This is a genomic window from Burkholderia territorii (assembly GCF_001718335.1).
GTDB lineage: Bacteria > Pseudomonadota > Gammaproteobacteria > Burkholderiales > Burkholderiaceae > Burkholderia > Burkholderia territorii.
This window is the reverse complement of the sequence record NZ_CP013366.1, coordinates 1,601,388-1,656,122: the sequence shown is the minus strand read 5'-3', so window position 1 is coordinate 1,656,122 and position 54,735 is coordinate 1,601,388. Positions and strand designations below refer to the sequence as shown.

Annotated in this window: 59 protein-coding genes and 5 tRNA genes (2 of these 64 running past the window's edge); 34 read left to right on the top strand and 30 right to left on the bottom strand. The window is 65.9% G+C overall.

Going from position 1 to position 54,735, the window contains the following annotated elements:
• On the bottom strand, window positions 1–892 hold the 5' portion of the coding sequence (locus WS51_RS32875) for a DUF1376 domain-containing protein (RefSeq protein WP_081333582.1). Its footprint begins 212 nt before the window's first position; 892 of the gene's 1,104 nt are visible here — the first part of the coding sequence; the start codon lies at window positions 890–892; the stop codon falls past the left edge of the window.
• 62 nt (window positions 893–954) lie between these two features.
• Between WS51_RS32875 and WS51_RS18225 the strand changes: the two genes are divergently transcribed.
• A complete protein-coding gene (locus WS51_RS18225) occupies window positions 955–1,398 on the top strand; it encodes a hypothetical protein (RefSeq protein ID WP_155773602.1) in 444 nt (147 codons plus the stop codon).
• Between the two features lie 41 nt (window positions 1,399–1,439).
• Here WS51_RS18225 and WS51_RS18220 read toward each other — a convergent pair whose 3' ends face one another.
• From WS51_RS18220 to WS51_RS18210, 3 genes are read right to left on the bottom strand one after another with little or no spacing between them, the layout of a single operon-like run.
• A complete protein-coding gene (locus WS51_RS18220; RefSeq protein ID WP_069229570.1) occupies window positions 1,440–1,667 on the bottom strand; it encodes a hypothetical protein in 228 nt (75 codons plus the stop codon).
• Complete coding sequence (locus WS51_RS18215; protein ID WP_069230004.1) at window positions 1,664–1,888, bottom strand: hypothetical protein; 225 nt, start codon at window positions 1,886–1,888, stop codon at window positions 1,664–1,666. Before WS51_RS18215 ends, WS51_RS18220 begins: the two co-directional genes overlap by 4 nt.
• Window positions 1,889–1,930: 42 nt before the next feature.
• A complete protein-coding gene (locus WS51_RS18210) occupies window positions 1,931–2,185 on the bottom strand; it encodes a transcriptional regulator (RefSeq protein WP_069229569.1) in 255 nt (84 codons plus the stop codon).
• Between the two features lie 84 nt (window positions 2,186–2,269).
• Here WS51_RS18210 and WS51_RS18205 point away from each other — a divergent pair, with 84 nt between their 5' ends.
• From WS51_RS18205 to WS51_RS18160, 11 genes are all read left to right on the top strand, one after another.
• Entirely contained in the window at window positions 2,270–2,614 is a 345-nt protein-coding gene (locus WS51_RS18205; protein WP_167357991.1) for a helix-turn-helix domain-containing protein, read from the top strand.
• Window positions 2,615–3,440: 826 nt separating this feature from the next.
• On the top strand, window positions 3,441–3,857 hold the full coding sequence (locus tag WS51_RS18200; RefSeq protein ID WP_069229567.1) for a hypothetical protein: 417 nt from the start codon (window positions 3,441–3,443) through the stop codon (window positions 3,855–3,857).
• Between the two features lie 28 nt (window positions 3,858–3,885).
• On the top strand, window positions 3,886–4,212 hold the full coding sequence (locus WS51_RS18195; RefSeq protein WP_081333581.1) for a DUF6874 family protein: 327 nt from the start codon (window positions 3,886–3,888) through the stop codon (window positions 4,210–4,212).
• A 244-nt stretch (window positions 4,213–4,456) separates the two neighbouring features.
• A complete protein-coding gene (locus tag WS51_RS18185) occupies window positions 4,457–4,636 on the top strand; it encodes a hypothetical protein (protein ID WP_069229565.1) in 180 nt (59 codons plus the stop codon).
• Complete coding sequence (locus WS51_RS32570) at window positions 4,633–4,800, top strand: hypothetical protein (RefSeq protein ID WP_167357990.1); 168 nt, start codon at window positions 4,633–4,635, stop codon at window positions 4,798–4,800. Before WS51_RS18185 ends, WS51_RS32570 begins: the two co-directional genes overlap by 4 nt.
• A complete protein-coding gene (locus tag WS51_RS32565) occupies window positions 4,797–4,940 on the top strand; it encodes a hypothetical protein (protein WP_167357989.1) in 144 nt (47 codons plus the stop codon). The genes WS51_RS32570 and WS51_RS32565 overlap by 4 nt, the downstream gene beginning before the upstream one ends.
• Window positions 4,937–5,746: a RecB family exonuclease gene (locus WS51_RS18180; protein WP_069229564.1), complete on the top strand. Its 810-nt coding sequence runs from the start codon at window positions 4,937–4,939 to the stop codon at window positions 5,744–5,746. Before WS51_RS32565 ends, WS51_RS18180 begins: the two co-directional genes overlap by 4 nt.
• A 14-nt stretch (window positions 5,747–5,760) precedes the next feature.
• Complete coding sequence (locus tag WS51_RS18175; protein ID WP_069229563.1) at window positions 5,761–6,957, top strand: hypothetical protein; 1,197 nt, start codon at window positions 5,761–5,763, stop codon at window positions 6,955–6,957.
• 12 nt (window positions 6,958–6,969) lie between these two features.
• On the top strand, window positions 6,970–8,736 hold the full coding sequence (locus WS51_RS18170; RefSeq protein ID WP_069229562.1) for an AAA family ATPase: 1,767 nt from the start codon (window positions 6,970–6,972) through the stop codon (window positions 8,734–8,736).
• Entirely contained in the window at window positions 8,733–9,353 is a 621-nt protein-coding gene (locus tag WS51_RS18165; protein ID WP_069229561.1) for a 1-pyrroline-5-carboxylate dehydrogenase, read from the top strand. The genes WS51_RS18170 and WS51_RS18165 overlap by 4 nt, the downstream gene beginning before the upstream one ends.
• Window positions 9,354–9,591: 238 nt before the next feature.
• Complete coding sequence (locus WS51_RS18160; RefSeq protein WP_081333580.1) at window positions 9,592–11,481, top strand: DNA cytosine methyltransferase; 1,890 nt, start codon at window positions 9,592–9,594, stop codon at window positions 11,479–11,481.
• A 20-nt stretch (window positions 11,482–11,501) separates the two neighbouring features.
• On the opposite strand, the gene WS51_RS18155 is transcribed toward WS51_RS18160, so the two are convergent.
• Entirely contained in the window at window positions 11,502–11,735 is a 234-nt protein-coding gene (locus WS51_RS18155; protein ID WP_069229559.1) for a hypothetical protein, read from the bottom strand.
• A 256-nt stretch (window positions 11,736–11,991) separates the two neighbouring features.
• Here WS51_RS18155 and WS51_RS18150 point away from each other — a divergent pair, with 256 nt between their 5' ends.
• Both WS51_RS18150 and WS51_RS18145 read left to right on the top strand, forming a co-directional pair.
• The gene (locus WS51_RS18150; RefSeq protein ID WP_069229558.1) at window positions 11,992–12,237 is read left to right on the top strand and encodes a DUF4224 domain-containing protein; all 246 of its coding nucleotides are present in this window, start codon (window positions 11,992–11,994) and stop codon (window positions 12,235–12,237) included.
• Window positions 12,234–13,355, top strand: a complete 1,122-nt coding sequence (locus tag WS51_RS18145) for a site-specific integrase (protein ID WP_069229557.1) — start codon at window positions 12,234–12,236, stop codon at window positions 13,353–13,355. The genes WS51_RS18150 and WS51_RS18145 overlap by 4 nt, the downstream gene beginning before the upstream one ends.
• 126 nt (window positions 13,356–13,481) lie before the next feature.
• On the opposite strand, the gene WS51_RS18140 is transcribed toward WS51_RS18145, so the two are convergent.
• The 8 genes from WS51_RS18140 to ssuD form a co-directional block, all read right to left on the bottom strand.
• A tRNA-His gene (locus tag WS51_RS18140) sits at window positions 13,482–13,557 on the bottom strand.
• A gap of 59 nt (window positions 13,558–13,616) precedes the next feature.
• Entirely contained in the window at window positions 13,617–14,603 is a 987-nt protein-coding gene (dusA, locus tag WS51_RS18135) for a tRNA dihydrouridine(20/20a) synthase DusA (RefSeq protein WP_059544556.1), read from the bottom strand.
• Between the two features lie 126 nt (window positions 14,604–14,729).
• Complete coding sequence (locus WS51_RS18130; RefSeq protein ID WP_059447229.1) at window positions 14,730–14,984, bottom strand: hypothetical protein; 255 nt, start codon at window positions 14,982–14,984, stop codon at window positions 14,730–14,732.
• Window positions 14,985–15,039: 55 nt separating this feature from the next.
• A complete protein-coding gene (locus WS51_RS18125) occupies window positions 15,040–15,237 on the bottom strand; it encodes a hypothetical protein (protein ID WP_059447228.1) in 198 nt (65 codons plus the stop codon).
• A gap of 140 nt (window positions 15,238–15,377) precedes the next feature.
• Window positions 15,378–15,593 (bottom strand): TOBE domain-containing protein, encoded by a 216-nt coding sequence (locus tag WS51_RS18120; RefSeq protein WP_006400187.1) that lies wholly within the window; start codon window positions 15,591–15,593, stop codon window positions 15,378–15,380.
• Window positions 15,594–15,650: 57 nt separating this feature from the next.
• A complete protein-coding gene (locus WS51_RS18115; protein WP_069229556.1) occupies window positions 15,651–16,610 on the bottom strand; it encodes an ATP-binding cassette domain-containing protein in 960 nt (319 codons plus the stop codon).
• Entirely contained in the window at window positions 16,607–17,419 is an 813-nt protein-coding gene (gene ssuC / locus WS51_RS18110) for an aliphatic sulfonate ABC transporter permease SsuC (protein ID WP_059501900.1), read from the bottom strand. The genes WS51_RS18115 and ssuC overlap by 4 nt, the downstream gene beginning before the upstream one ends.
• Window positions 17,420–17,435: 16 nt before the next feature.
• Window positions 17,436–18,593, bottom strand: a complete 1,158-nt coding sequence (ssuD, locus tag WS51_RS18105) for an FMNH2-dependent alkanesulfonate monooxygenase (RefSeq protein ID WP_059501898.1) — start codon at window positions 18,591–18,593, stop codon at window positions 17,436–17,438.
• 341 nt (window positions 18,594–18,934) lie between these two features.
• Here ssuD and WS51_RS18100 point away from each other — a divergent pair, with 341 nt between their 5' ends.
• On the top strand, window positions 18,935–19,363 hold the full coding sequence (locus WS51_RS18100) for a hypothetical protein (RefSeq protein WP_059502173.1): 429 nt from the start codon (window positions 18,935–18,937) through the stop codon (window positions 19,361–19,363).
• Between the two features lie 130 nt (window positions 19,364–19,493).
• On the opposite strand, the gene WS51_RS18095 is transcribed toward WS51_RS18100, so the two are convergent.
• From WS51_RS18095 to WS51_RS18085, 3 genes are read right to left on the bottom strand one after another with little or no spacing between them, the layout of a single operon-like run.
• Window positions 19,494–20,642, bottom strand: coding sequence for an enoyl-CoA hydratase/isomerase family protein (locus WS51_RS18095; protein WP_069229555.1), 1,149 nt, complete (start codon window positions 20,640–20,642; stop codon window positions 19,494–19,496).
• A 31-nt stretch (window positions 20,643–20,673) separates the two neighbouring features.
• Window positions 20,674–21,012, bottom strand: a complete 339-nt coding sequence (locus WS51_RS18090; protein ID WP_059501893.1) for a DMT family transporter — start codon at window positions 21,010–21,012, stop codon at window positions 20,674–20,676.
• A 3-nt stretch (window positions 21,013–21,015) separates the two neighbouring features.
• Window positions 21,016–21,513 carry a heme-degrading domain-containing protein gene (locus WS51_RS18085; protein WP_059501891.1) on the bottom strand — a complete coding sequence of 166 codons (498 nt, stop codon included), beginning with the start codon at window positions 21,511–21,513 and terminating at the stop codon, window positions 21,016–21,018.
• A gap of 215 nt (window positions 21,514–21,728) precedes the next feature.
• On the opposite strand from WS51_RS18085, the gene WS51_RS18080 reads away from it, so the two are divergent.
• From WS51_RS18080 to WS51_RS18050, 7 genes are all read left to right on the top strand, one after another.
• Window positions 21,729–21,805 (top strand) — tRNA-Met (locus WS51_RS18080).
• 172 nt (window positions 21,806–21,977) lie between these two features.
• Window positions 21,978–22,523, top strand: coding sequence for an NUDIX hydrolase (locus WS51_RS18075; protein ID WP_059447221.1), 546 nt, complete (start codon window positions 21,978–21,980; stop codon window positions 22,521–22,523).
• A gap of 11 nt (window positions 22,524–22,534) precedes the next feature.
• Window positions 22,535–23,299, top strand: a complete 765-nt coding sequence (gene aat, locus WS51_RS18070; protein WP_059771166.1) for a leucyl/phenylalanyl-tRNA--protein transferase — start codon at window positions 22,535–22,537, stop codon at window positions 23,297–23,299.
• Window positions 23,300–23,332: 33 nt separating this feature from the next.
• The gene (locus WS51_RS18065; protein ID WP_069229554.1) at window positions 23,333–24,163 is read left to right on the top strand and encodes an arginyltransferase; all 831 of its coding nucleotides are present in this window, start codon (window positions 23,333–23,335) and stop codon (window positions 24,161–24,163) included.
• A 178-nt stretch (window positions 24,164–24,341) separates the two neighbouring features.
• The gene (locus WS51_RS18060) at window positions 24,342–25,379 is read left to right on the top strand and encodes a quinone-dependent dihydroorotate dehydrogenase (RefSeq protein ID WP_059447218.1); all 1,038 of its coding nucleotides are present in this window, start codon (window positions 24,342–24,344) and stop codon (window positions 25,377–25,379) included.
• Between the two features lie 102 nt (window positions 25,380–25,481).
• A complete protein-coding gene (locus WS51_RS18055; protein WP_059501880.1) occupies window positions 25,482–26,276 on the top strand; it encodes a cystine ABC transporter substrate-binding protein in 795 nt (264 codons plus the stop codon).
• A 122-nt stretch (window positions 26,277–26,398) separates the two neighbouring features.
• Window positions 26,399–27,091 (top strand): amino acid ABC transporter permease, encoded by a 693-nt coding sequence (locus WS51_RS18050; RefSeq protein WP_059447216.1) that lies wholly within the window; start codon window positions 26,399–26,401, stop codon window positions 27,089–27,091.
• 64 nt (window positions 27,092–27,155) lie between these two features.
• Here WS51_RS18050 and WS51_RS18045 read toward each other — a convergent pair whose 3' ends face one another.
• The 6 genes from WS51_RS18045 to rnr form a co-directional block, all read right to left on the bottom strand.
• Window positions 27,156–28,142 carry a Gfo/Idh/MocA family protein gene (locus tag WS51_RS18045; RefSeq protein WP_069229553.1) on the bottom strand — a complete coding sequence of 329 codons (987 nt, stop codon included), beginning with the start codon at window positions 28,140–28,142 and terminating at the stop codon, window positions 27,156–27,158.
• Between the two features lie 101 nt (window positions 28,143–28,243).
• Window positions 28,244–28,960, bottom strand: coding sequence for a FadR/GntR family transcriptional regulator (locus tag WS51_RS18040; protein WP_059447214.1), 717 nt, complete (start codon window positions 28,958–28,960; stop codon window positions 28,244–28,246).
• 283 nt (window positions 28,961–29,243) lie between these two features.
• Window positions 29,244–29,936, bottom strand: coding sequence for a ribose-5-phosphate isomerase RpiA (rpiA, locus tag WS51_RS18035; RefSeq protein ID WP_069229552.1), 693 nt, complete (start codon window positions 29,934–29,936; stop codon window positions 29,244–29,246).
• A 109-nt stretch (window positions 29,937–30,045) separates the two neighbouring features.
• The gene (locus WS51_RS18030) at window positions 30,046–30,924 is read right to left on the bottom strand and encodes an N-acetylmuramoyl-L-alanine amidase (RefSeq protein WP_069229551.1); all 879 of its coding nucleotides are present in this window, start codon (window positions 30,922–30,924) and stop codon (window positions 30,046–30,048) included.
• A 109-nt stretch (window positions 30,925–31,033) separates the two neighbouring features.
• A complete protein-coding gene (rlmB, locus tag WS51_RS18025; protein ID WP_069229550.1) occupies window positions 31,034–31,777 on the bottom strand; it encodes a 23S rRNA (guanosine(2251)-2'-O)-methyltransferase RlmB in 744 nt (247 codons plus the stop codon).
• Window positions 31,778–31,925: 148 nt separating this feature from the next.
• Window positions 31,926–34,385 carry a ribonuclease R gene (gene rnr, locus WS51_RS18020; protein WP_059447210.1) on the bottom strand — a complete coding sequence of 820 codons (2,460 nt, stop codon included), beginning with the start codon at window positions 34,383–34,385 and terminating at the stop codon, window positions 31,926–31,928.
• Window positions 34,386–34,634: 249 nt separating this feature from the next.
• Between rnr and WS51_RS18015 the strand changes: the two genes are divergently transcribed.
• Window positions 34,635–34,721, top strand: a tRNA-Leu gene (locus WS51_RS18015).
• 557 nt (window positions 34,722–35,278) lie between these two features.
• Window positions 35,279–35,365 (top strand) — tRNA-Leu (locus tag WS51_RS18010).
• Between the two features lie 300 nt (window positions 35,366–35,665).
• Here WS51_RS18010 and WS51_RS18005 read toward each other — a convergent pair.
• The gene (locus WS51_RS18005; RefSeq protein ID WP_059451686.1) at window positions 35,666–36,229 is read right to left on the bottom strand and encodes a flavodoxin family protein; all 564 of its coding nucleotides are present in this window, start codon (window positions 36,227–36,229) and stop codon (window positions 35,666–35,668) included.
• A gap of 371 nt (window positions 36,230–36,600) precedes the next feature.
• Here WS51_RS18005 and WS51_RS18000 point away from each other — a divergent pair.
• From WS51_RS18000 to WS51_RS17980, 5 genes are all read left to right on the top strand, one after another.
• Window positions 36,601–36,687: transfer RNA gene (locus WS51_RS18000), tRNA-Leu, on the top strand.
• 327 nt (window positions 36,688–37,014) lie between these two features.
• Entirely contained in the window at window positions 37,015–38,262 is a 1,248-nt protein-coding gene (locus WS51_RS17995; RefSeq protein ID WP_059942817.1) for an ROK family protein, read from the top strand.
• Entirely contained in the window at window positions 38,249–39,802 is a 1,554-nt protein-coding gene (locus tag WS51_RS17990; protein WP_059447208.1) for a sugar ABC transporter ATP-binding protein, read from the top strand. Before WS51_RS17995 ends, WS51_RS17990 begins: the two co-directional genes overlap by 14 nt.
• A gap of 40 nt (window positions 39,803–39,842) precedes the next feature.
• Window positions 39,843–40,880 (top strand): ABC transporter permease subunit, encoded by a 1,038-nt coding sequence (locus WS51_RS17985; RefSeq protein ID WP_059447207.1) that lies wholly within the window; start codon window positions 39,843–39,845, stop codon window positions 40,878–40,880.
• Window positions 40,881–40,980: 100 nt separating this feature from the next.
• A complete protein-coding gene (locus tag WS51_RS17980) occupies window positions 40,981–41,925 on the top strand; it encodes an ABC transporter substrate-binding protein (RefSeq protein WP_059544541.1) in 945 nt (314 codons plus the stop codon).
• 188 nt (window positions 41,926–42,113) lie between these two features.
• Here WS51_RS17980 and WS51_RS17975 read toward each other — a convergent pair whose 3' ends face one another.
• The 3 genes from WS51_RS17975 to WS51_RS17965 form a co-directional block, all read right to left on the bottom strand.
• Entirely contained in the window at window positions 42,114–43,838 is a 1,725-nt protein-coding gene (locus tag WS51_RS17975) for a SulP family inorganic anion transporter (protein ID WP_069229549.1), read from the bottom strand.
• Between the two features lie 24 nt (window positions 43,839–43,862).
• Window positions 43,863–44,489, bottom strand: a complete 627-nt coding sequence (locus tag WS51_RS17970; protein WP_059447204.1) for a ParB-like protein — start codon at window positions 44,487–44,489, stop codon at window positions 43,863–43,865.
• Between the two features lie 113 nt (window positions 44,490–44,602).
• Window positions 44,603–45,145, bottom strand: coding sequence for a GNAT family N-acetyltransferase (locus WS51_RS17965; RefSeq protein ID WP_059544535.1), 543 nt, complete (start codon window positions 45,143–45,145; stop codon window positions 44,603–44,605).
• Window positions 45,146–45,435: 290 nt separating this feature from the next.
• On the opposite strand from WS51_RS17965, the gene WS51_RS17960 reads away from it, so the two are divergent.
• From WS51_RS17960 to WS51_RS17945, 4 genes are all read left to right on the top strand, one after another.
• Window positions 45,436–46,656: an MFS transporter gene (locus WS51_RS17960; protein WP_059501864.1), complete on the top strand. Its 1,221-nt coding sequence runs from the start codon at window positions 45,436–45,438 to the stop codon at window positions 46,654–46,656.
• A gap of 216 nt (window positions 46,657–46,872) precedes the next feature.
• The gene (locus WS51_RS17955) at window positions 46,873–47,691 is read left to right on the top strand and encodes a TetR/AcrR family transcriptional regulator (RefSeq protein WP_059447201.1); all 819 of its coding nucleotides are present in this window, start codon (window positions 46,873–46,875) and stop codon (window positions 47,689–47,691) included.
• A gap of 278 nt (window positions 47,692–47,969) precedes the next feature.
• Window positions 47,970–49,724 carry an AMP-binding protein gene (locus tag WS51_RS17950; protein WP_069229548.1) on the top strand — a complete coding sequence of 585 codons (1,755 nt, stop codon included), beginning with the start codon at window positions 47,970–47,972 and terminating at the stop codon, window positions 49,722–49,724.
• A 29-nt stretch (window positions 49,725–49,753) separates the two neighbouring features.
• Window positions 49,754–50,668 (top strand): DUF1571 domain-containing protein, encoded by a 915-nt coding sequence (locus tag WS51_RS17945; protein WP_069229547.1) that lies wholly within the window; start codon window positions 49,754–49,756, stop codon window positions 50,666–50,668.
• Between the two features lie 27 nt (window positions 50,669–50,695).
• Here WS51_RS17945 and WS51_RS17940 read toward each other — a convergent pair whose 3' ends face one another.
• A complete protein-coding gene (locus WS51_RS17940) occupies window positions 50,696–50,977 on the bottom strand; it encodes a PXPV repeat protein (protein ID WP_059544528.1) in 282 nt (93 codons plus the stop codon).
• A 292-nt stretch (window positions 50,978–51,269) separates the two neighbouring features.
• On the opposite strand from WS51_RS17940, the gene hfq reads away from it, so the two are divergent.
• Complete coding sequence (gene hfq, locus WS51_RS17935; protein ID WP_059501853.1) at window positions 51,270–51,860, top strand: RNA chaperone Hfq; 591 nt, start codon at window positions 51,270–51,272, stop codon at window positions 51,858–51,860.
• Window positions 51,861–51,942: 82 nt separating this feature from the next.
• Here the strand turns inward: hfq and WS51_RS17930 are convergent, their stop codons facing one another.
• The 3 genes in view from WS51_RS17930 to WS51_RS17920 are tightly spaced (at most 55 nt apart) and all read right to left on the bottom strand, a layout consistent with a single transcriptional unit that may run on beyond the window.
• The gene (locus WS51_RS17930) at window positions 51,943–52,650 is read right to left on the bottom strand and encodes a DUF2968 domain-containing protein (protein WP_059447196.1); all 708 of its coding nucleotides are present in this window, start codon (window positions 52,648–52,650) and stop codon (window positions 51,943–51,945) included.
• 55 nt (window positions 52,651–52,705) lie between these two features.
• Entirely contained in the window at window positions 52,706–54,097 is a 1,392-nt protein-coding gene (locus tag WS51_RS17925) for a sigma 54-interacting transcriptional regulator (protein WP_059447195.1), read from the bottom strand.
• 11 nt (window positions 54,098–54,108) lie between these two features.
• Window positions 54,109–54,735: the end of a TadG family pilus assembly protein gene (locus WS51_RS17920; protein WP_167357988.1), read on the bottom strand. Its footprint extends 1,305 nt past the window's final position; the window shows 627 of its 1,932 coding nt (coding positions 1,306–1,932); its start codon lies beyond the right edge, outside the window; the stop codon is at window positions 54,109–54,111.

The following is a 54,735-nucleotide window of genomic DNA, read 5'->3' as shown; positions in this document are numbered from 1 at the left end:
CGCGTGTCCCGGTCGCGGGCTTCGCGGTGCGCGCGGACAGCAGGTCGCCGAGGATCAGGTCGAGCAGCCCGACGTTGAGCGGTTGCCCGCTGCCCTCGCGCTCACGGCGTTTGCGGCCCGTGGCGACGGCAGCACGCAGGTCGTCCGGCGTGACGCCGCGCGTCGGCCAGCCGAGCACTCGTTCGTCGTTCGCAGCAAAGCCGACGCCGCTCGAGCGGAGGATCTCGACGAAGGCGGCGGCGGCGTTCGGCGGGTCGCCCGCTACTGCCTGTGCTGTGCCGCCGCCGCTTGTCTTTAGGTTTACTTCTCCCTCTCCCTGTCCCTTGGATGCTGTTTCCCGAGGGACAGTTGGGGGGACACCACCTGTTTGTCCCGAGGGACGTTGTCCTGTTGTCCCCGGGGACACTTTGCGTTTGTCCCTCGGGACAGGATCGCGATAGTCCGGGGACAAAAATTCCTCGAACGTGGGGAACTCGATGTCTGTCCCGTGGCGCTGGTTGTGCTTCTTGATGCGCGCGCACTCGGTCTTGTAGCGCTGCTCGTGCTTCGCGGCCCACGCGTCGCGCGCCTTCTCCGCGACGACGGGGTGATACAGCCGGCCGTCGGAGCACTTCACCCAGCCGCGCAGCGCGCCGTCGCGGACCTTCTTCCATTCGGTGACAACACGGCCGTACCCGGCCAGCTGCGCGAGCACGCGATCGTCATCGGGAAGCGACGCGGCCGGCACCTGATGCCACGCCGCGCACCAGAGCAGCACCGCGGCGCGAAATTCGTCGGCCGTCGACAGTGCAGCGATGTCGCTGTCGCGCAGGCGCACGACATCGAGCGGCATGAACGGGAAGTCGCGCAGATCGCAGTCCGCGGCGGTGAGAGGATTCGGGAGCTTGCTCATGACGCTCTCCGCGACCGTGATACGATTTCCGGACAACAATTCACGGGGTAAAGAGCATGGACATGAGCCTTATCAGCACTGCGGCCGCATCGATCAGTCTGGCCAAGGAAATTGGCAAGGCAGCGATGGGGCTTCGCGACTTCAACGCAATGGCGGCGAAAATCAGTGATATGAATGCAGCTTTGCTGACGGCGCAGGACAGCCTCTTTCAGCACAACGCCCAACTGCTCACCCTTCAGCAAGAGCTTTTTCAATTGCGACTCGAGCTGGACGCAGCCAACGCGGCCCTCTCTGAAAAAGGCCGCTACGAATTGTTTGAAGTATCCAAAGGAGCCTTTGTCTACAAGTCGAAAGGCGAAAGTCCGGACGAACCCACCCACTACGTCTGCCAACCGTGCTTTGACACCGAGAGGCAAAAAGTCGTCCTCAAATTTCATCCGGAATTCCAATTTCACGTAGCGAGTTGGAACTGCCCACGCTGCAAGAACAACTGGCGCGCCCGATGAGTCCTGGTGCTGCAACGCTGAGGGGTTCAGTGCAACGGTGATCAGCACGACCCTTCCTCCTTCTCCCCTGCACTCGTCCCCGCGCGTCCCACTTTGGGCCGCATCTCGAACTCAATGACGAGCGGGTGCATGGCGCCGTACGCGCCGCGCAGCACTTGGATGCCGAGGAAATCGGTGATCGCGACGCCTTGCGCCGCCGCTTGCATTGCCAGATCAGCTGCTTCGGCCACCGGCAGCAGGACAGCCTGCTCCACGCGGCGAGCAGTCATGCATTCACCTTCGGGCCGGACTGTCCCAGATCGGCACTGACGGCGGCGAGCTGCACGGGCAAAGTGCCGACAACGCCAAACAGTGCCACTTCCGCGATGCGGTTGAGCGCGGCGGAGTCGGAGTCGATGCCGTGCAGTTGCTTGTAGAACTGGAGCGCGTCGTAGACGCGATCGCGCAGGCGCGTTTTCACTTCGTTGCGGAATTCGGCGCGTCTTGACATGACGATCACCCCGTACTTATCGAGAAAGGATGTTGATGTTCTTCACTGCCCCTCCGACACCGGCTCGGCCAGCTCAGGCCAGATCAGCTTCCAGTCGTCGGGCCGGAAGTCGCGGTAAGGGATCCCGACGGCCGCCCCAACGAGAACGCAGTTCTCGGGACGCATCGCATTGGGCGAGTGCAGCCATTTATGGATGTGCGGCTGCTTCTTGCCGATCAGGCGAGCCAGGGCCGACTGCGAGCCGGCTTTCTCGATCGCGCGCTGCAGCGCTGGGACGGAGCAATTGGTCGGTTTCATGCCGCAATACTATAACCAAAGTTATTCACTCGCAAGAACTTTGGTTATTTGCCGGCTTACAACCAAGGTTATAGGATGCCCGCTATGGAAAATCCTGAATTCGGGCGCCGGGCAAAGGAACGTCGCGAGGCACTGGGTCTGTCCCAGAAGCACATCGCGGAACTTGTCGGCGTATCGCAGCCGGCGATCGCCAAGGTTGAAAGAGGCGGCAGCACCACGACCACGAACGGGTTTGCACTCGCGCGCGCGCTGCAAACCACACTGGAGTGGCTCGAATTCGGCGACGAGGCTCAGCCGGTTCCGCCAGGCTACGATCGGCTCGACGAGATCGGCCGGGCCAAAGTCGAGGCGTACATCAGTGGGCTGCTAGCCCAGTCAGTTCCGCATCATTCACCTGCTCAGGACGAGGACAGGCCGTTCGGCGACTGACCCGCCGTGCCTCTTGCGGAAGCGGATCCAACGACGCATCCCAGAATGCAAACTCGCGCGTCACGACCGGCCGCTTCATTCTCCCAGTGAAGCCGAACGCCGGGTTTTCGAGCAGCACATCCCACCGACCGTCAGACCGCAGCCGCTGAATCGTCACGATCGTGCCGATCAGCGCAGGGTTTCTGCTCGTCACCACCTTCGCCAAGTCCCCCGGCCTGCAGCGCAGGCGCGTCTTCGTTTCTTCTTCCACTGGCCGCCCTCGTCTTCCGTTCGCCACAATACTGTATGAATGTACAGTAGTTTAGCCGTAGTTTCGGAAGTCTTTCAACTGCCGTCAGCAGACGCTTAACAAAAGGGTCGCGGGTCGGCATGTTACAAATTTCCTCCCCCGCACGATAACTTTGGTTGTTGACATATCGATAACCTTAGTTATAATTCATTCCAACGCGGCACCATCGCCGCGCCACCGCCCCACGCGGAACGCTCTCTAACAACCGAAGGTATGCCGGGACCGCTCACGCGGAGCAACCGGCCGGCGCGATCTGCGTCGTGAGTCAGGACGGACGCTGCGGAAGACCGCGGCGCGCCGAGCGAACCTGATGCAAGACAGCCAGCAACACGTGACCGATGGCGTCGTAATCGGCACAAACCTCGCGCGGCCCGGAGCCGGCACGGCCGGGAGTAGTCGGGCGCGCGAGTGATGCAGTTCTGACCGGCGGCGGTTCGTACTCCCGAGGCGTCGCCGGTGAGCACTGCACGTAACGCGCAGTATCGTCGTTCAAGACTTCAATTCAGTTAGTAATCCTACTTTCATGCGGAGGGTGCGATGCACATTCCTCGAATCCACCACAGCAATGCGCGCGCCCTGCCCGCGCTGGTCGACCGACACGCCGACCAGCTGCAGGCCGAGGCTGACGATGCCGCGCTGGCGCGCGACGAGCGCAACGAAGCGATCGCCGACGGCGTCACGTTCGACGTGCTGCCGTTCTCGACCGAGCAGCTCGCAGTACTCGACGCCGCCCTGCGCCGGGGGCGGATCGAGGACGTGTACGAGGTCTGGAACGTCTGCAAGGCTGCGCTCGATGACGAGATCGCGCGGCGCATCGCGGACGCAGATCTCGCCGCCGCCGCGCCGCGTTTCGCGAACGTCTACTGCTCGGGCTGCGGCCGCAGCTTCGGCCCGGGCGCCGCCGGATTTTCCCGTTGCACCGACCACACCATTCGTCGCGCGCACGACGACTAAACAACCACCCCATTACAGGAAAAAGACGATGGACACCGTTTCGTTCGAAGTTTCGCGCGAGGTCAGCGCGGCGATCCGCCTGGTCGCGGCACGCTACCAGACCTTGCTCGCGGCCAAAGGGCTGCCGGCTGTCGATTCGCTCGAGCTCGACATGGATCTAGTCGCGTGTCATGCAAACGGCTGCCCGATGGACTGGGAACGCCTCAACGCAGCCGACGATTTCACGCTCGCACACGACGTCGGCGGTATCCGGCGGCACATCAACCGTTGCACCGGAAAGCTCGAACACTGCTTTCTGCCGCGCTGCGCACTGAAGGAGGTGCGGCACATCACGATCGCAGGGGTGGACCGATGAGCCGACGAGATTACCCACGCATCGGGATGAACAGGCAGCGAGCGAGCGCGAAGCTCTGCAACTGCTGCAGCACGAAGGCTCGGTGGCAAGTCGAGTTTCAGGTCAGCTGGTTCCGCGGCGAAGACGAGTGCTTTCTGCTCTGCGACACGCATCACGCGCTCGTCGCAGACATGAACCTCGCTGAACTCACACGCCTGAAAGACGAAGAGAATGCCAGACGCCGTTCGACCGCCAAGGCGAGCTCATGATGCGCCACTCGATCAACAGCCTATCGCCTGTATTGCGCGATTACAGGCAATCGCCTGTATCACGGGTGCGCTACGCGCTCGAAGGCGCGGCATGGGCGATCGCATACGGCGTCGTCATCGGCGCGCTCTGGTTCGGCGTCGACCTCGCCGGGCCCTACCTGCGGAGCCTCGGATGACGCCCTTCGACTACCTCGGCGCGCTGCTCGATCGGCTCTTCGAGTGGAATCCCATAGCCGGTTACCTCGTCGCGCTGACGATCGCCGCGGTGTGCACGCTCGTGCTCGCCCGGCTCAACGCAGACGGCTCTGCCGTTGCCGCTTTCTTCACGAGACCCGCATGAGCCGATTCACCGATCACGCCGACCTCTTCGAGCGCCGGCACCCCCGCGCAGCGCGCACCCTCGTCGTCGCGATTCTCGTCGCGGTCGCCCTTCTCGCTGTCGCCGTCGACAGCCCCACCAAGCATTGGGGAATCCTGTGAACCCGTCCGTGTATACCGTTCGCGCGTCCAGCTGGGGCGCGCTCTTCGACTGCGCCTACCGCTGGGAAGGCATCCACCTCCTGAACATGCGCAACGTGGTCGGCCTGCGCGCCGCGCTCGGCACCGCGATCCACGCAGGCACCGCCGTTTTCGACCAGGCGCGCCTCGACGGATCGGGCCTCACGGTCGACGATGCGGCCGGCGCGTTCGTCGACAAGCTTCGCGATCCGGAGAACGAGTTCGATCCGGAGCGCGACGACCTGAGCATGTCCGATGCGGAACGCATCGGCCTGTCTCTGACGACGAAGTACTGCCTCGAGGTCGCGCCGCGCTACGACTTCATCGCCGTTGAGATGGAAACGAAGCCGCTCGAGATCGACTGCGGCGGCGGCGTGATCGTTCGCCTGACCGGCACGATGGACCGGGCGCGCGTGCGCCGCTCGGCAGCCGGCGTCGGCATCGCAGACCTGAAAAGCGGCTCGTCGGCCGTGCAGAAAGGCGCAGCCGTCACGAAGGGACACGGGCCGCAGATCGGCACGTACGAGCTGCTGTACGAGCACACGACCGGCGACCAGATCGGGGATACCGCCGAGATCATCGGCCTGAAAACGAAGGGCACACCGGAAGTCGCGACCGCCCCGATCGCAAACGCGAAGCGCGTGATGATCGGCACCGAGGAAACGCCCGGGCTGATCCAGTTCGCCGCGGACATGTTCCGGTCCGGCCGCTTCTACCCCAACCCGAAATCGCTGCTGTGCGACAAGAAGTATTGCCCCCGCTACGGCACCTGCCAGTTCCACGATTAACACGCGAGATCCTCATGTCCACGCCTACCACCTTAGAATCCGTCCGCTCGCCGCTTCCGCGCGAGGCCAACCTCCCTGCTGTCGCGCCCGGCTTCGGCTCGCTGCAGTCGTTCGAACTGATGCAGCGCGCTGCAAACCTGCTCGCGTCATCGACGCTCGTGCCCGCCGCATACCGCAAGGTAATCGAGAAGACCAACCGCTACGGCGAGGTCACCGAATCGCGCGAGAACCCGAACGCGCTCGCGAACGCTGTCGTCGCGCTGAACATGGCCCAGCGCATGGGCGCCGACCCGCTGATGGTGATGCAGAACCTGTACATCGTCGAGGGCCGGCCGTCATGGTCGTCGCAGTGGATCATCGCGGCAGTGAACGGTTGCGGCCGCTTCTCGCCGCTGCGATTCGACATCCGCAAGCTCGGACGCAAATCGGTGCCGTACGTGACGTTCGAATGGAGCGGGCCGACGGGCAACCGTACGCGCACCGAGAAGCGGCAGGACGTCGAGATCGAAGACATCGAGTGCATCGCATGGGCGCTCGAGCGCGGGACCGACACACGTCTCGAATCGCCGCCGGTGTCGATCGAACTGGCGGTGAAGGAAGGCTGGTACACGAAGAATGGCAGCAAGTGGCAGACGATGCCCGAAGTGATGCTCCGGTACCGGAGTGCGTCGTTCTTCGGGAAGCTGTACGCGCCCGAGCTGCTGATGGGTCTCACGACTGTCGAGGAAGCCGCCGACATAGTCGACGTGCATGACGACGGCACCTACTCGATGAACCGCGCGACGCTCGACGAACTGCGCGCCGGCCGCGCGCAGCCGGCCGACGAGGTTCCTCGCGGCGCGGTGCCGCCGGCGGAAACGGACCCCGCGACCGGGGCGAACGCAGATAGCGCGCCCGCGACAGCAGATAACGCGGGCCCGGTGGACGCCCAGGACGCACCGCGCGAAGAACGCGGCCAGAGCGGCTTCTCTTTCGACGCCGACGGCCTGGTGCGCGGCATCCGCGAGGACATCGAGTCCGCCGCGACCGCCGAAGATCTCGACCTCGCCCGCAGCGCTATCGCCGGCGTGCAGGACGAAGCCGCGAAGGCAGACCTGAACGCGGCAGCATCGGCGCGCATGCGCGCGATCACTGCGGCGGCCGAACAGGCGCAGCAACCGCCGCGCGCCAGTGCCGCGCGCCGCGCGCGCGCGCCGATCAGCGCCGACTAACCGGAACCAGTCATGAAGATCACCGACATCTACGTCTCGAAAGTGCTCGGGATCCACGCCGCGGACCTGCGGCTGTCGAAACCCGTCGCGCTCTTCGCCGGCCCGAACGGTGCCGGCAAGAGCAGCCTGCAGGAAGCCGTGCGCATGGCGCTCACGGGCGACACCGTGCGCGTCGCGCTGAAGAAGGAATACGGCTCGCTCGTCACCGAGGGTTCGGAGGCCGGCCAGATTGTGGTCGCGTGCGGCGAGCAGGCGAACAGCGTCATGCTGCCCGTCGGGAAAGTGAAGCGCGAGCTCGCCGAGGATCCGCGCCTGTCGCTCGTGCTCGACGCGCAGCGGTTCGCACAGCTCGACGCCGCAGCGCGTCGCGCGTTCCTGTACGAGCTGATGGGCGTGAAGATCGGCGCGCAGCAAATCCGCGAGCGGCTGGTCGACAAGCTGACGTCCCCGGCGCGCGTGATCAAGCTCGCCATCGACGCGCAGCTCGAGGCGATCACGCCAATGCTGCGCGCGGGCTTCGAGGCCGCGCAGAAGGAAGCAGCTGATCGTGCCCGCGGCGCGAAGCAGGCGTGGCGCGCGACGACCGGCGAAACGTACGGCAGCCAGAAAGCTGCGGATTGGCGCCCCGCCGCCGTCAGCTTTGACGCAGCGGCGCTGCGCAAGCTGGAAGGCGAACGTGAGTCACTCGAAGGCGAGATCGGCGAGCTGCAACGACAGATCGGCGCGGCCGAGGCCGGCGAAGCCGCGGCGCGCGCCCGCGCCTCGAAGATCGCCGCGCTGCGCGACAGGGCGGCAGGCTACGCGAAGGCGGCCGAGCTGGCGCAGCTCGCCGACGACCAGGTCGCAGAGTTCCTGCCGAAGGTCGAAGCGCTGCGCGTACGCGCCGGCGCCGCGCCGGCCGGAATTGAATGCTCCTGCCCCGAGTGCGGCGCGCTGCTGCGCTTTCTGAACGGCGCGCTCGCGGCGGCCGCCGCTGCCGGCGCGCGCGACGAAGAAGCGATCGCGAAGCTGCCCGAGTACGAGCGCAGCCTCACGGTGCTGCAGAACGCCACACGAAATCGCCGCACGGAACTCGAAGCAGCCGACGCAGCCGCGAAGCAGCTGAAGGAACTCGAGAACGAAACGAGCGCCGACGGCGCCCATTCGTCGAGCGAAGCGATCGACGCGGCGCGCCGCGAGCTCGGCTCGCTGATGAAACGCCGCAAGCAGCTCGACACGGATATCGCAGCCGCGCGGGATGCTGAGCGCCGCGCCGCCGCCGCAATCGAGATCACGGGTAAGGCGTTTGCGCTGTATCAGGACGTCGCCGCGTGGGAAGCGATCGCCGACGCGCTCGCGCCGAGCGGCATTCCTGCCGATCTGCTGCGCGAGGCGCTCACCCCGATGAACGAGCGCCTGACCGCGCTCGCTGAGTTGTCCGAATGGGCCGACGTGACCATCACGCCGGACATGGAGATCCTCGCGAACGGTCGCGTGTACGCCCTGCTGTCGGAATCGGAGCGCTGGCGCGTCGACGCGCACATCGCCGCCGCGATCAGCCACTTCTCGGGACTGAAGCTGCTCGTGCTAGATCGTGCCGACGTCCTGGTCGGCCCCGAACGCGACCGGCTGCTCTACTGGCTCGACGACCTCGCTTACACCGAGCAGATCGACACGGCGCTCGTGTTCATGAGTCTCAAGACGCCGCCCGCGGGGCTGCCGGACGGCATCGAGGCATTCTGGGTTGAGGATGGACAGATCGCGGTCGCCGCGACGCGCAGCATACGGGAGGCAGCGTGAGAGAGGACATCGAGAAATATCTCGCCGCGACGTCGGAAGCCACGGCGAAGGCTGTGGCCACCGGAATCGGGCTTCCGCAGCTCGACGTGACGAAGGAGCTGAACCGCATGCTTGGCGACGGGCTGGTCGAGCGCGAGAAGCGCGCGGGCGGCGGCAACGAGTACGTGTACTGGCTCGCGCGCGCAGCGCGGCCGCCGGTGACGCCGGCCAGCAGCGCGTCGTCGCCGCCGGCCAAACCGTCGCTTGCAGAGGCCATCGCGGATATGCCGGCGGCGGCGGTTGGCGTTGTGGATGCTGAAGTCCGCATGTGCGACCTACTGGCTGACATCGAACGCCTCACGATCGAGCGCGACGCCGCGCTGCAAAAAGCGGACACCTGGCGTGCGAACGCCGCAGCCCTCGAAGCGCGCATCGACGAGCTGACGCTCGGCCCGGTGGGCGCGCGGGCCCCGCTGTTCGTCACGGTCGGCCGCAACTGCAAACCGCAGCGTCACGACTCGCTCGAGAAAGCGCAGAAGCGCGGCCGCTCGCTCGTGCGCAGCGAGAAGGAATCTGAGGTGCTCGTGCTCGAACCGGTCGGCCGGATCGTGCGCGGCACGGAATGGATGCCTCGCTGAACCTATGAAGCTTACCCCGCGCGGTGTGCCTCGGTCCGCGCGGCATTTGAAGGGCGCCGAACTTTCTTCGGTGCCCTTTCTTTTTCCACCGGCCTCAACGGTGGGTGCTCGGAGTGACGGGTGGGCGCCGTCACAAAGCCAACACGATGCAGCGCAGCCGGCTTTCATGCTACCCAACGCTGCCATATGCGAGCCGAGCGCCCACCCCTGAAGCCTGACCATCAAACGGAGATCTCGCGTGAAGCGTGACCTGATGAGCCTGCCGCTCGACCTCGGCAGCGAATTGATCGTCGACAACTTCGCCGGCGGTGGTGGCGCCAGCACGGGCCTCGAACGCGCCTTCGGACGGCCGGTCGACGTCGCGATCAACCATGATCCTGAAGCGCTCGCAATGCACGCGGCGAACCACCCACACACGGCGCACTACTGCGAAAGCGTGTTCGACGTCGATCCCGCGGCGATCACGGGAAACCAGCCGGTCGGCCTCGTTTGGCTGTCGCCCGACTGCAAGCACTTCAGTAAGGCGAAGGGCGGCAAGCCCGTCTCGAAGAAGATCCGCGGGCTCGCATGGATCGCGCTGCGCTGGGCCGCGACGGTGAAGCCGCGCGTAATCATGCTGGAGAACGTCGAGGAATTCGTGACGTGGGGGCCGCTCGGCGCCGACGGCCGGCCGTGCCCGAAGAATCGCGGCCGCACGTTCCGCTCGTTCGTGAACGCGCTCGCGCGCCACGGATACCGCGTCGAGCACCGTGAGCTGCGCGCTTGCGACTTCGGCGCGCCGACGATCCGCAAGCGCCTGTTCCTCGTCGCGCGGCGCGACGGACTGCCGATCGTCTGGCCGACGCCGACGCACGGCGATCCGAAAAGCGCGGCAGTGCGCGCCGGCACGCTCCAGCCGTGGCGCACCGCGGCCGACTGCATCGACTGGTCGATCCCCTGCCCGTCGATCTTCGAGCGCGATCGACCGCTGAAGGACGCGACGCTGCGCCGTATCGCGCGCGGCATCATGAAGTTCGTCGTGAACAGTGCGGATCCTTTCGTGATACACCTCACGCACCACGGCGCAGATCGCGCCGCCAGCATCGCCGCGCCGCTCGCTACCGTCACCGGCGCGAACCGCGGCGAGCAGGCTCTCGTCGCCGCGCACGTCACGAAGTTCCGCGCGAATAGCACCGGCAGCGCAGCCGACGCGCCACTGCATACCGTCACCGCTGGTGGCGATTGCGCCCGGCCGGCCGGCGCCGCGCATGCGATGGGCATCGTCGCTGCCACCCTCGTGAAGAACAATTTCGGCGAGACGCCGTGTCAGGATGCCGCCGGCCCCCTGCACACCGTCACGACACAAGGCAACAAATTCGGCGTCGTCGCCGCGACGCTGGTACAGACGGGATACGGTGAACGGCCCGGCCAAGCGCCGCGTGTGCCAGGCCTCGACAAGCCGCTCGGCACCATCGTCGCCGGCGCGGCCAAGCACGCCGCGGTGACTGCGTTCCTCGCGAAGCACTACGGCGGCGTCACGGGCACGCGCGTCGACGTGCCGGCCGGCACAGTGACGACGAGCGATCATCACGCGGTCGTGACTGCGCAGCTTGTCGGCTGCGGCGGCCGAGCAGGACAGTCCCGCCCGCATGATGTCAGCGAACCGACGGCCACGCTCGCCAGCAAGGCAGATACGACAGTCGCGGTGTCGCACCTGGTAAAGCTGCGCGGAACCTGTCGCGACGGCGCACCGGCCGACGAGCCGCTGCACACGATCAGCGCCGGCGGCATGCATCACCCCGAGGTACGCGCGTTCCTGATCAAGTACTACGGCGAAGGCGGCCAGTGGCAGGACGCCCGCGAGCCGATGCACACGATTCCGACGCGCGACCGCATCGGCCTGGTCACGATCCACGGCGAGGATTACGCGATCGTCGACATCGGCATGCGCATGCTCACGCCGCGCGAGCTCGCCCGCGCGCAGGGATTCCCGGACAACTACGTACTCGATCCGGTCGTCAACGGAAAGCCGCTATCGAAGTCGGCGCAGGTGCGCATGATCGGCAACAGCGTGTGCCCGGACGTCGCGACCGCGCTGATCCGCGCGAACTTCGCCCACGAGCAGCAGTTCGCGCACGTCGCGGCCTGACGAAAATGCGTGCCGGCCGCTTACGCGAATCCGCCGTCGATGCTCAGCTTGAGAGCCGCGATCGATGCCGCATGCGCGGCCGCCACGCTCGGGTATACCCTTTCGCGGTTTTCAATCTTGACGAGCGTCGGAACTCGCGCGCCGGCTCTCCGAGCCAATTGCCACGCAAGTTTAGCGCCGCCTTCCACTTCATAAGCGGCGGTATCCAACACACGGCCTTCGTAATGCGCAATCAAGTTGATCCGGTGTGGCATGGCGGTTCTCCATTAGTTGAATGCTCTGGCGAGCATGCGACCTCCGATTCCAATTTGCAAATTTATTGTTACTGAAAATGCGCGAACAGCAACAGCCCCCGAGAGACGGTCCATGAGAGACGGACACGAATCAGCGCATGCCGCTTACGCGCTCACCTCGTGCGGCAACGCATTGGCGCTATCCGCCGAGCGTTCGCTCAAAGCTCTCGACTTTGTTGCGGCAACTCGAAGTTGTCAAATTCAGGAGGATTGAGACGTGAGCCTCTACTTGTCTACGGTCGAACTGGCCGAGCTCGTCGGCTGCCGGCCGCGCAGCCTAGCGTGCATGAAACGTTGGTTGGCGCGGAACCACTGGCCGTATGCGGTCAACATCGCGGGTGTCCCGCTGGTCGCCCGCGCCTACTACGAGGCCCGCATGAACGGGACTGCACTGCCCGCCCCCGCGCGCCGGCCCCGAGCCGCCGCGGCCGACGAACCGAATTTCGCCGCACTCACAGCATGATCGGACGCCGCAAACGGCCGGACGGATTGCCCTTCCGGCTCTACGCCCACTACGGGAAGCACAAGGTGAGCTTCGGCTACAAGTTGCCGAACGGTCGCTGGGCCTTCAGGCTTTCGGCGCCCGCGCGCCAAAAGGACGCTGTTGCGGAGGTCCGCAAACAGGCGATCGAGCGCGCGGAAGCGCTCAACGGAAACGCTGTCGAGCCAGGAACGTTCGAGGCACTCGCCGACGCATATTTCGACTGGCAAGAGGGTCTGCCGCATACCGACGAACGCCGGAAGGCGCAGATCACCCTCGACGAAAACCGAAACGAGCTGAAACGCCTCGTCGCCGTCTTCGGCAAGATGTCGCCGGCCGCCATCAAGCCGAAGCACGTCTACGGGTACCTCGACAAGCGCGCGCAGATGGGCGCGCCGGCGAAGGCGAACAAGGAGGTCGCGCTCCTGTCCGCCATACTCGAATTCGGCAGGCGCCGCGGCGAGGTCGAAACGAACCCGTGCCGCGGCATCGAATATAACCCGACGCGCCCGCGCCAGCGCTACGTGCGGCAGGACGAGATTGATCTCGCCGTGGAAGTCGCGCGATCACGCCGAAGCGTCGGAGACCAGCACCCGAGTTCTGCGTATCTGATCCTCGCGCTATGCGTGAAGGCGGCCTATCTGACAGTGAGCCGGCCAACCGAGATGCGAGAGCTGCACCGCCAGAGCATCCGGCCCGAAGGCGTCGAGGTGCCGATTGGGAAGCGCAAGGCCGGCGAGCAGCAACGCGTAAAACTCGTCCTATGGTCACCGGAGCTGAAGGCAGTGATCGATGAAGCGCTGGCGCTGCAGCGCACGTCGAGCGTCCACGTGTTCGGCAATACCGCCGGCCAAGTGTACACGCGCAGCGGGTGGAACACGAACTGGTCGCGGCTGATGGGTTATTGCGAGAAGGAGGCGCAGGCGCGCGGTGTTCAATTCGAACGCTTCGCGCTGCGCGACATGCGGCCGGCAGCCGTGACCGATCGCCAGGAGGAAGGCGACGACCGCATCATCGATGCGACCGGCCACGCAGACGAACGCATGGTGCGAAAGACGTATGACCGGCGCCGACAAAGAAAAGTGCGTGCGACGCGCTGAAGCCGGAAATAAAAAAACCCGCTCGGTGGCGGGTTTTCTTTTCGGAAGATCTTCCAAAATTTGGAATCTCATCTTCCAAAACTTGTAACTCGATCAATTAATCGTGCTGCAAGTCTTTGAATTTGTTGGGGTGGCTGATGGGACTCGAACCCACGACAACAGGAATCACAATCCTGGACTCTACCAACTGAGCTACAGCCACCACTGATACTGCTTTGTTTCTTCGCTGTTTCGTTTCGTGTTCAGCAGCGAAGAACAAGATTATACGAAGACTTTTCCATCTTGCAAAGCATTTTTTTCAAAATTTTCGAGAGCGTCGTTCAGATGCGTACGCGCCTCGTCGAACACGGCCAGATCGCCGCGCGCGAGCTTCTTGTTGTCCGACAGCACGCGACGCCAGCCGCGCGCCCCCGCGACGCCGCGATACAGCCCGAGTGCGTGCCGGACGATCGCGCCGAGATACGTGCCGCGCTTCAGCTCCGCCGCGCAGTATTCGATCAGTTTCGCCTCGGCCTCTTCGCGCGTCGGCGCGGCGGCGGTCGCTCCATAGAAGCGCGCATCGACTTCCGCGAGCACGTACGGGTTGTGATACGCCTCACGGCCGAGCATCACGCCGTCCACATGCTCGAGATGCTGCGCGACTTCGTCGAGCGTCTTGATGCCGCCGTTGATCACGATCTCCAGCGACGGGAAGTCGCGCTTCAGCCGGTACGCATAGTCGTACTTGAGCGGCGGAATCTCACGATTCTCCTTCGGCGAAAGCCCCTTCAGGATCGCATTGCGCGCGTGCACGACGAACGTCTGGCAGCCCGCCTCGGCTACCGTGCCGACGAAGTCCCGCACGAACGCGTAGTCCTCGACCGCATCGACCCCGATCCGATGCTTGACCGTGACCGGCACCGACACCGCATCGCGCATCGCCTTCACGCAATCGGCAACGAGCTGCGGCTCGTTCATCAGGCACGCGCCGAACGCACCGCGCTGCACGCGTTCGGACGGACAGCCGCAATTCAGGTTGATCTCGTCATAGCCCCACTGCTCGCCGAGTTTCGCGGCGCGCGCCAGATCGTCCGGTTCGCTGCCGCCCAGCTGAAGCGCGATCGGCGATTCGTTCGGCGTGAACGCGAGATGCCGCTGGGCGTCGCCGAACAACAGCGCGCCCGTCGTGATCATTTCCGTATACAGCCACGTGTCGCGCGTCAGCGTGCGATGGAACGACCGGCAATGACGGTCGGTCCAGTCGAGCATGGGCGCCACGCAGACGCGGCGGGGAGGAAGCGAGGACGGTGCGGACATGGAATTCGGGGCAGCAAGCGGCGCGGGAAGCAACCCGCCATTTTACCGCAACGCGACCAGGCCGGCCCGGCGGCCTGACTAGACCGGCCCGCCGTCGCCCAGCTCGGCGTCGACGGCGCGCCGCGCCTCTTCGAGCACGCGCTCGATCACGCGCCGCTCCGTCAGCAGCATCCCGTCGACTTTGACGAGCCGCCAGTCGATCCGCACGGCAGCGCCCTGCAGCACGCGATAGTGCGCATGCTCGCCGTCCCACACCTGCTCGGTCTTCACTTCGATCTCGTAGCCGCGGTACGGCTCGCTGAAATCGCCGAGATCGCTGCCTCTCGGTTCCATCGCTCGCTCCGTGGCGACGCAACGCCGGGCCGCCTCGGCGGCCGGCGCCGTGCGCTCAATCGTATTCGTTAGACAAAACGGATTTGCCGTCGGCGGTCAGGTCGACACGGTCGCCGGCCGCCTGATAGATCAGCCCTTCGTTCAGCAACGCATAGACGACGTCGTCGAATGCGGCGGGAACCGGCCGGGTATCGCCGAACTGGTCGATCCACTTCAGCGCCTCGATGGCTTCGGGAGAAAGGATGGGGGTCATGCGTTGGCCTCCGGCGTCGGTGTCGTTCCATCCTAGCACTTCGTCCGGACGCCGAATACCGAGGCAAACGCGCGATCGAAATACCGGGCTCGACGCATGGCCGGATGGCCCGTGCGCCGCGCCCGGCGTCGGAAACACGCCTAGAGGCGCGCGATCGACACTTCGGTGGATTTCACGAGCGCGACGACTTCCGCGCCCACCTTCAGTTCAAGTTCGTCGACCGAGCGCGTCGTGATCACCGACGTGACGATGCCGAACGGCGTCTCGACGTCGACCTCGGACACGACGGGCCCGCGAATGATCTCCTTCACCTTGCCCTTGAACTGGTTACGCACGTTGATTGCAGTGATGCTCATCGGGTTGATCGCTCCGAAGAAAAAAGTCTGAGAGCGGGCGGCCAGCGCCGCCCGGATTTAAACGGCCCAGCGAATCTGCCCGACCGGTCGTACGTAATCGACCTCATGCGCCGCGCCCTGCCCGGCCGTGCCCGGGCCGCCGGCGAGCACGCGTTGCAGTACGCGATCCTCGAGCGCCGCGAACGCAGCGGACGCGCGTGCACGCGGCCGGTCGAGCGGCACCGGCTGATCGAGCGCGACGCGCCCTTGCTCGATCAAGAGGATCCGATCGCCGAGGGCGACGGCCTCCTGAACGTCGTGCGTGACGAGCAGCGCGGTAAACCGATGCTCGCGCCACAAGCGTTCGATCAGTGCATGCATCTCGATGCGGGTCAGCGCGTCCAGCGCGCCGAGCGGCTCGTCGAGCAGCAGAAGCTGCGGTCGATGCACGAGCGCTCGGGCGAGCGCGACGCGCTGCCGCTGACCGCCCGACAACTGCGCGGGCCAGTCGTTAGCACGCTCGAGGAGCCCGACTTCGTCGAGCACCGCGCGCGCCTGGTCACGCGCTCCGCGACCGAGCCCGAGCATCACGTTCTGCAGCACGGTTTTCCACGGCAGCAACCGCGCATCCTGGTACATGATCCGCGTGTCGAGCGTACCGCCACCCTCGCCGCGCGTCACGAGCGCGCCGCTGCTCGGCACCTCGAGTCCCGCGACGAGACGCAGCAGCGTGGATTTCCCGCAACCGCTGCGGCCGACGATCGCAACGAAGCTGCCCCGCGCGATGCCGAGTTCGACGTTGTCGAGCACGGTGCGCGCGCCGAAGCGCTTGCTGACACCCGACAGCGTCACCGCGTCATCCTGTGCCGGGCTGCCCGCGCGCCGCCGTGCAAGCGGCACGACGGATGCACCGCCGTCCCGGTCGACGATCGCCGCGTCGCGTGCGTCGTCGTCCGTCACGCGCGCCTGCGCCAGTTCGGCCTCGAGGTCTGCGCCGGCGAGCGGGCCGTAGGCGGCCGCCGAAGTCGTCGCGTTCATGCCTTTGCTCCAGATTGATAAGCGGGGTGCCAGCGCAGCGTCACGCGCTCGATCCATTTCGCCAGCACGTCGGCCAGCTTGCCGAGCACCGCATACAGCAGGATGCCGACCACCACCACATCGGTTTGCAGGAACTCGCGCGCGTTCATCGTCATGTAGCCGATGCCCGACTGCGCGGAGATCGTTTCCGCGACGATCAGCATCACCCACATCAGCCCGAGCGCAAAGCGCACGCCGACGAGAATCGACGGCAATGCACCGGGCAGAATCACGTCGCGATACAGCGCGAAGCCGCGCACGCCGTAACTCTTCGCCATCTCGATCAGATTCGCATCGACCGAGCGGATGCCGTGATACGTGTTGATGTAGACGGGAAAGAACACGCCGAGCGCGACGAGGAACAGCTTCGCCTTCTCGTCGATGCCGAACCACAGGATCACGAGCGGAATCATCGCGAGCGCGGGGATGTTGCGGATCATCTGGATCGTCGAGTCGAGCGCGACCTCCGCCGCTTTCGACAGCCCGGTCGCAAGCCCGAGCGCCAGACCGACACCGCCGCCGATCGCGAATCCGAACAACGCGCGCCAGGTGCTGACCTTCACGTTCGCCCACATCTCGCCCGACGTCACGAGCGACCACGCGGCACGCACGACCGCCACCGGCTCGGGCAGCACGCGCGTCGACAGCCAGCCGACGCGCGCGCCGACCTCCCATGCAACCAGCAGCGCGAGCGGCACGAGCCACGGCGCGATGCCGCGCCACGCGCGGGCGGCCACGGCCGCGCCCGTCGTCGACGTTTTCGTTGTCATCTCGGGTCTCCTTCGTTCAGCTCTGGCTCGCCTTCGGCAGGTAGCTGTTGCCGACGATCTCGCCGAACGGCCCCGACAGCGGACCGGACGGCCGCGCCGCACGCTTGTCCTTGATCAGCGGGAACACGAGTTCGGCGAAACGGTACGACTCCTCGAGGTGCGGATAGCCGGACAGGATGAAGGTCTCGATGCCGAGGTCCGCGTATTCGCGCATGCGTTGCGCAACCTGCTCGGGATTGCCGACGAGCGCGGTACCCGCACCGCCGCGCACGAGGCCGACACCGGCCCACAGGTTGGGATACACCTCGAGCACCTCGCGGCCGCCGCGCTTGCCGCCGTGCAGCGCGGCCATCCGGCGCTGGCCTTCCGAATCCATGTTCGCGAATGCCTTCTGCGCGCGAGCAATCGTCTCGTCGTCGAGACGGCTGATCAGGCGCTCGGCATCGCGCCACGCTTCGTCCTCGGTCTCGCGCACGATCACGTGCAGGCGGATGCCGAACCTGATCTTGCGGCCGCGCGCCTCGGCGCGGGCGCGAATGTCGGCAATCTTCTTCGCGACGGCCTCGGGCGGCTCGCCCCAGGTCAGATAGGTGTCGATGTGATCGGCGGCGATCGCGTGCGCGGCCGGCGACGATCCGCCGAACCACAACGGCGGATGCGGGCGCTGCACGGGCGGATACAGCGCCTTGCCGCCCTTCGACTGAAGGTGCTTGCCGATGTAGTCGAACCCGCCGTTGTCGTGCGATGCGGACAGCAGCCCGCGCCAGATGTTCAGGAAGTCGTCGGTGATTTCATAGCGCGTATCGTGATCGGCGAACAGCCCGTCGCCTTCGAGCTCGGCGGCGTCGCCGCCCGTCACGACGTTGATCAGCAGGCGGCCGCCCGACAGACGGTCGAACGTCGCGGCCATCCGCGCCGCGAGGCCGGGCGATGCGATGCCGGGTCGCACGGCGACCAGGAATTTTAGGCGCTGCGTCGCCGGAATCAGGCTCGACGCGACGACCCACGCATCCTCGCAGGAACGGCCGGTCGGCAGCAGCACGCCTTCATAGCCGAGCGTGTCGGCCGCGACGGCGATCTGCTTGAAATAATCGTAATCCGCGGCGCGCGCGCCTTCCGCGGTGCCGAGGTAACGGCTGTCGCCGTGCGTCGGAATAAACCAGAAAACATTCATCTGCTGCTCCTGCTTGACCGTTCTTGCCGGAATCTGGATAAAACGAGGCCCTGCTTGCGTCGCGAACGTGCGACGCATGCATGATGTGCGTTCGAATCGGGATAGCTCGCCGGTTACGCCGTGCCGCGGGCGAGTACGCGATTGCGCGGCTGTTTCCGGGAAATCAGTCTATGGATCGGTGCAGGGCTTTGGAACGATTTTTTTGAGCTTAGGTTTTCCGCTTTCGTGATTAGCACGACGCTCGAGCGAATATCGCATCGGCCGGGCCCTATAATGACGCACCTATCCGAACAACTTCGCGCGGACGGCCCCGGCCGGCCGCGCCTGCAATGCACTCATCGATGCAGAAAGTCATCCTGCCGTTCCTGTCCGGTTTCCTGGCCTCGCTCTTCTTTCGCGAAGCAACGCTCGCGCTCCTGCATACGGCGGACCTGATCGCCGCCGCCGGGTTCTCCACCCAGCCGTTCGCGCCGCTCGGCATTCCTGAATTTGTTGCGAATGCATTGATCAGCGCGTGCTGCGCGATTCCGATGGCGTGGCTGCTGCGCGTGGCGCCTGATCGCGAGGCGCCGTGGATCGGCGCACTGGTGTTCGGCGGCATCGTGCTGACGGCCGCCCGCGTGTTCGCGATCGACCCGCTGCGCGGGATCTGGCCGTCGGGCAACATGATGCCGGTGCTCGCCGCCGGTTTCGCGGCGAACGCGGTCTGGGGCTTCGGCGCGCTCGTGTTCATGCGCGCGTTCATGTCGGACGACGCCGGCGACGAATAGCGCATGCCTCGCGGCGAGCCACTGCCCACTGCTCGCTGCCGCCGGCCGCACCGGCATCCTCGAATGAAAAAAGGCCGCCTGCACACGATGCAGGCGGCCTTTTTGCCTTTCGCGTCGATACCGCCGCGCGTCAGTCCTTCAGATTGCGCAGCGGATGCGTGTCGGGCGTCCACGGGCTGTCGAACATCGCGAGCACGTCGGCGCGGTCGATATCGGCGATCGACTTGAAGCGCCAGGCCGGCTGATGGTCCTTGTCGACGATCAGCGCGCGCACGCCTTCGATCACGTCGCCGCGCGCGAACGTCGAACGCGTGAGGTCGAGATCGCGCCGCAGGCAATCCGCCATCGTCGCGCCGCGCGCCCGCTCGACGACTTCGAGCGACACGGCCATCGACAGCGGCGACAGCTGAGTGCGCATCGCGTGAGTCGCCTTCTCGACCCATCCGTCGACCGCGGCGCAATCCTGCTCGGCGTCGAGCGATGCGAGGATCGCGCCGATATCGGCTTGCGCGAAATGCCGGTCGATCGCGGCGCGCGCGTCGGCCAGCACCGACGTGTCGGGCGTCGGCACGACCTTGTGCGACGCAGCCGCGTCGGCCACGCACGCGACCGCCTGCGCGCCGCTGTCGATGCGTGCGCTGCGCAGCGTATCGAACAGCGCCGGCAGCGCGGCATCCGGCAGGTACGCGTCGGCAAGCTGCGCGTAGAGTGCGCCGGCCGCGTCGAGCGTCGCGCCGGTCACGGCGAGATAGCGGCCGATCGCGCCCGGCGCGCGCGCGAGAAACCAGCTCATCCCGACGTCGGGGAACAGGCCGATGCGCGTCTCGGGCATCGCCATCTTCGTCGAGTCGGTGACCACCCGCAGGCCGCCCGTGTGCCGCGCCGCCTGCGAAATGCCCATGCCGCCCCCCATCACGACGCCGTGCATCAGCGCGATGTACGGTTTCGGATAGGTGAAGATCGTATGGTTGAGCGTGTATTCCTCGATGAAGAACGTATCGACCGCGTCGCGATCGCCACGCTGCCACGCGTCGTGGAAGAAGCGCACGTCGCCGCCCGCGCAGAATGCGCGCGGATGCGGGCTGTGCACGACGACCGCGACCACGTCCGCGTCGTCGCGCCACGCGTCGAGCGCCTGCTGCATCAGTCGGATCATCCCGACCGACAGCGCATTCAGCGCCTTCGGCCGGTTCAGTTCGAGATAGCCGATGCGGTTCGCGACATACGCGCGGACATCGGGCTGGGCGGATTCCGCGCAAGCGGAAGTGGAATCGGTCATGTGAGCCATCCGGCGTATCGCGGGCGCACACTCAATGCGCCTGCATCTTCGAGAACAGGTTCAGCACCACGACGCCCGAGATGATCAGCCCGAGGCCGATCACGGCCGGCAGGTCCGGCACCTGGCGATAGAGGAGCATCGCGACGAGCGTGATCAGCACGATGCCGGCACCGGACCACACCGCATAGATGATGCCGACGGGCATCGTGCGCAACGTGAGGGACAGGCAGTAGAACGCGATGCCGTAACCGGCCACGACGAGCGTCGACGGCCACAAGCGCGTGAAACCGTCCGCCGCGCGCAGCGCGGACGTGCCGACCACTTCCGCGACGATCGCGATCGCGAGCCATGCGTAACCGGGAAGCTGCATCGCTCAGCTCCTTGCAAGCGCCAGCACGGCATAGTCGTGCCCGAGCTCGGCACACAGCGCTTCGACGACGAACTCGTGATCCGCGCGCTGCGGCAGCCCCGACGCGGTGATCGAGCCGATCACGCCGGCCCCCGCGACAGTCAACGGAAACGAGCCGCCGTGCGGCGAATATTCCGAGATCGGCAGTCCGTGCTTGTCGGCGAGCGTCGCGCCGGCCTGCTGCATGCGCAGGCCGATCGCATACGAGCTGCGGCGGAAATGCGCGACGACGTTGCGCTTGCGGCGCACCCAGTCGGCGTTGTCGGGCGTCGCGCCGGCGAGCGCCGCATAGAACAGCGGCTGGCCGAACGTGACGATATCGATCGCGATCGCATGGCCGCGCGATGTCGCGAGCGCATGCATCCGGTTGCCGAGCGCCCACGCGCGCGCCGGGTCGAAATGGGGAAACACGAGCGCCTGTTCCTGCGCGCCGATCGATTGCAGATCGTGAGCGATGTCCATGAATCCGTCGATGCAATGGTGAGTGTCGCAACGGCACCGACGCAATTCGCGCACGATTCCGCTGCAGGAATGAACGACACAAGCAAACCGCTCGATTCTAGCGCACGCGCCTGCCGGACCGGCCCCGCAAGCGCTCCGCAGGCGGTTGCAACGCGATTGTCAGAAAGTACTTGCACGCATTCGGGTAAGTCCATATAATTCAATTCTTCGACGGACGCGGGGTGGAGCAGTCTGGCAGCTCGTCGGGCTCATAACCCGAAGGTCGTAGGTTCAAATCCTACCCCCGCAACCAACGTCCCGATTCATGCAAAAAGCCCGGCTCAACGCCGGGCTTTTTGTTTTTCCGCGCCCGACTCCGCGCAGCGCACGCCATGCATCGCGCCGCACGCCGCGCGCGTGCGCTCGCGTTCGAGAATGCCCCGCCCCGGTGATACACTCGCATCACCTCGTCCCTTCCACTCGACATGAAATTCTGCTCCGTCTGCGGTCACGAAGTCATCGCGCGCATTCCTCAGGGCGACAACCGTGAGCGATTCGTCTGCGATCACTGTGGCACGATCCATTACCAGAATCCGCGCAACGTGGTCGGCACGGTGCCGGTCTGGGGCGATCAGGTGCTGCTGTGCCGGCGCGCGATCGAACCGCGCTACGGTTTCTGGACGCTGCCGGCCGGCTTCATGGAGATGGGCGAGACGACGGCCGAGGCCGCAGCGCGTGAAACGCTCGAGGAAGCCGGCGCTCGCGTCGAGGTGCAGAACCTGTTTACGCTGCTCAACGTGCCGCACGTGCACCAGGTCCACCTGTTCTATCTGGCGCGGCTCACCGATCCGGCCTACGAGGCCGGCGAGGAAAGCCTCGAAGTCAGGCTGTTCGACGAAGCCGATATTCCGTGGGACGAAATCGCGTTCCCCACCGTCAGCCAGACGCTGCGCTTCTTCTTCGCGGATCGCGCCGCCGGCGACTACGGCGTCCACACCGGCGATATCTTCCGCTCGCTGCGCAACGGCTGAGCCCCCGCCACATGGTCCCCTGGCTCGGCCCGGACGATCCGTTTCCGCCCGTCGAACGCGCGCTCGGTCCGGCGACCGGTGCGCCGGGGCTGCTCGCCGCGAGCGCCGACCTGCTGCCGTCGCGCCTGATCGACGCCTACCTGCGCGGCATCTTCCCGTGGTATTCGGACGGCCAGCCCGTGCTGTGGTGGAGCCCCGACCCGCGGATGATCCTCGTGCCGACCGAGTTCAAGGTGTCCCCGTCGCTGCGCAAGACGCTCAGGCGCGTGCAGCGCGACCCCGCGTGGGAAGTGCGCGTCGACCACGACTTCTCCGGCGTGATGCGCGCGTGCGCGCAGGCTCCGCGTCGCGGGCAGCGCGGCACCTGGATCACGGCCGAAATCATCGACGCGTATACGTCGCTCTATCGCTCCGGCAACGCGCACAGCATCGAGACGTGGCACGACGGGCGCCGCGTCGGCGGCCTCTACGGCGTCGCGTTCGGGCGGATGTTCTTCGGCGAATCGATGTACGCGGATGCCACCGATGCGTCGAAGATCGCACTGGCGACGCTCGTCGCCCATCTTCGCGACCAGGGGCTGGAGATGATAGACTGCCAGCAGAATACGTCGCATCTAGCGTCGCTCGGCGGCCGCGAGATCGCACGCAAGGCCTTTGTCGCTCACGTGCGCCGCGCGGTAGCCGAACCGCCGATCCCGTGGCAGTTCGACAAGCGCGCGCTCGCCGCGCTGACGGGCCCCGCAGGACCGGCCGCCCCGTCCGGGATCGTGCGCTAGCGCGGCACTCCCTCCCTGCATCGAGAGCTGCCCATGACTCACCCGACTGAGCTGCCGCTTTCACCGCTTTCGGCGCTGCAATTCTATGCAACGGCGCCCTATCCGTGCAGCTATCTGGACGGCCGCGTCGCGCGCTCGCAAGTCGCGACGCCGAGCCACCTGATCAATTCCGACATCTATACCGAGCTCGTCAAGGCCGGCTTCCGGCGTTCGGGCGTGTTCACCTATCGCCCGTACTGCGACGGCTGCCGCGCGTGCGTGCCGGTGCGCGTGCCGGTCGGCGCATTCACGCCGTCGCGCACGCAACGCCGGATGTGGAAGCGGCACCGCGCGCTCGTCGCGACGGTCTCGCCGCTGCACTACGACGAGGAGCACTACGCGCTCTACATGCGCTACCAGTCGGCACGCCACGCGGGCGGCGGCATGGATCGCGACAGCCGCGACCAGTACGAGCAGTTCCTGCTGCAAAGCCGGATCAATTCGCGCCTCGTCGAATTCCGCGATCTCGACGCACCGGGCGGCGAGCCCGGCAAGCTGCGCATGGTCAGCATGATCGACATCCTCGGCGACGGGCTGTCGTCGGTCTACACGTTCTTCGAGCCGGACGACCGGCACACGAGCTACGGCACGTACAACATCCTGTGGCAGATCGAGCAGGCGAAGAGCCTCGGCCTGCCGTACGTGTATCTCGGCTACTGGATCCGCGAGAGCCCGAAGATGGCCTACAAGGCGAACTTCCATCCGCTGGAAGGATTGCTCGACGGCCGCTGGAAAGTACTCGATCCCCAGCGGGTCGACCTGCCGCCGGTCGACGCGGCATTCGCCCGCGCGCCGCTGCCGGGCGGACATTCCGGGTCGAGCTGACGGGAACGTCGCCGGCACGGGGCACGCGCGCGACGCACATCGGTCCGGATCATCAAGCGGGCGACGCGCGGCGCGGCGACCGTCGCCGCGGGCCGCTACGAAGCGAAGCCCGCCCCTGCCGCGCAACTCCCGGTAAAATAGCGGGTTGTCATTCATTCCGGCCGTCCGCCCAATTCCCGTGTTCAGTTCCCTCTATCCGCTGGCCCGCGCATCCCTGTTCAAGATGGATGCGGAAGACGCTCACCACCTCACGCTGCGCGCGCTCGGCGCCGCCGGCCGCACGGGCCTCGCCTGCGCGCTGTCGGCCCGGGTGCCCGATGCGCCGCGCACCGTGATGGGCCTCACGTTCCGCAACCCGGTCGGCCTCGCCGCCGGCCTCGACAAGGACGGCGCGGCCATCGACGGCCTCGCGGCGCTCGGCTTCGGCTTCATCGAAGTCGGCACGGTCACGCCGCGCCCGCAGCCGGGCAACCCGCGCCCGCGCATGTTCCGCCTGCCGCAGGCGGAAGCGCTGATCAACCGGATGGGCTTCAACAACCACGGCGTCGATCAGTTCGTGAAGAACGTCCAGGCGGCCCGCTATCGCGGCATCCTCGGCCTGAACATCGGCAAGAACGCCGACACGCCGATCGAACGCGCAGCGGAAGACTATTTGTACTGCCTCGAGCGCGTGTATCCGTTCGCGAGCTACGTGACGATCAACATTTCGTCGCCGAACACGAAGAACCTTCGCCAGCTGCAGGGCGCGGGCGAGCTCGACGCGCTGCTCGCCGCGCTGAAGGACAAGCAGCAACGCCTCGCCGACCTGCACGGCAAGCTCGTGCCGCTCGCGCTGAAGATCGCCCCCGATCTCGACGACGAGCAGGTCAAGGAAATCGCCGACACGCTGCTGCGCCACAAGATCGAAGCGGTCATCGCCACCAACACGACGCTGTCGCGCGCCGCCGTGCAGGGCCTGCCGCATGCGGAAGAAGCCGGCGGCCTGTCGGGCCGCCCGGTGTTCGACGCGTCCAACGAAGTGATCCGCAAGCTGCACGCCGAAGTCGGCAGCGCGGTGCCGATCATCGGCGTCGGCGGCATCTTCTCGGGCGAGGACGCCCGTGCGAAGCTCGCGGCCGGCGCATCGCTCGTTCAGCTGTACACGGGCTTCATCTATCGCGGCCCCGCACTCGTCGCCGAATGCGTGAAGGCGATCGCGCGCGAACGCGCCGCGTAATATAGCCATAAGCAAACGATATATAGCGTCCGATTGCATTTTTGCTATGATCGGCCTCACGTTCTGAATCAAGCGCCCCGCTGGGGCAAGGAAGCTCACACGATGAAAATTTCGCTGCTGAAGAAGCTGCTGGTCGCCGGCCTGATCGGCACGTCGTTCGCCGCCGTCACCGCACATGCGGCCGACCTTCTCGACCAGGTGAAAGAACGCGGCACGCTGCGCGTCGGCCTCGAAGGCACGTTCCCGCCGTTCAACTCGAAGAACCCGCAAGGCGAGCTCGTCGGCTTCGACGTCGACATCGCGAAGGCCGTCGCCGCGAAGCTCGGCGTGAAGGCCGAGTTCGTCACGACCGAATGGAGCGGCATCATCGCGGGCCTGCAGGCCGGCAAGTTCGACGTGATCGCCAACCAGGTGGGCATCACCGACAAGCGCAAGGAAACGCTCGACTTCTCGCCCGCGTACACGTATTCGTCCGCGCAACTGATTCAGCGCAAGGACGACACGCGCCAGTTCAAGTCGCTCGAAGACCTGAAGGGCAAGAAGCTCGGCGTCGCGCTCGGCACGAACTACATGGACATGGCAAAGTCGGTGCCGGGCATCGACGTGAAGACGTACCCGGGCGCGCCCGAGTATCTGCGCGACCTCGCGGCCGGGCGTCTCGACGCGGCGCTCAACGATCGCCTGATGCTCGCGTACCTGACGAAGAATTCGCAACTGCCGCTGCGCCCGGGCGCGAACGTCGGTTCGGCGAACCCGTCGGGCATCCCGTTCAAGAAGGGCAATCCGAAGTTCCAGAAGGCGATCGACGACGCAATGTCGCAACTCGAAGCCGACGGCACGTTCACGAAGATCTCGGACAAGTGGTTCGGTGTCGACGTGACGAAGCCGATCAAGTAAGCACGCCTCTGTTTCCCGCCTGACGGCGGGCCGGAAAGGGCGGCATCCGAAACGATGCCGCCCTTTGTTTTATCGGTCCGGTTTATGATTGCGCTTTCGCGCACGCATTCGCTTCGTATTCCATGTCGACAACGTCCCTGCTCGTCCAATCGCTGCCGGTGCTCGCCCAGGGTGCCGTGCTGACCGTCAAGTTCGCCGTGCTGTCGATGGTATTCGGCCTGCTCGGCGCCGTCGTGCTCGCGATGATGGGCATCCGGCAAAGCGAGGCGCTCGAAGGCTTCGAACGCGTGTGGGTCAACGCACTCGCGTGGCTCGCGCGCGCGTACGTGAGCCTGATGCGCGGCACGCCGCTGCTCGTGCAGATCTTCGTCATCTATTACGGGCTGCCGAGCCTCGGCATCTCGCTCGATCCGACGCCCGCCGGCGTGATCGCGCTGTCCGCGAACGTCGCCGCGTACATGTCCGAAAGCATGCGCGGCGCGATCAACGGGATCGCGCGCGGCCAGTGGCTGGCCGCATACAGCCTCGGGTTGTCGTGGGGGCAAACGCTGCGCTACGTGATCGGCCCGCAGGCACTGCGCATCGCGGTGCCGAGCCTGTCGAACAGCCTGATCAGCCTGATCAAGGACACATCGCTCGTGTCGGTGATCACCGTGACCGAACTGCTGCGCAGCGCGCAGGAAGTGATCGCGGCAACCTACCAGCCGCTGCCGCTGTACCTGGCCGCCGCCGCTGTCTACTGGGTGCTGTGCCAGATCCTCGAATGGGTCCAGCGCTGGTACGAAAAGCGCCTGTCGCTGCCGGCGCGCCACTGAGCACGGCAGCTCTGCCGCCGGGCCGCGGTCGCGCGCCCGGCGCGCGCCTTCCCCTGCCGCTCGCCTACTCGCCCGAATAGCGCACGCCGAGTGCCGCACGCGCGGCGTCGGTCATCGCGATCATCCGGCGCGAGTGGTCGTGCGTCATGATCGGGCTCTCGAGTTCGCCCGCGCGCAACAGCTCGCAGAAATGCGCGGTCTCGTAGTTCAGGCCGCCGCCTTCGACCGGTGCATCGAGCTCCACGGTGCGCCCGTCCGCATAGCGGATCGTGGCCCGCGCCGGGTTCCACCACTTCTCGTGAATCGTCACGTGCCCGCCTGCGGCGGCAATCAGCGCGTCGCCGCGTCCCATCACGTCGAGCCCGCAAAAGAGCTGTGCGATGCCGCCGTTCGCGTGACGGCTGTTCAGGCTCGCGAACACGTCGACGCCCGTCGTGCCGATGCGGCCGAGCGTCTGCACGTCGACTGCCTCGCCGAGCCAGTCGACCGCGAGAAACGCTTCGTAGATCCCGATGTCGAGCAGCGCGCCGCCGGCGCGGTCGAGTCGGTAAACGGAATGATCGTCCGGCACCGACGACGACGCGCAGCCCGCGCGCACGAGCCGGATCTCGCCGATCGGATCGACGTGCAGGTGCGCGCGCAACCGACGATACAGCGGGAAGAACGGCGGCTTCATCGCTTCCATGAAGAGCCGTCCGGCCGTGCGCGCCGCATCGAGCACGGCATCGAGTTGCGTCGCGTTCAGCGTCGCGGGCTTTTCGCACAGCACGGCCTTGCCGGCGGCGAGCGCCGCTTGCGCGTAGCGTGCGTGACTGTCGTGGAGGGTTGCGATATAGACCGCGTCGATGTCGCTCGCGAGGAGCGCGTCGAGGCTGGCGGCAGGCGTGCCGCCGCTGATGTCGCAGAAGGCGGTCGCCGCGTCGGCGCGGCGGGCCCATACGCCGGCGAGCGTGGCACCCGGCACGTGGGCGAGGCTTTGCGCGAATCGGCGTGCGATGCTGCCTGCGCCGACGATGCCGAAGCGCACCGGGCGGTTGTCGAGGTCGTTCATCCGGATCTTCCGTGTCGGTCGTATGACGGGGGCCGGCACGCTGCCGGCCGGCCGTCATGATAAACGGCTCGCCGGCGCACGGATAAGCGACGCTTGCCGATTCAGGCGCGCACGGGCACGTCCACGGAGAAATCGCGCGAAATCTCGTCGGCGCTGAAATCGATCAGCGCGAGCGACGCCGCTTCGGCTTCGCGCGGATCGCGACGTTCGATCGCATCGACGACACGCGCATGCGCCTTCACCGCGACGTCGTGCGCACCGTCCTTCTGCGCGACGCGCGGATTCACGAGACGAACCGCCCCGCGCACGATGGCCGCCATCTGCTGGAAAAACTGGTTGCCGCTCGCCTGAACGATCCGCGTGTGCAGCAGTTCGTCCGCCGTGTCGTATCCGGGGTCGCCCGGTTGCAATACCTTGAACGCCTCGAATGCCTCGCGGATGCCCGCGATATCGGCCGCCGTCGCACGAACGGCTGCCTGCGCGGTCGCGCGCGGTTCGATCAGCATCCGGAACTCGATGACGTCGCGCATGAACTGCGGATCCGGCTTCGCGCGGAACCGCCAGCTCACCACGTCTTCGTCGATCATGCGCCAGTCGCGCATCGGTCGAACGCGCGTGCCGACTTTCGGACGCACGTCCAGCATGTCGCGCGCAAGCAACATCGACAATGCTTCGCGCATCACCGTGCGGCTTACGTCGAACTCTTTCGACAGCACGTCCTGCGGCGGCAAGATGCCGCCGTACTTGTCCTCGACGATACCCGCGACAAGCCCATCCATCACTTTGGCGACCAGTGACCGGTCTTTGCCCTGCTCCATGACACCTCCCCGTGCGTCGATTTGCGAACACCTGCTCCGCAGTTCCGCCGGCCCTGGTTACGACTGTTCTTATGATCTATAAGTTGATGAGTTCGAGGATATTTCGCTATCTGGTAAACACCTGACAGGGTTATCCCTCTTTTTGACGTGGTGATTTATAAGGCTTCAAAAAAAGCCCGGAAAGCGCGCTGCGCTTGCCGGGCCGGGCTTTCCGTCGCATTCGGGCATGCCGTCCATTACGGCATCCTGACGCAATTACGGACTGCTTCTCATTCAGTCTTGATTAATCCGGATAAACGATCGTTTCAACGCCGTTTGCCGTGCCGAGCAGACACAGATTCGCGCCGCGCTCGGCGAACAGGCCGACCGTCACGACGCCCGGCCATGCGTTCACCTGCGCCTCGAAACCACGCGGATCGGTGATCTGCAGGCCCTTCACGTCGATGATTTCGTTGCCGTTGTCGGTGATGTACGGCACGCCGTCCTTCGTCACGCGCAGCACCGGCACGCCGCCCAGCGCAGTCACGCGACGGCCGATCGCCGTGCGCGCCATCGGCACGACCTCGATCGGCAGCGGGAACGCGCCGAGCACCGGCACGCGCTTGCTGCCGTCCGCGATGCAGACGAACGTATCGGCCACCGACGCGACGATCTTCTCGCGCGTCAGCGCGCCGCCGCCGCCCTTGATCATCGCGCCGCTCGCGTCGATCTCGTCGGCACCGTCGACGTACACCTGCAGCGATTCGACATCGTTCAGGTCGAACACCTTGATGCCGTGCGATTCGAGGCGTTCGGTCGTCGCGATGGAGCTCGACACGGCGCCGCGGTAGCGCGATTTGACGGCCGCGAGCGCGTCGATGAAGCAGTTGGCGGTCGAGCCTGTGCCGACGCCGATCACCGCGCCTTCCGGCACGTTCTGGATCACATAATCGGCGGCTGCCTGGCCGACCAGGCGTTTGAGTTCGTCTTGAGTCATGGGATGGGAAAACAGCGGGATTGCAGAAAACCGGCAGTTTACCGGACTCGGATGACGACCCGGGCTTTTTCGGCGCATGTTGCGCCACCCGACACGCCGATCGATCTCGTCAGGGCGCGCCCGTTGCGGCCGCGTCCTCCGCTGGCGCGGTGGCGTTGGCGGGGAAATACTTGTCGAGCAACGCCTGCGCGATCGCATCGGTCCCGGCATCCGGGTTGCCCGCATAGTCGGATGGCCGGAAATGCATCTGGAACGCCGCGAATACGCGCCGTGTACGCGCATCGAGCACGCCATCGGTCGGCACGTCGTAGCCGTAGCGCGCGAGCTTCAGCTGCAGTTCCCGCACGTCGACGAGCGCATGCGGATCGCGGCCGCCGAGCCGCGCGGCTACGGTCGCATCGTCCGGCCACGCGCCGACGCCTGCTTGCGCGAGGGCGTGCCACGGAAACAGCGGCCCTGGATCGATCTTGCGTTGTGGCGCGATGTCGCTGTGCCCGACCACGCGCGTCGGCGGAATTCCGTAGCGCGCGACGATGTCCTTCGACAGGCGGATCAGCGCATCGACCTGTTCGGGCGAATACGGCTGCCACGTGCGGTTTTGCGGATCGAGCGGGCCGCGGTTCACGTTCTCGATGCCGATCGATACCGCGTTGAGTTCGGTCGTGCCCTGCCATGCGCTGATGCCCGCATGCCATCCGCGCTTCGATTCGGGAACGAGCTGGTAGACCACCGGCATCCCGTGTTCGATGCGCGGCTGCGGTGGCACGACGTAGTGCACGCTGACCGAATCGCCCGTCAGCGTGCGCAGCGATTTTGCTTCGTCGCTTTCGGTGTAATGCATGACGAGAAAGCGGATCCGCGAATCGGCGCCGCGCGCATGCAGGCTCGTATCGGCGTAGTAAGTGCCGCGCTCGACGAGCGACGGCGCCGTGCAGGCGGCCAGCAGGCCGAGGATGGCGCACGATGCGCCGAGGCGAAACAGGGTCATGGTCCGAGTTCCGGGAGCCGCGTGCCGCGCGTAGCCGCGGCACGCGTCGTTCGGGTCGAGGCCGTCACGGCCCGCGCAGCGCGCGCGGCCGCGTGCGTCGGCCCGTGTATCAGCTCTTCGCGCGCCGCTGCCGCACCGCTTCGTACAGGCACACGCCGCTCGCCACCGATACGTTCAGGCTTTCGACGCTGCCGGCCATCGGGATGCTCATCACTTCGTCGCAGGTATCGCGCGTGAGCCGGCGCATGCCTTCGCCTTCCGCGCCCATGACGATTGCGACGGGGCCGTCGAGCTTCGTGTCGTACAGCGTCCCAGGCGCCTCGTCCGACGTGCCGATGATCCACACGCCCGCCTCCTTCAGCTCGCGCAGCGCGCGGGCAAGGTTCGTGACCGTGATGTACGGCACCGTGTCGGCCGCGCCGCTCGCGACCTTGGCCGCGGTCGCGTTCAGGCCGACCGCGCGGTCGCGCGGCGCAATCACCGCATGCGCGCCGGCCGAATCGGCGACACGCAGGCAGGCGCCGAGGTTGTGCGGATCGGTGACGCCGTCGAGCACCAGCAGCAGCGCCGGGCCCTGGATGCCATCGAGCAGTTCGGACAGGTTCTGCGCGAGCGGAACGTCCTCGACGCGCGCGACGACGCCCTGGTGGCGCTCGGTATGCGCGAGGCCCCAGAGGCGGGTTTCATCGGCTGCGATCAGCCGCACGCCCGCTTCCTTCGCGGCGTGCAGGAAGTCCTGCATGCGGCGGTCGCGGCGCGTCTGGTCGTACAGCACCTCCGCAACCGTCGACGCATCGTGCCGCAAACGTGCGGTCACCGCATGAAAACCGTAAAGAACCTTCAGACGTGACATGACTGGAACAACCTTCGATCAAACGTGCGGCCGCGCGATGGGCGAGGCCGCGATCCATGAAAAAGGAAAGCGCCGCGTTGCCGGTGGCCGGGAGAACGCGGCGTCTCTCGATACTGCACGGGGCGCGCGCGTGCGCTGCCCCGAACGCTCAATACTTCTTGCGGGCGTGCGGCTTCTTCGCGGCCGTCTTCGCCGCCACGCCGCCCTTCTTCTTCGCGGCACGCGCGGCACGCGCCTCCTTCACCGCGACGGTCGGCGCGCTCGCGGCCTTCTTGCGACGCGGTGCGGCCTCTTCCACCGGCGGCAACGATCGCACGCGCGGGCCGCGATCGTTACCGTTGCCGGCAGCAGCCGGCGCCGGGGCAGGACGCGGCGCCTTCACCGGCGTGTCGCGCACGAGGCGGAAGTCGATCTTGCGCGCGTCGAGATCGACGCGGCTCACCTGCACGCGCACGCGATCGGACAGCCGATAGCGGATGCCGGTGCGCTCGCCGCGCAGCTCGTTCTTGATCTCGTCGTACTGGAAGTAGTCCGAGCCGAGTTCCGTGACGTGCACGAGCCCTTCGATGAACAGCGTATCGAGCTGCACGAAGATGCCGAACGACGTGACGCCGTTCACCATCCCGCCGTACTCCTCGCCGAGCTTGTCGCGCATGAAGTAGCACTTGAGCCAAGCCTCGACGTCGCGCGACGCTTCGTCGGCGCGGCGCTCGTTCGCCGAGCAGTGCAGGCCGAGTTCCTCCCAGATCGCCGTGTTCGAGCGCGAACGGCCGCGCGCTTCGTCGTCGGCCTGCTGCATCGCGCGGGCGCGCGGCGACAGCGCCGTGTTCAGTTCGAAGCCTTCCGGCGCCTTCGGCACGTACTTCTTGCCCGACAGGATCGAGTAGATCGCGCGGTGCGTGAGCAGATCGGGATAGCGGCGGATCGGGCTCGTGAAGTGCGCGTACGCCTCATACGCGAGACCGAAGTGACCGATGTTGTCCGGACTGTAGACGGCCTGCTGCATCGAGCGCAGCAGCATCGGCTGCAGCATCTGCGCGTCGGGCCGGTCGCGGATCTGCGCCATCAGCGCCGCGTAGTCGCTCGCGTGCGGCTTGTCGCCCCCGCCGAGCGACAGGCCCATGCCGCGCAGGAATGCGCGCAGGTTCTCGAGCTTCTCCGGCGTCGGGCCCGCGTGCACGCGATACAGGCCCGGGTGCTTGTTGCGCTTCAGGAAGTCGGCCGCACAGACGTTCGCGGCCAGCATGCATTCCTCGATCAGCTTGTGCGCATCGTTGCGTTGACGCGGCACGATCTGCTCGATCTTGCCCTGCGAGTTGCAGACTATGTACGTCTCGGTCGTGTCGAAATCGATCGCGCCGCGCTTCTGGCGTGCGGTGAACAGCGCCTTGTAGACGCCGTACAGATCCTGCAGGTGCGGCAGCAGGTCCGCGCGGCGCGCGGCCTCGGGCCCCTTCGTGTTCGACAGCACGGCGGCGACTTCGGTGTACGTCAGGCGCGCGGCCGAATGGATCACGGCCGGATAGAACTGGTACGCCTTGATCTCGCCGCGCGCGGTAATCACCATGTCGCACGCGAGCACGCAGCGGTCGACCTGCGGATTCAGCGAGCACAGCCCGTTCGACAGCTTCTCCGGCAGCATCGGGATCACGCGGCGCGGGAAATAGACCGACGTGCTGCGCTCCAGCGCGTCGGCATCGAGGCCGTTGCCCGGCTGCACGTAGTGCGACACGTCGGCGATCGCGACGATCAGGCGGAAGCCGTCGCCGCGACCGACCTTGGTCGGCTCGCAGTAGACGGCATCGTCGAAGTCGCGGGCATCCTCGCCGTCGATCGTCACGAGCGGCACGTCGCGCAGGTCGACGCGAAAGCGCAGGTCGGCCGGCCGCACCTTGTCGGGCAGCGCGGCGGCCTCATCGAGCGCCGACTGGCTGAACTCGTGCGGCACGCCGTACTTGCGCACCGCGATCTCGATTTCCATGCCCGGATCGTCGATGTCGCCGAGCACTTCGACGACGCGGCCGAGCGGCTGCGAATGGCGGCTCGGGAAGTCGGTCAGTTCGACGACGACGACCTGCCCGACCTTAGCCTTCTTCACGTTCTGCGTGATCAGGATGTCGTGGCCGATACGCTTGTCTTCGGGCGCGACGATCAGTGCGCCGTTCTCGTTGAGCAGGCGGCCGATCACGCGCTTGTTCGCGCGCTCCGTGACTTCGACGACATGGCCTTCCGGGCGGCCGCGGCGATCGTAGCCGACGATCCGCGCGAGCACGCGGTCGTTGTGCATGACCTTCTGCATTTCGCCGTTCGGCAGGAACAGGTCGTCCTGGCCGTCGTCGCGGATCACGAACCCGTAGCCGTCGCGATGCCCCTGTACGCGGCCCGCGACGAAGTTCGACGGATGGGTGAGCTGATAGTGGCCGCGCTTGTCGAGGCGGATCTGGCCGTCGCGTTCCATTGCGGCAACACGCCGGAAGAACCCTTCGCGTTCCTGGCGCTTGATCGACAACGCTTCGGCGATGTCGTTGGCTGCCAGCGGCGCGTCGCTCGTACGCAGCACGCCGAGAATTTCTTCACGGCTCGGAATGGGGTACGGATATTTGCTCAAGGGTTTGTCGATGATTGTTCTCGTTGCGTTGACTGATGGTGCACGGCATCAACATAGAAGTGTCCGTCAGACAGTTCTATAGTGACGGCGGCGGATCATTCTATCACCCGCCTGTGTTGCCAAATGACGCGAATGGCGCGTGCACGCGCCGCAGCGGCCGGTTTGCGGTGCATTGCAAAAAAGTGTTGACACGATTAATTGGGGCGCTATAATTTCGCTTCTTTGCAGCAAGCAGCTACTGCAAAACGTGCCCAGGTGGCGGAATTGGTAGACGCACTAGGTTCAGGTCCTAGCGGTGGCAACACCGTGGAGGTTCGAGTCCTCTCCTGGGCACCATCTGTTTTTTGAAAAGGCCGGCTTCATGCCGGCCTTTTTTCATTTCGAGCCTCGTAATGCACGCGCTGATCGCGCGATATGCCCGTCACGCCGATCGATAGCGGAATCCGTATTCGCACGCGTGTTTCCGGCGTGCAGGCTCGACCGCCTCTGCCGCCCAGACGCACGCCGAGAACATGCGATGCGTACGGCTGCGTACTTGACATCCGAACACCGACGTTCATTACGCCGCTTAAAACGGGCGGCAAGCTCAAGCCCGTCGCTTGCCCGGCTCGGCCGGCGACTGCCTCGACATGAAATCGCAAGCGACTGACGACTGACCGAAACTCGCGGTATCAGCGCAATCGACTTCATCGCAGACGTGGCTGCCCGTCCCTCGTCGTCAATCGCAACAAATCCGACGCCCTCCACGTCACGTGCGACCGGCCAGCGGGAGCCCGGACATGGCTACGCGAACATGCGGCACGCAAAATTTTTATCACCATCGCTCAAATTGTATTGACAGACTTTCAAGACACGCTAGAATAGCGGTCTTCGCATCGCAGCAAGCGAAACGTGCCCAGGTGGCGGAATTGGTAGACGCACTAGGTTCAGGTCCTAGCGGTGGCAACACCGTGGAGGTTCGAGTCCTCTCCTGGGCACCATCTGTTTTCTAAAAAGGTCGGCTTCTAGCCGGCCTTTTTTCATTTCAAGCCCAGGAAGCAAAGCGCCTGCGCGCTTTGCGCGAGGACTCGAAAGGCTGCGCTTGCAAGCGCAGCCGGGGTCGCGCATGTATGACCGAGTCCTCTCCTGGGCACCACTTTTAAGAAAGGCCAGCTTTTTAGCCGGCCTTTTTCTTTTTCACGCGCAGGAAACGCCGAGTAACGAAGCGAACTCGTCGCGCGCGACAAACCCATCACCCGTTCAGCAGCCGAACGGCCATCGAGACCGCCCGGCCGCCGAGCTCAAGCGCCGTTCCAGCGTTTCGCGGCAATCGCGACGCGCTCGCCCAGCACTTCGGCCGTCTTTCGGTCGCTCTCGAGAATCGCGTCGCCGCCCTGGTCCGCATTTGCCTGCGCCATCGCGCCGAGAAACGACCCGAGCCGATTCAGATCATTCACCGAGCCCGCACTGCTGTTGTTGCCGGGCATCAGGCCAAGGCTGACCCACAGCATCTGATGCTGGGCAGCGAAGACCGCCAGTTGTTGCAGCGTCGACAGTTTGTCGCCGCTTTGCGAAGCCGACACGGTGAAACCTGCGGCCAACTTGTCGCGCCACTTGCCCCAATACTTCGACGATGCGTCCATGAAGCCCTTGAACTGGGCGGACGCACTGCCCATGTAGGTCGGCGAGCCGAAGATGATCGCCTTCGCATCGCGCTCCAGGTACTCCCAGTGTTGGTCGATCGCGTCGACGGGAATCAACTTGACCGACGCGCCGTCGACTTTCTCGACACCGCGCGCAACTGCATCCGCAATAACGGCTGCGTGGCCGTAGCCGCTATGAAAAACCACTGCGATTTCAGACATGACAAGCTCCTTGGCGCGGACTCTTCCGCAATGAACAAAAACGTAACCGCAACAGTAACATATTTGATCGCGTCGCAAGCGATTTCCCCTACAGGTGCAGCACGCGCCATTGCGCGCCCCACGCCGCGGGTCAGCGCACGAGACAGGACGTCACCGACAACAACCTCGCCAGCAACGCCCGCGAATGTGCGCTCGGAGAATCCGCTCCATCCTAGATTCCTCGCACCCGCATCGCCCGGCCACCTCGGTCAAACCGCGACGGCCCATGCGCACCCTTTTTCACATATTCAACCGATCGCGCAAAAATCTGTTGACACCCCCTTCCGTCACGCTATAATTGCGTTCTTTCGCGATGCAGCAAAGCGAAACGTGCCCAGGTGGCGGAATTGGTAGACGCACTAGGTTCAGGTCCTAGCGGTGGCAACACCGTGGAGGTTCGAGTCCTCTCCTGGGCACCATCTGTTTTCTAAAAAGGTCGGCTTCTAGCCGGCCTTTTTTCATTTCCGGCTTCGGAATCATTGCGGGCAGGCTTGTGGATCCAGCCACCGCGCAACGCCGTCGGCCTGCCTACGCGCTCCACTCGGATGCGGGTTCCACGCCCGCCGTTCTACGCACGCAGTGCTTCCGCCGCAATGAGTCCCCGCCGCCGTTGCCGATTCATGCCCTCCTTGCGTGGAGCTCAACCGGGATTTCCCTAGGCTGACACGCCGTCGCTCACGCGGTTAAATAAATCAACGTGATTTATTTAATGCGTCGCAACCGGCGCGTTCATGGAAGGAGACGCCATGAGAAGCCCGCACATCGGCCAGGGAAGCAACTCGGCCAACGTGCGCCGTTACAACGAGCGCCTGCTGTTGAAGACGCTGCGCCGTGCGGGCAGCGCGTCGAAGGCCGACCTCGCCCGTCTCGCGAACATGACGGGCACCGCGGTCGGCAGCATCATCGCGTCGCTCGCCGATGCGAAGCTGATCGCATTCGCCGGCCGCACCGAGGGTCAGCGCGGCCAGCCGGCTTCGTTGATCCGCCTCGATCCGCGCGGCGCGTTCGGCATCGGCGTCCATCTGGACCGGATGCGCATCGAGACGGCGCTCGTCAATTTCGCGGGCGACGTGCTCGGCCGCCGCTCCCACGACACGCTCCTTCCCCCGCCCGCCGACGTGCTCGAAATCGTCCGGCACGATATCGATGCGATGCAGGATCTGCTCCCCGCGCATGAGCGCGCACGCCTGACGGGCGTCGGCGTCGCGCAGCCGTACAACCTCGGCGCATGGATGCGCGAGCTCGGCCTTGCGCCCGACACGTTCCGGGCATGGGAAGACGTCGACTTCGCGAGCGACCTCGGGCGCATGCTGTCGCTGCCCGTGTTCGGCGAAAACGACGGCAACGCGGCCGCGATCGCCGAACTGTTCTACGGGTACGGCCGGCAGTGCGACGACTTCGTGTACCTGTTCATCGGCCCCGCGATCGGCGGCGGCATCGCGATCGATGGCGATTGCCTGCGCGGCGTGACCGGCAATGCCGGCGACATCGCCGTGATTCCGGTCCCGCCGAGCCGGCTGGCCTCGGCACCGCCGCCGCGCGGCCCATGGGACATCCTGCTCGCCCGTGCATCGCTGCATGCGCTCGTGCGCCACCTGCGCCATCACGGCGAGACGGTCGAGAACCGCGCCGACCTCGAGGCCTGCATCGCGCGCGGGTTGCCAGCGGTCGACGAATGGATCGACGACTGCGTCGACGCACTCGCCCCGGCACTGCGCGCGGTGCTGTGCGTCGTGGACGCGCCGGTGGTCGTGCTCGACGCCGACACCGACGCCGGCCTGCTCGATACGCTCACGAGCCGCCTGCGCGCGGCGCTCGTCGCCACCGCGCCGGAAGCGCGCGGCACGCCGACGCTCGTGCGCGGTACGTTCGGCGCCGACGCCGGCGCGATCGGCGCCGCGACGCTGCCGATGTTCTTCAACTTCTCCCCGCGGGCCGGCATCCTCAAGGGCGCCCGCACCGAATCGCAGGAGGTCAACCATGTCGCGTTCTGAGTCGCCCCGGCCGCTGCTCGAGATGCGCGGGATCAGCAAGACGTTCCCGGCCGTGCGCGCGCTCGACAACGTCAGCCTGACCGTCTATCCGGGCGAGATCCACTCGCTGATGGGCGAAAACGGCGCGGGCAAATCGACGCTGATGAAGATCCTGTCCGGCGCGTACCGCGCCGACGCCGGCGGCGAAATCCTGATCGACGGCGAGCGCATCGACGTCGACGGCCCGCTCGCCGCGCGCGATGCGGGCGTCGCGGTGATCTATCAGGAGCTGTGTCTCGCGCCGAACCTGACCGTCGCGGAAAACATCTACGTCGGCCGCGAACTGCGGCGCGGCAACCGGCGCTGGGGCACCATCGACCGCGCGGCAATGGCGCGCGGCTGCCAGGACGTGCTCACGCGTCTGGGCGCCCCGTTCGGGCCGGACACGCTCGTCGGCACGCTGTCGATCGCCGAGCAGCAACTCGTCGAGATCGCGCGCGCCGTACACACCCGCGCACGCATCCTCGTGATGGACGAACCCACGACGCCGCTGTCGTCGCGCGAGACCGAGCATCTGTTCGGCCTGATCCGCCAACTGCGCGAGGAAGGTCTCGCGATCATCTACATCAGCCACCGGATGGCCGAGATCTACGAACTGTCCGACCGCGTGTCGGTGCTGCGCGACGGATCGTACGTCGGCACGCTGGAGCGTGAATCGCTGTCGGCCGAGCGGCTCGTCGCGATGATGGTGGGCCGCGACATCTCCGGCTTCTACAAGAAGGAACATGCGCCGTACGACCCCGGCCACCTGCTGTTGTCGGTGCGCGACATCGCCGACGGCGAGCGCGTGCGCGGCTGCAGCCTCGACCTGCATGCCGGCGAGGTGCTCGGCATCGCCGGGCTCGTCGGCGCGGGCCGCACCGAGCTCGCGCGGCTGATCTTCGGCGCGGAGCCGCGCACGCGCGGCGAAGTGAAGCTGGGCGACCGCACGTTCGGCGCGCATTCGCCGCGCGACGCGATCGACGCGGGCCTCGTCTACCTGACGGAGGACCGCAAGCGCCAGGGGCTGTTCCTCGACATGAGCGTGCGCGACAACATCAACATCTCGGTATGCAACCGCGACGCGCGGCTCGGCGCGCTCGATCTCGCACGCGGCGCCGAACGCGCGCGCGACGCGATCGCCTCGCTGTCGATCCGTGTGCCGAACGCGAACGTGAACGTCGGCGCGCTGTCCGGCGGCAACCAGCAGAAGGTGCTGCTGTCGCGCCTGCTCGAGACGAAGCCGCGCGTGCTGATCCTCGACGAACCGACGCGCGGCGTCGACATCGGCGCGAAATCCGAGATCTACCGGATCATCAACGAACTGGCCCGTGCGGGCGTCGGCGTAATCGTGATCTCGAGCGAGTTGCCGGAAATCATCGGCGTCGCCGATCGCGTGCTCGTGATGCGCGAAGGCGAGATCGCCGGCGAACTTGGCGGCCACATGCACACGCCCATCACGCAGGAAGCGATCATCGCGCTCGCCACCGGCTCACAGGCCGAACTCGCCGCCGCGCACTGATCACGGCCCCTTCATCTCCCTCTTAAGCCAAGGTACCGACATGATCAACCCGACCAAGCAGCGGAACCTCGCTTCCGCGACGGCCCATCCGGTGGCCAACCGTACGCCGCTGATGCGCGGCGCCGATCATCGCGCACGCATGCAATCGCTGATGCGCACCGCCGGCATGCTGCCGGTGCTGCTGGTTCTGTGCATCGGCTTTGGATTCCTGACCGACGGCTTCTTCACGCTGCAGAACCTGTCGATCGTCACGCAGCAGGCGTCGATCAACATCGTGCTCGCCGCCGGCATGACCTTCGTGATCCTGACGGGCGGCATCGACCTGTCGGTCGGCTCGGTGCTTGCCGCATCGGCCGTCGCCGCGCTGCTCGCATCGACCATCCCCGGCTGGGGCTGGCTCGGCGTGCCGATCGCGCTGGCGGTCGGCCTCGTGTTCGGCGCGATCAACGGCGGCCTGATCTCGTTCCTGCGCCTGCCGCCGTTCATCGTCACGCTCGGTGCGATGACGGCCGTGCGCGGCGTCGCCCGCCTGATCGGCAACGACACGACCGTCTTCAACCCGCAGCTGCCGTTCGCGTTCATCGGCAACGGCACGATCCTCGGTGTGCCGTGGCTCGTCGTGATCGCGGTCGCGGTGATCGCGCTGTCATGGTTCATCCTGCGCCGCACCGTGCTCGGCATGCGGATCTATTCGGTCGGCGGCAATCCGGAAGCCGCACGGTTGTCGGGCATCAACGTGCGGGCGATCCAGCTGTTCGTGTATGCGGCGTCCGGCCTGCTTGCCGGCCTCGGCGCGGTGATGTCGGCCGCGCGGCTCTATGCGGCCAACGGCCTGCAACTCGGCCAGTCGTACGAACTCGATGCCATCGCCGCGGTGATCCTCGGCGGCACGAGCTTCGTCGGCGGCGTCGGTTCGATCGTCGGCACGCTGATCGGCGCGCTGATCATCGCGGTGCTGACCAACGGTCTGGTACTGCTCGGCGTGTCCGACATCTGGCAATACATCATCAAGGGCCTCGTGATCATCGGTGCGGTCGCCCTCGACCGCTATCGCCAGCGCGACTCGGCCCGCACCTGACGCGCATTCCTCGCCGCGCATTTCTCATCATTCAACCATCAGGGCGCAGGCAGGTCCTCCTGCGCCCGTCCGCCAACGGACCTTCCGGAGACACAACGACATGTTCAAGCACAAAGCCGCCCTGACCGCCATCGCCTGCGCGCTCGCCTTCGGCGCCGCCGCCGCCCACGCAGCCGACAAGCCGCTGAAATCGATCGGCGTCACGGTCGGGTCGCTCGGCAACCCGTACTTCGTCACGATCGTCAAGGGCGCCGAAGCGCGCGCGAAACAGCTCAATCCGAACGCGAAAATCACCGCCGTATCGGCCGACTACGACCTGAACAAGCAGTTCACGCAGATCGACAACTTCATCTCCGCGCACGTCGACATGATCCTGCTGAACGCGACCGATCCGAAGGCGATCGAGCCGGCAGTGAAGAAGGCACAGGCGGCCGGCATCACGGTCGTCGCGGTGGACGTCGCCGCGGCCGGCGCGAACGCGACCGTGCAGACCAACAACGTGAAGGCCGGCGAACTCGCGTGCGACTACCTCGCCAAGAAGCTCAACGGCAAGGGCAACGTGATCATCGAGAACGGCCCGCAAGTGTCGGCCGTGATCGATCGCGTGAACGGCTGCAAGGCCGTGCTCGCGAAGAATCCGGGCATCAAGCTGCTGTCGAGCGACCAGGACGGCAAGGGTTCGCGCGAAGGCGGGATGAACGCGATGCAGGGCTACCTGACGCGCTTTCCGAAGCTCGACGGCGTGTTCACGATCAACGACCCGCAAGCGATCGGCAGCGATCTCGCGGCGAAGCAGCTGAACCGTCCGAACATCGTGATCACGTCGGTCGACGGTGCACCCGACATCGAGGTGGCGCTGAAGTCGAACACGCTCGTGCAGGCATCGTCGAGCCAGGATCCGTGGGCGATGGCGCAGAAAGCCGTCAACGTGGGCTACGGAATCATGAACGGCCAGAAGCCGGCCAACCCGATGATCCTGATCGAGCCGACGCTCGTCACGCGCGACAACGTGAAGGATTACAAGGGCTGGAGCAGCCCGCGCTGATCGCGCGAGGTCGGCCGCCCGCGATCGCGGGCGATGCCGGGCCGCGTCGCCGCGCGCCGCGACCGCCCTGCCCGTGCGCCCACCTCAATCGCCGCACCGCCCGCGCTCGCGCAATTGCGCGCGGCGGCGCACCGGGGCGAGCGTTCTCGACACGCGCGGCGCGACGGGCATGCAGTTGCCGCGTCCCGCTACGCGCCCTTTCCGCCCTCTCCACCATTACCGCGCGCCTGCAGCAACTGCAGGCTCTCGTCGACGCTCAGTTCGGACATCGCGTCGTCGCGCAGCGTCTCGTCCGCCGCACGGCGCAGCGCATGCAGCGCGTGCTCCTTGAGCCGCACGATCGCGAACTGCAGCCCGCGAGCCGCGCATTCGGCCGCGAACGTGCGCAGCGACTCGATCGTCGTGCCGTCCACGTCGGGCGTTTCCTCGAGACTCAGCAGCACGGTACGCGTATCGGGCGCGGCTTTCATCAACGCGCGCACGCGATTGAGCATCCGGTCCGCGTTCGCGAAGAACAACTGCGCCTCGGGCCGCACGATCAGCACGCCGGGCACCGGCTTCGCATCGGCATGATTCGCGACGTCGACGAAGTCGTGCCCGTCACGCAGCCGGCCGAGCACGCTCACGTTCGGCTCCGACAACTTGCGCAGCGTCAGCAGCAGGCTCACGCCGATGGCCGCGAGCAGCCCGTGCAACACGCCGAGCACGAGCACCGCGAGCAGCGCGGCGATCACGACCAGCCGGTCGCGATGCCAGATCCAGTATGGCCGGAACACCGACGGGTGCAGCGAGTGGCTGACCGCGAAGATCACGATCGCCGCGAGCACCGGCTCGGGCGTGCGCGCGAGCTGCGGCAGCAGCTGCCATACGATCAGCGCGACCACACCGGCCGCCCACAGGCCCGCGAAGCGCGACCGAGCGCCGGCCGCCTCGTTCGCGGACGTCGCCGAATAGCCGGCACCGACCGGCATCCCGTGCAGCAGCCCCGACACGAGATTCGCGCAACCGAGCGCGACGAGGTCGCGGTTCGGCGACACGGTGTCGCCGTGCTTCAGCGCGAAGTTTCGAATCGACCCGTACGACTCCGCATACAGGATCAGCATCAGCGCGAACGCGAGCTCGACCGTCTGCATCCATGCATTGCGGTCGAGATGCGGTAGCCCGAATTCGATATGCCGGAAATCGATGTGCCCGACGATCGCTATGCCGTAGTGCTGCCAGTCGACCATATACCCGGCCGCGATCGACAGCACGATCACGACCAGTGTCGCGGGCACCCGCGAGCGCCGGCCGAGCACGAACAACAGCGCGAGCGCGGTCGCGCCGAGCGCGACGCTCGCGAGGTTCGCATGCGGCGCGCCGGTGACGAGATCGAGCGCGACATGCGGCGCATCGCTGTGCTGCACGGAGATCGCGAGAATCTTCGGCAACTGCTTGATGACGATCGTCAGCGCCAAACCGAACGTGAAACCGCGCAGGACCGGGCGCGCAACGAAATCCGACATGCCGCCCAGGCGCGCGGCACCTGCCAGGATGAACAGCACACCGGTCATCGCGACGAGCGCGGCCGCCAGCGCGAGCTGCGCGGCAAGCGCCATCCCGGATTCGGCCAGCACGGTCGCGGCGAGCACCGCCGCCGACGACGACGTCGACGACACGATCGCAAAGCGACTGCTGCCGGTCAGCGCATAAACGACGAGCCCTGACAGCAACGCGATGAGACCGGCCTGCGGCGGCAGGTTGGCGAGACCCGCATACGCCACCGCCTCGGGAATCAGCAGGCCGGCGATCGACAGGCCGGCGAGCGCATCGAGGCCGATGCGCTGCGTGGGCGGCGGCGTTGTCGCATCGAGTGCGGCGAAATGCTCGGGATGCTGGGGGCCGGCATCCGGACGGGTCGGGGCGGTCGTCATGAGGCGGTGGGCACCGTGCGCGTATCAGGGTTTGACGGCGATCACACCGGACCAGCCGGGCAGATAGCGCGCGTCCTGCTCGTGCGCGCGGCGCAGCGCGACGTCGAGCGCCTTCGAGAAGTTCTTGCGGATCTGGTCCAGCGTCACGTGCTGGCGCAGGTAGTCGGCCCACAGGAATTCGCTGAACGGCGTCGCATCCTTCGCATAGCCGCCGGCCGTGCGCAGCTCGCCGGCAAGGCTCCGGTACGGATCGTCCTCGAGCTCCGTCAGCGCCTTCGGCAGACGTGCATAGTCGCGACGCGAACCATCGGCGCCGAACGGATGCACCCACTGGTTGTGTTCCATCATCCGCCAGAAGATCGTGTCGTCGAGCCAGGACAGATCCTTGAGCAGCATCGCGTTTACGCGCGTCTCCCCTTCCTCGATCAGTGCGAGGCCGAGGTGGTGATGATCGGTGATGTAGTGCAGCCCGCCCGGGCCGAGCACGGCCGGAAACCAGTGCGACTCGATCGCGGCCTTGCGTGCGCGCTTGTCGAGGGTCTTCCAGTGCTTGCGCTTCGCTTTCACTTCGCGATAGCCGACCGTCATTTGCGTCGGACGCAGTGCGTCGAGCCGAACGGGAATGAGATGAACGTCGTTGCCGAGTGCCATGGTCGTACCCCATGTTGAATTTCCGGCAACGATACTCCTGAACTGGCGAGCCGTTAATACGTCGCGGCGTCGATTCGCGTGCGCTTGACCATCTCTGACAACGAGGCACAACGCTATGCACGCAGGTCGTCGCGTTCGAGACGATGCCGAACGTAGGGAATCCCGTCGTGAACGACGCTCACGCGGCGCATCCCGAGCTTGCGTGCGACGTTCAGCGAACCAGTGTTCGCCTCGGCGATATCGGCAATCACGCGCGGCAGCCGCACAGTGTCGAACGCATGGCGCACGACGGCCGCCGCGGCCTCGCATGCGATGCCGCGCCCCCATGCCGCGCGCACGAGCCGCCAGCCGATCTCGACGTCGCGCGCGCCGCCCGCGTAGTCGGGAATCAGCAGGATCCAGCCGACGAACGTGTCGGGCGCGGCCTTCTCGAAGATCGACCAGTAGCCGAGGCCCGGCGGATACGCGCGCGTGATCCGGTGCGTGACGAAGCGGCGATGTTCGTCAGGGTCGTGCCACGGGCCCGCGATGTAGCGCGTGACTTCGGGATCGCGATCCATCTCGATGCTCGCGTCGAGATCGGCCAGCACGCGCGGGCGCAGCCACAGCCGCCCGGTCTCCAGGACGGGCAACGCGGCAATCGATGGTTCGGTCATCGGGACTCCTGATACGGTGACGATGCGCGGCGCGCATTACATAACGAATACAAAATGCCTTCCGGAATGATACAAGGCGCCTGTCACCCATCAGGCGCGTGCGCATTTCCGCGCATTTCGGTTTTCTCAACAATTCATTTCATAGGGATTATTCCCGATTCGCGGATGTCGCGCCCCGCATCGCACGGCACCACGACCTACACTCGATCCATGCACCCGCGCCGCGCGCCAGCCGGGCAGGCATCCGCCTGAAGATCGTGAGCGCACAAGCCTGCGAGGAGACTTCGGACATGAGCTGGACCCGCGAACAACGCAACGTCACGATCGCCGCCTACCTGGGCTGGACACTCGACGCGTTCGACTTTTTCCTGATGGTCTTCGTGCTGAAGGACATCGCGGCCGAATTCGCGTCGACGATTCCCGCCGTCGCTTTTGCGCTGACGCTCACGCTCGCGATGCGCCCGCTCGGCGCGTTGATCTTCGGGCGGCTCGCCGACCGCTTCGGCCGCCGTCCGACGCTGATGGTCAACATCGCGTGCTATTCGCTGCTCGAACTCGCGTCGGGTTTCGCGCCGAGCCTCGCCGCGCTGCTGGCGCTGCGTGCGCTGTTCGGCATCGCGATGGGCGGTGAATGGGGCGTCGGCTCCGCGCTGACGATGGAAACCGTGCCGACCCATGCGCGTGGTTTCGTGTCGGGCTTGCTGCAGGCCGGCTATCCGAGCGGCTACCTGCTCGCATCCGTCGTGTTCGGCCTGTTCTACCAGTACATCGGCTGGCGCGGAATGTTCATGGTCGGCGTGCTGCCCGCGCTGCTCGTGCTGTACGTGCGCGCGCACGTGCCCGAATCGCCGGCCTGGAAGCAGATGGAAAAGCGGCCGCGGCCGAGTCTCGCGGCCACGATCCAGCAGAACTGGAAGCTCACGATCTACGCGATCGTGCTGATGACCGCTTTCAACTTCTTCTCGCATGGCACGCAGGACCTCTACCCGACCTTCCTGCGCGAACAGCATCACTTCGATCCGCATACCGTCTCGTGGATCACTATCGTGCTGAACATCGGCGCGATCGTCGGCGGCCTGTCGTTCGGCGCGATCTCGGAGAAGATCGGCCGCCGTCGCGCGATCTTCGTCGCCGCGCTCATCGCGCTGCCGGTTCTGCCGCTGTGGGCGTTCTCGAGCGGCGCGGTCGCGCTCGCCGCCGGCGCGTTCCTGATGCAGATCTCGGTACAGGGCGCGTGGGGCGTGATCCCCGTCCACCTGAACGAGATCTCGCCCGACGAGATTCGCGCGACGTTCCCCGGAGTGGTCTATCAGCTCGGCAACCTGCTCGCGTCCGGCAACGCGACGATGCAGGCGTCGCTCGCGGTTTCCCAGGGCAACAACTACGGTTTCGCACTGGCGCTCGTGGCCGGCATCGTGGCCGTCGTGATCGCGGTGCTGATCCTGTTCAGCCGCGAACGGCGCGGCATCGACATGACGCAATCGGTCAATACGCGTACAACCATCGGCTGATCCCGCGAATTTGCGCATCGCACCATCGCGCACGCCCCGCCCCGTCGGGGCCGCGCGGCATCCTTTCCGCGTCCGCACATCGAACTAGAGGAATTTGTCCAGATTCGTCGCTTGCCCGCGCCGCCCGCGTTTTTTTATCTTAATAAAAACGGCTGTTTGAATCAGATAATCAAATCACCTGTTCGCGGCCGGGCGACCGGCATTGGGAGGCGGGACATGGCAGTCAGTCAGGAGGGACGACCGTCGGCTGGACGGGCGTCCGGGGCGCGGTCATCCGGCAATCGGCAGACCGGCGGGACGAAGGCGCGCATTCTCGATGCGGCCGAGGACCTGTTCATCGAGCACGGCTTCGAAGCGATGTCGATGCGGCAGATCACGTCGCGCGCGACGGTAAACCTCGCCGCGGTCAACTACCACTTCGGCAGCAAGGAAGCGCTGATTCACGCGATGCTGTCGCGCAGGCTCGATCAGCTCAACCAGGAACGCCTCGGCATCCTCGACCGCTTCGATGCGCAGCTCGGCGCACACATTACCTGCGAGCATGTGCTCGGCGCGATGTTCATTCCCGCGCTGAAGGCGTCGCGCGACCCGGAGCGCGGCGGCCCCGCATTTCTGCGGCTGATCGGCCGCGCGTACACCGACCCGTCGCCGTTCGTGCGCAACTTCCTGACCGCGCACTACGCGAGCGTCGCGGGCCGCTTCTTCGACGCATTCCAGCGCGCGCTGCCGCACCTGCCGCGCACGGAGCTCGGCTGGCGGCTGCACTTCGCGATCGGCGCGCTCTCCGGCGCGCTGGCCGGTGCCGAGACCGAAAGCCTCATCGATGAATTCTCTCAAGGCCGCACGATGAACGACGTTCAGATGATCGCGCGGTTGTCGTCGCTGATCGTCGCCGCGCTGAAGGCGCCGATGCCCGACAGCGCGCAGTTGTCGATCTTCGCGGCCGTGCTCGACGATGCGGGCGCCGGCGACGCGTTCGGCCTGCCTTCGGGCACGCCGGCGGCCGATTCCGCGACGGTGCATTCGGCGAACTGATTGCGCGAGGCCGTGCAGGCAGCGATTCACGATCCTGGCGGCCCGGGCCGGCGTTAGTGGGCTGGCGAGGCCGAACGAATGTCGTGTGGCGCAAGCCGGGACTGGCTTGCGCGACGACGAAAAAGCATGGCGAGAATGGCGCGCTGGAGTGACGGCTCTCACCGTCCGCGAAGCATGGAGCGAGAGTGGGCGCTGAAGTGCCAACTCTCGTCGACCGCAAAGCATGGGACGAGAGTAAGCGCTAAAGCGCTAACTCTCGTCGACACCGGAGACACATCATGTCCTCATCCGCAGCAACCGCAGCGGCCCAGCTCCCGCCGAACACCGACGGCATCTGGTACGCGTCGTATCCGCCCGGCGTGCCGCACGAAATCGACGTCACGCAATACGCATCGCTCGTGCAGTTCTTCGACGAATGCACGACACGCTTCGCCGAACGGGTCGCCTACGTGAGCGCCGGCGCATCGATGACCTACCGCACGCTCGCGCAGAAAGTCGATGCGTTCGCGTCGTATCTGCAAAGCATCGGCGTGAAGCCCGGCGACCGCGTCGCGATCATGCTGCCGAATACGTTGCAGTACCCGGTCGCTCTGTTCGGAACGCTGAAGGCCGGCGCGATCGTCGTCAACGTCAACCCGCTCTATACCGCGCGCGAACTCGCGCACCAGTTGAAGGACAGCGGCGCGCAGACGATCGTCGTGTTCGAGAACTTCGCGCGCACGCTGCAGGACGCGTTGCCCGAAACGCAGGTGAAGAACATCGTCGTCACCGCGCTCGGCGACCTGCTCGCCGACGGTTTTAATGCCAAAGGACGCCTGATCAATTTCGTGCTGAAGCACGTGAAGAAGCTCGTGCCGGCCTACAGCCTGCCGCAGGCGATCCGGCTGCGCTCGGCCCTCGCGCTGGGTGCGCACGGCAAACCGCAGCCGGTGCAGACGACGCGCGACGATCTCGCGTTCCTCCAATACACGGGCGGCACGACCGGCGTCGCGAAAGGCGCGATGCTCACGCACGGCAACCTGATCGCGAACCTGCTGCAGGCCAAGGCGTGGATCGCCGACCAGGTCTCGGGCGAAGTCGAGACCGTGCTGACGCCGCTGCCGCTCTATCACATCTATTCGCTGACGGTGAACGCGTTCATCTTCATGGGACTCGGCGGGCGCAACATCCTGATCGCGAACCCGCGCGACATGAAGATGGTGATGAAGATCATCCGCCACGAAACATTCACCGGAATCACCGGGATCAACACGCTGTACAACGCGTTCCTCGACAACGAGGAATTCCGCAAGCGCGACTTCTCGAAACTCAAGCTCGCGATGGCCGGTGGCATGGCAATGCAGCGCGCGGTCGCGGAGCGCTTTCACGAGGTCACGGGGCGGCCGGTCGTCGAAGGCTACGGGCTCACCGAATGCTCGCCGATCGTCACGATGAATCCGGTGGACCTGAACGACATGGCCGCATTCAGCGGCTCGATCGGCCTGCCCGCCCCGTCGACGCTCGTGCGCTTCCGGCGCGAGGACGGCACCTGGGCCGGCGTCGGCGAGCCGGGCGAGCTGTGCGTGCATGGCCCGCAGGTGATGCGCGGCTACTGGCAGCGGCCCGACGAGACGGCGAAGGTAATCGACGCCGACGGCTGGCTCGGCACCGGCGACATCGGCGTGATGGACGAGCGCGGTTTCATCCGCCTCATCGATCGCAAGAAGGACATGATCCTCGTCTCGGGCTTCAACGTGTATCCAAACGAGATCGAGGAAGTGCTGGTCATGCATCCGGGCATCAGCGAAGCCGCCGCGATCGGCATTCCGGACGAAGTACAGGGCGAACGGATCAAGGTCTTCGTCGTGCGCCGCGACCCGGCGCTGACGGTCGACGACGTGCTCGCGCATTGCCGCAAGAACCTGACCGGCTACAAGATGCCGAAGCTCGTCGAATTCCGCGACGCGCTGCCGCAGACCAACGTCGGCAAGATCCTGCGCCGCGCGCTGCGCGACGAGGAACTCGCCAGGCTCAAGGCCGCGAAGCAAGGCTGACCATCCATCGCCCCCGGGAGACGCTGTCGATGAACGAAGGAACGAAGCGCCGCACGCGGCACGCCGCCGCGGCCGTCGCGTGCATGCTGTCGCTCGCGCAAGCCGGCCTGCATGCGCAGGAAACCGCCGCCGCCGCGAGCGCGGTACAGGAGGCCGCGCTGCCCGCGGACCTCGCGAAAGTCACGCGCGAGCCGGTCGCGCAGCAGGCGCGCTGGTTGCGCACGGCCGCCCAGCGCGGCACGCTCGCACAACTCGACGACGCGACGCTCACGGCGCTGTTCAAGGCACTCGATCCGCTCGCCGTCCCGCTCTACATCCGCAATGGTCCCAACGGCTATCCGTCGTATCAGTTCACGATGGTGCGCCAGGAGCGCATCAGCGGGAAATGGTCCGACACGCCCGACCGCATGCTCGTGAAAACGACCCGCGAACCGTTGCGGGTCTATGCGAAATGGCTGCCCGGCGGCGCGCACGCGGGACAGGAAACGATCTACGACACGACCCAGCGCAAGGACGAGATGTACGGCCATCTCGGCGGCCTGCTCGGCAAGATTCCGCTGTGGACGGCGCTCGACGGCGCACTGGCACGCGCGCAGTCGAATCACCAGGTGAAGGATCTCGGCACCGAGTTCATCACGAACCTGTACCTGACCGAAGGAAAGAAATACCAGGAAGCCGGCGTGCAGCGGCCGACGCAGGTGGAAGCGAAGACGATCGGCGGCGTGCGCGTCGTCGCGCTCACCTACGAGACGGCGACCGGCCGCCCGCAGTTCTACGCGAAGAAGGAAGTCCTCGGGCTCGACCTGCACGCGCCGTACTTCAGGACCGTCGAATCCTATGACAACGACGGCACGATCTTCGAGCGAATCATCATCGAGAAAATCGCGCCGGCGACGTTCGACGAATCCGCGTTCGACCCGAAGAATCCGGATTACGCGTTCTGATCGCAGCCGGTGCCGCGCATGTCGCGCTCAATCGTCGTCATCGTCGTGATGCTTGCGCCAATGCTTGTAATAGTGCTTGCGCCATCTCCGGTAACCGTCGTCGTCCTCGTCGCCGTAGTAGCCGTATCCGTAACCCGGATAGGCGACCACCGCCGGCTGCGGCGCCACATAGACCGGCGCCGGCTCTGCATAGACCGGTGCGACCGGCACGCCGATGCCCACCGACAGGTCGACGTGCCCCGCCATTGCACTGCCGGAAGCGAGCAACGCCACACTCCCGATCCACACCGCCAATCCCCTCTTGTTCATGTTCCCATTCCCGGATCCGCCGGCCAGCCCGGCATGCGCGTCGAATGTAATCGCACCGCGCGCCGCCAGGTGCTACGCCGTTGCGAGAGTCGTAACGCGACGTAACGAAACGGCACTAGCCATTCGACCGAATCGCGAAAATGCACGGGAGCGTCTATAGTGGGTTACGGTTCGACACAATCGTGACCGCGCACTGGCGGAACGAACAGGGTAAAATCCCGCCAAATGCTTGGTGGGCAATCCGCCGCACACGCACAACATATTCTCTGACGCAGGCTCCTGCCGCACCTCAATGGCCAATCCCGCAGAATCCCATCCGCAAAACGACTTCATCAATTCGGCGCGCAAGGAACGTAAGCGTGTTGAAATCTATCTCGTCAACGGCATTCGTCTGACGGGGTGTATCGAGTCGTTCGACCAGTACCTGGTGATGCTGCGCACCCCCGTGGGTCTGCAAGGCATCTACAAGCGTGCGATTTCCACGATCCAGCTCGACACCGGTGGCTCGCGCCCGGGCGGCGGCGGCCCGCGCGGCCCGCGTACCGGCGGTCGGCCGGGCGGCCGTGAAGGCGGCGGCCACAGCCCGTACGGCTCGCACGGCGGCGCACGCGAATCGCGCGGCGACGGCGGCTACGGTTCGCGCGAACCGCGCGAAGGTTACGGTTCCCGTGAACCACGCGAAGGCTATGGCCCGCGTGAACCGCGCGAGGGTTATGGCGCGCCGCGCGAGCCCCGCGAAGGCTATGGCGCCCCGCGCGAAAGCTACGGCGCGCCGCGCGATGCCGGCGACGCATCGGGCAACACGTCGCCGTCCGACGCACGCGGCAGCAATGGGCCGGTGATCGTCACGCGGCGCCGGCGAATCGTGCCGGACGGCCAGTAAAACAAAAGGGCAAGCCAAGTGGCTTGCCCTTTTTTCTGGTGGGTCGGCGCGGCATGTCGCCGCACCGCCGTGCCGCGATCGCTCAGTGTGACGCCGTCGGCAAGCCCGCATCGGCCTCGCGCTGCAGCGAACGTACCTGCTGCTGCAATGCGCGCAATTGCGACTGAAGCTGCGCCTGCTGCGCCTGCAATGCCGCCGTTTCGGTGCGAACGCTCTTCTGGCGATCCGCGACGGCCGCCTGCTGCTCGCGTGCGATCGAGATGTCCGCCTGCAGGCGCCGCGCGCGTTCCTGCGTGACTTCGATCTGCCGGTCCATCTGCGCCTTCTGCGATTCCAGCTTCGCCGCACGCAACTCGTTAACCGCCAACCGCTCCGCCTGCCGCGAGAAATCGCGGTAGATCGCTTCCGCCCGCGTTTCGTCGTACGTCTTGATCACGCGCCAGAACGCCTTCTGCTGGAACAGCGCGACGAAATAGGAACCGTCCTTCACGCTGAACAGCAGGCTCGCGCCGTAGCTGCCGTTATAACTGGTGCGCATCTCCGTCAGCGAATGCGCCTGGATCTGGCGCTGCAGTTCGTCGACCGTGCTCTGGCCGGTTGTCTCGCCCGCCTGCGGCTGCATCGAGGTCTGCACCTGTTGATCGATCACCGGAATCGTCGCCACCGGCGCCGATGCCTGCTGCACCGCCGGCGATGCATTGCCGGCCAATCCCTGCGCGAACGCGCCCTGCACGCCTCCCATCACGGCGAGCAACACACACGCCCGCCCCAACCTCGTCATATGGCTCATGAATTTCAATTCCCCGCCCGTGTCGTTGTAATTCAGCGCGATTTTATCTCATTAATTACTCGCTTTCGCGGGTCTCGGGCTCTTCGTCGAATATCTGATATTTGCGCATCTTTTCCCACAGCACCTTCCGGCTGATGCCGAGCTGCTGCGCCGTATCCTGGCGCCGCCAACCGTTTGCGTCGAGCGCCGCGATCACGCGGCTGCGCTCGTTCATGTCCCACTTGCTGCGGTCGACGAAGACCTCCGCGGCACTCTCCGCCGGCACCGGCTGCGCCGAATTGCGCGCATGCGCGATCAGCCGCTGGAGCCGAGCGGCATCCCAGCCGCCCGTTTGCCGCACCGTCACCCCGACGCGCTCGGCAAGGTTGCGCAATTCACGCACGTTGCCGGGGAAATAGCTGTCCGCGACCGCGTCCGCGAGCCAGTAAGGCAGGTCGGGCAGTTGCGCGAGCCGCTCCTCGCCCACCACCTCCGCGACGAACGACTTGAACAGCGCGATCTTGTCTACGGCTCCCCGCTCCTCCAGCGACGGAATGCTCAACTCGATCACCGCGAGCCGATAGTAAAGATCGGCGCGGAACAGGCCATCCTTCACGAGCTGCGGCAGCTTCTTGTTGCTGGCCGCGACGAGACGGAAATCGACCTTGATCGGCGTCGTCGCGCCGACCCGCAGCACGGCGCCGTCCTCGAGCACGCGCAGCAGCTTGACCTGCTGGTACAACGGCAGGTCGCCGACTTCGTCGAGGAACAACGTGCCGCCCGCTGCCTGCTCGAAATAGCCTTTATGCGCAACAACCGCCCCCGTAAACGAGCCTTTCGCGTGCCCGAAGAACAGCGACTCGAACAGGCCGTCCGGAATCGCGCCGCAGTTGACCGGCACGAATTCGCCGTTGCGGTAGCGCGAATGCTTTTCGTGGAGCAATTGCGCGATACGTTCCTTGCCGACGCCGGTTTCGCCGTGCAGCAGCACGTTGGTGTCGCAGTCGGCGAACGTATCGACCTCGTGCAGCAGCGCCTGCATCGATTCCGAGTGCGCGACGAGTTCGGACGGCTGCAGCGTATCGGCCGCATGCGCGCGCAGCTGCGTGACGAGCTTGCCGATCATGCCGCGCAGTTCGGCGCAGGTGAAGTCGAGCGGCAGGATGTGCGAATAATCGGGCGGATACTGCGACGCGTCATGGTCGCGGGCCGCGCCGACCCACACGACCGGCATGCCGATGTTCGCCTGCCAGTCGCGCAGGAATGCCGCGCCGGTCTCGATCATCGTCACGCTGATGATCGCGAGCGACGGCCGCAACGCGGCGCGCTCCGGCGAGATTTCCGCATTGTCGGCACGGATCACTTCGACGTCGAAGCTCGCCATGCAGCGAGCAACGCGATCGACGATGTCCGCCTTGCCTTCCCAGACGTACAGGTCGAGTTCTGCGATTGCGGAGGGGGTTCTCATTGTTGATGCTTTCAATGAACGATTTGCGGAGCGTTGCAAGTCAGACTGTGTTGTATCACGGTCACTTGGCCGATTTGCAATCCCAATGCCGTCAGCAATGGCGTCACCAACCCGTTGAGCAATGGATTGATCAGCCCGAGCAGCAAAGGAATGAGCTGACCCGTGAGCGGTTGAAGAATCTGAGTGAGGATCGATAGATCAAGTCCCAAGACGCTGAGCTGGATCGATGTTCCGTTCAATAGATTCGTCAGCTGTACGTTAAGCGAGTTGGTTGCTGTCGATGACGTGGTCCAGTTGGGCCCGGGAGACCATGATGACGAAGTGCATGCGCCGTTATTCGGTTTCGTATTGCAGAACGAGTATTGCGAACCGTTCGGATAAATGATTCCGGTTCCGGTTAGCGGCAGGCTGGCGCTGAGTGCACCAGGAGTCGAAGGCAATGGCGGCCCGCTATAAATGGGCGTGCTGGTGCTGCTGCCGACGTACGCTACCGGGTTCGATAGAGACAAGGTAAGTTGCAGAGCCGAGAAATTGCCGAGTAGCCCCGCCCCGGACAGCTTGGCAACAGGAATCGTTGCGGAGCTGGACGAACAGCTCGGGGCATTGAGGTTCAGTGTCCCTCCGGCATTTTGTCCAGC

Coding starts and splice junctions, on each gene's coding strand:
- WS51_RS17985 (WP_059447207.1), top strand. CDS start 39,843: ATGATCAACCCGACCAAGCAGCGGAACCTCGCTTCCGCGACGGCCCAT.
- WS51_RS18125 (WP_059447228.1), bottom strand. CDS start 15,237: ATGACCCCCATCCTTTCTCCCGAAGCCATCGAGGCGCTGAAGTGGATC.
- WS51_RS17955 (WP_059447201.1), top strand. CDS start 46,873: ATGGCAGTCAGTCAGGAGGGACGACCGTCGGCTGGACGGGCGTCCGGG.
- WS51_RS18095 (WP_069229555.1), bottom strand. CDS start 20,642: ATGACCGATTCCACTTCCGCTTGCGCGGAATCCGCCCAGCCCGATGTC.
- WS51_RS17930 (WP_059447196.1), bottom strand. CDS start 52,650: ATGAGCCATATGACGAGGTTGGGGCGGGCGTGTGTGTTGCTCGCCGTG.
- WS51_RS32565 (WP_167357989.1), top strand. CDS start 4,797: ATGAGCCGATTCACCGATCACGCCGACCTCTTCGAGCGCCGGCACCCC.
- ssuD (WP_059501898.1), bottom strand. CDS start 18,593: ATGAATGTTTTCTGGTTTATTCCGACGCACGGCGACAGCCGTTACCTC.
- WS51_RS17975 (WP_069229549.1), bottom strand. CDS start 43,838: ATGACGACCGCCCCGACCCGTCCGGATGCCGGCCCCCAGCATCCCGAG.
- WS51_RS18220 (WP_069229570.1), bottom strand. CDS start 1,667: ATGACTGCTCGCCGCGTGGAGCAGGCTGTCCTGCTGCCGGTGGCCGAA.
- WS51_RS18030 (WP_069229551.1), bottom strand. CDS start 30,924: ATGACCCTGTTTCGCCTCGGCGCATCGTGCGCCATCCTCGGCCTGCTG.
- WS51_RS18055 (WP_059501880.1), top strand. CDS start 25,482: ATGAAAATTTCGCTGCTGAAGAAGCTGCTGGTCGCCGGCCTGATCGGC.
- hfq (WP_059501853.1), top strand. CDS start 51,270: ATGGCCAATCCCGCAGAATCCCATCCGCAAAACGACTTCATCAATTCG.
- WS51_RS18090 (WP_059501893.1), bottom strand. CDS start 21,012: ATGCAGCTTCCCGGTTACGCATGGCTCGCGATCGCGATCGTCGCGGAA.
- WS51_RS17945 (WP_069229547.1), top strand. CDS start 49,754: ATGAACGAAGGAACGAAGCGCCGCACGCGGCACGCCGCCGCGGCCGTC.
- WS51_RS18170 (WP_069229562.1), top strand. CDS start 6,970: ATGAAGATCACCGACATCTACGTCTCGAAAGTGCTCGGGATCCACGCC.
- WS51_RS18200 (WP_069229567.1), top strand. CDS start 3,441: ATGCACATTCCTCGAATCCACCACAGCAATGCGCGCGCCCTGCCCGCG.
- ssuC (WP_059501900.1), bottom strand. CDS start 17,419: ATGACAACGAAAACGTCGACGACGGGCGCGGCCGTGGCCGCCCGCGCG.
- WS51_RS18115 (WP_069229556.1), bottom strand. CDS start 16,610: ATGAACGCGACGACTTCGGCGGCCGCCTACGGCCCGCTCGCCGGCGCA.
- WS51_RS18175 (WP_069229563.1), top strand. CDS start 5,761: ATGTCCACGCCTACCACCTTAGAATCCGTCCGCTCGCCGCTTCCGCGC.
- WS51_RS17995 (WP_059942817.1), top strand. CDS start 37,015: ATGAGAAGCCCGCACATCGGCCAGGGAAGCAACTCGGCCAACGTGCGC.
- WS51_RS17965 (WP_059544535.1), bottom strand. CDS start 45,145: ATGACCGAACCATCGATTGCCGCGTTGCCCGTCCTGGAGACCGGGCGG.
- dusA (WP_059544556.1), bottom strand. CDS start 14,603: ATGCTCGACTGGACCGACCGTCATTGCCGGTCGTTCCATCGCACGCTG.
- WS51_RS18155 (WP_069229559.1), bottom strand. CDS start 11,735: ATGCCACACCGGATCAACTTGATTGCGCATTACGAAGGCCGTGTGTTG.
- WS51_RS18085 (WP_059501891.1), bottom strand. CDS start 21,513: ATGGACATCGCTCACGATCTGCAATCGATCGGCGCGCAGGAACAGGCG.
- WS51_RS17925 (WP_059447195.1), bottom strand. CDS start 54,097: ATGAGAACCCCCTCCGCAATCGCAGAACTCGACCTGTACGTCTGGGAA.
- WS51_RS17990 (WP_059447208.1), top strand. CDS start 38,249: ATGTCGCGTTCTGAGTCGCCCCGGCCGCTGCTCGAGATGCGCGGGATC.
- WS51_RS17980 (WP_059544541.1), top strand. CDS start 40,981: ATGTTCAAGCACAAAGCCGCCCTGACCGCCATCGCCTGCGCGCTCGCC.
- rpiA (WP_069229552.1), bottom strand. CDS start 29,936: ATGACTCAAGACGAACTCAAACGCCTGGTCGGCCAGGCAGCCGCCGAT.
- WS51_RS18065 (WP_069229554.1), top strand. CDS start 23,333: ATGACTCACCCGACTGAGCTGCCGCTTTCACCGCTTTCGGCGCTGCAA.
- WS51_RS18145 (WP_069229557.1), top strand. CDS start 12,234: ATGATCGGACGCCGCAAACGGCCGGACGGATTGCCCTTCCGGCTCTAC.
- WS51_RS18195 (WP_081333581.1), top strand. CDS start 3,886: ATGGACACCGTTTCGTTCGAAGTTTCGCGCGAGGTCAGCGCGGCGATC.
- WS51_RS18225 (WP_155773602.1), top strand. CDS start 955: ATGAGCCTTATCAGCACTGCGGCCGCATCGATCAGTCTGGCCAAGGAA.
- WS51_RS18005 (WP_059451686.1), bottom strand. CDS start 36,229: ATGTCTGAAATCGCAGTGGTTTTTCATAGCGGCTACGGCCACGCAGCC.
- WS51_RS18185 (WP_069229565.1), top strand. CDS start 4,457: ATGATGCGCCACTCGATCAACAGCCTATCGCCTGTATTGCGCGATTAC.
- WS51_RS18050 (WP_059447216.1), top strand. CDS start 26,399: ATGTCGACAACGTCCCTGCTCGTCCAATCGCTGCCGGTGCTCGCCCAG.
- WS51_RS32570 (WP_167357990.1), top strand. CDS start 4,633: ATGACGCCCTTCGACTACCTCGGCGCGCTGCTCGATCGGCTCTTCGAG.
- WS51_RS18100 (WP_059502173.1), top strand. CDS start 18,935: ATGCAGAAAGTCATCCTGCCGTTCCTGTCCGGTTTCCTGGCCTCGCTC.
- WS51_RS17970 (WP_059447204.1), bottom strand. CDS start 44,489: ATGGCACTCGGCAACGACGTTCATCTCATTCCCGTTCGGCTCGACGCA.
- WS51_RS18045 (WP_069229553.1), bottom strand. CDS start 28,142: ATGAACGACCTCGACAACCGCCCGGTGCGCTTCGGCATCGTCGGCGCA.
- WS51_RS18040 (WP_059447214.1), bottom strand. CDS start 28,960: ATGGAGCAGGGCAAAGACCGGTCACTGGTCGCCAAAGTGATGGATGGG.
- WS51_RS17940 (WP_059544528.1), bottom strand. CDS start 50,977: ATGAACAAGAGGGGATTGGCGGTGTGGATCGGGAGTGTGGCGTTGCTC.
- WS51_RS18215 (WP_069230004.1), bottom strand. CDS start 1,888: ATGTCAAGACGCGCCGAATTCCGCAACGAAGTGAAAACGCGCCTGCGC.
- WS51_RS18205 (WP_167357991.1), top strand. CDS start 2,270: ATGGAAAATCCTGAATTCGGGCGCCGGGCAAAGGAACGTCGCGAGGCA.
- WS51_RS17950 (WP_069229548.1), top strand. CDS start 47,970: ATGTCCTCATCCGCAGCAACCGCAGCGGCCCAGCTCCCGCCGAACACC.
- WS51_RS18210 (WP_069229569.1), bottom strand. CDS start 2,185: ATGAAACCGACCAATTGCTCCGTCCCAGCGCTGCAGCGCGCGATCGAG.
- WS51_RS18120 (WP_006400187.1), bottom strand. CDS start 15,593: ATGAGCATCACTGCAATCAACGTGCGTAACCAGTTCAAGGGCAAGGTG.
- rlmB (WP_069229550.1), bottom strand. CDS start 31,777: ATGTCACGTCTGAAGGTTCTTTACGGTTTTCATGCGGTGACCGCACGT.
- WS51_RS17960 (WP_059501864.1), top strand. CDS start 45,436: ATGAGCTGGACCCGCGAACAACGCAACGTCACGATCGCCGCCTACCTG.
- WS51_RS18130 (WP_059447229.1), bottom strand. CDS start 14,984: ATGGAACCGAGAGGCAGCGATCTCGGCGATTTCAGCGAGCCGTACCGC.
- WS51_RS18075 (WP_059447221.1), top strand. CDS start 21,978: ATGAAATTCTGCTCCGTCTGCGGTCACGAAGTCATCGCGCGCATTCCT.
- aat (WP_059771166.1), top strand. CDS start 22,535: ATGGTCCCCTGGCTCGGCCCGGACGATCCGTTTCCGCCCGTCGAACGC.